This window comes from Nocardioides ureilyticus, assembly GCF_051280745.1.
Lineage (GTDB): Bacteria > Actinomycetota > Actinomycetes > Propionibacteriales > Nocardioidaceae > Nocardioides.
This window is the reverse complement of the sequence record NZ_JBNCOG010000006.1, coordinates 55,503-111,370: the sequence shown is the minus strand read 5'-3', so window position 1 is coordinate 111,370 and position 55,868 is coordinate 55,503. Positions and strand designations below refer to the sequence as shown.

The following is a 55,868-nucleotide window of genomic DNA, read 5'->3' as shown; positions in this document are numbered from 1 at the left end:
CCGCGGGCACCGCGACGACCGCCGAGGCGGTGTCGTGGGAGCCCACCGCCACCACCGGCACGTCGGTGGCGAGCTCGAGCTGGGCGGCCAGGTCGGCCGAGACCTTCCCGACGACGTCCCCGGCGTCGCGCAGCGGCGGCAGCACCGACCACGGGATGGCGACCTCGTTCGCCAGCTCGCGGGCCCACTCGCGGGCACGCACGTCGTAGAGGCCGGTCGTGGAGGCATTCGTCCGCTCCGCGCCGATCTCGCCGGTGAGCCAGTAGCCGAGCAGGTCGGGCAGGAGCAGCAGCGTCTGGGCCGACTCGAGCGCGGCGGTGCCGTGGGCGGCGACGAGCTGGTAGATCGTGTTGAACGGCAGCTGCTGGAGGCCGGTGACGGCGTACATGCGCTCGGCGCCGACCCGCGCCACCACCTGCTCGGCGATCCCGTCGGTCCGGGAGTCCCGGTGGGAGAACGGGTTGCCGAGCAGGTGGCCGTCGCGGTCGAGCAGGCCGTAGTCGACGGCCCACGAGTCGATGCCGATGCCGTCCAGCGCCCCGGAGCGCGCGACCTTGCGGATGCCCTCGACCACCTCGCGGTGGATGCCGAGCACGTCCCAGAAGAGCGACCCGCCGGCGCGCACGCCGCCGTTGGGGAAGCGGTGCGCCTCGCGGAGCTCCAGCCGGTCCCGGCCCCCGCCGGAGCCGGACTCGACCGTCGCGGCCATGATGCGACCGCTCGTCGCACCGAGGTCGACGGCCGCGACGCGCACCGCTCCGGTCACCGGAGGAAGGCCGCCGCGACGCCGGCGTCCACGGGGACGTGGAGGCCGGTGGTGTGCGACAGGTCGGGGCTGCACAGGACGAAGACCGCGTTGGCGATGTTCTCCGGCAGCACCTCGCGCTTGAGGATCGTGCGCTGCGCGTAGAACTTGCCGAGGTCCTTCTCCTCGACGCCGTAGACCGCGGCGCGGTTGGCGCCCCAGCCGCTGGCGAAGATGCCGGAGCCCTGGACCACGCCGTCGGGGTTGACGCCGTTGACCTTGATCCCGTGCGCGCCCAGCTCGGCGGCGAGCAGCCGGACCTGGTGGGCCTGGTCGGCCTTCGCGGCGGAGTAGGCGATGTTGTTGGGACCGGCAAAGATCGAGTTCTTGCTGGAGATGTAGACGATGTCGCCGCCCATCTCCTGCTCGACCATCACCTTCGCGGTCGCCTTGGAGACCAGGAACGAGCCCTTGGCCATCACGTCGTGCTGGAGGTCCCAGTCGGCCTCGGTCGTGTCGAGCAGCGCCTTGGACAGCGAGAGCCCGGCGTTGTTGACGACCAGGTCGAGGCCGCCGAAGGCCAGCACCGCCGCGTCGACCATCGCCTGGACGGCGTCGGCCTTGCTGACGTCCGCGGCCACGCCGACGGCCACGTCGGGCCCGCCGATCTCGGCCGCGGCCGCCTCGGCCTTCTCCAGCGACAGGTCGGCGACGACGACGCAGGCGCCCTCGGCCGCGAGCCGCTTGGCGGTCGCCTTGCCGATGCCGCCGGCGGCACCGGTGACCAGCGCGATCCGGGTGGCGAGCGGCTTCGGCTTCGGCATCCGCTGGAGCTTGGCCTCCTCCAGCGCCCAGTACTCGATGCGGAACTTCTCCGCCTCGTCGATCGGGGCGTAGGTGGAGAGGCCCTCCGCGCCGCGCATCACGTTGATGGCGTTGACGTAGAACTCGCCGGCCACGCGGGCGGTCTGCTTGTCCTTGCCGAAGGAGAACATGCCGACGCCGGGCACCAGCACGATGAGCGGGTCCTTGCCGCGGATCGCCGGGCTGTCCGGGGTGGCGTGCCGGTCGTAGTAGCCCTGGTAGTCCTCGCGGTAGGAGACCGCGAGCTCCGTGAGCCGGGCGATGCTGTCCTCGACCGAGGCGTCCGCGGGCAGGTCGAGCACGAGCGGCTTGACCTTGGTCCGCAGGAAGTGGTCGGGGCAGGAGGTGCCCAGCGCAGCCAGGCGGGGGTGCTCGGCGGACGCCAGGAAGTCCAGCACCACGTCGGAGTCGGTGAAGTGCCCGACCATCGGCCGGTCGGCCGAGGCGATGCCCCGGATGGTCGGCGCGAGCGCGGCGGCCTTGGCGCGGCGCTCCGCGTCCGGCAGCGCGGCGTACCCGTCGAGGGCCGGGCCGAACGGCTCGGCCTTGCTGTTCTCCGCGATGTAGTCGGCGGCGGTGTCGATGATCCACAGCGACCGGGCCTCGGCCTCCTCGCTGGTGGCGCCCCACGCGGTGATGCCGTGGCCGCCGAGGATGCAGCCGACCGCCTGCGGGTTCTTCTCCTTGATGGCGGCGATGTCGAGGCCGAGCTGGAAGCCCGGTCGGCGCCACGGGACCCAGACCACCTTGTCGCCGTAGATCTCCTTGGTCAGCGCCTCGCCGTCGGCTGCGGTGGCGATCGCGATGCCGGAGTCGGGGTGCAGGTGGTCCACGTGCGCGGCGTCGACGAGGCCGTGCATCGCGGTGTCGATCGACGGGGCGGCGCCGCCCTTGCCGTGCAGGCAGTAGTCGAAGGCCGCGACCATCTCGTCCTCGCGCTCGATGCCCGGGTAGACGTCGACGAGGGCGCGCATCCGGTCCAGGCGGAGCGCGGCGAGGCCGGAGGCCTTGAGGGTGCCGAGGTCGCCGCCGGAGCCCTTGACCCAGACGAGCTCGACGGGCTCGCCGGTGACGGGGTCGGTCTCGGTGCCCTTGGCGGAGGTGTTGCCCCCGGCGTAGTTGGTGTTCTTCGGGTCCGCGCCCAGACGGTTGGAGCGCTCGATCAGAGCGGCGACCGTCGGGTTGAGCTGCTGGTCTGTCATGGGGTCAGTTCCATCCTGCCTGCGTCCCGCCGATGCGGTCCGCCTCGATCTGCTGCTGGTGGCCCGACTCGGCGTACGCGCGCATCGGGTTGGCCGGGAGTCCCCGCTCCTCGCGCCAGGCGGCGAGGTCGGCGCGGACGTCGGTGGAGAAGGCGTCCATGAAGACCTCGTGCGCCGCGAGGACGTCACCGGCCTCCTGGGCCACGGCGAGCGCGTCCCGGTCGACGAGCAGCGCGCGCGCCGTCATCTCCTGGACGTTCAGCACGGACCGGATCTGGCCCGGGATCTTCGCCTCGATGTTGTGGCACTGGTCGAGCATGAAGGCGACCTCGGAGTCCGGGTTGGTGCCCGGGTAGCCGCCGCCCCGGATGACCTCGAAGAGGATCCGGAAGAGCTGGAACGGGTCGGCCGCCCCGACGATCAGGTCGTCGTCGGCGTAGAAGCGGCTGTTGAAGTCGAAGGAGCCCAGCTTCCCCAGGCGGAGCAGCTGCATGACGATGAACTCGATGTTCGTCCCCGGCGCGTGGTGGCCGGTGTCGAGGCAGACCGTCGCGCGCTCGCCGAGGGCGGCCACCTGGACGTACGACGTGCCCCAGTCCGGGACGTCGGTGTGGTAGAAGGCCGGCTCGAAGAACTTGTACTCCAGCACCAGGCGCTGGTCCTCGCCGAGCCGGTCGTAGATCGTCGACAGCGACTCGTGGAGGCGGTCCTGGCGGCCGCGGAGGTCGGCCTGGCCCGGGTAGTTGCTGCCCTCGGCCAGCCAGATCTTCAGGTCGCGGGAGCCGGTCGCGTCCATCACGTCGATGCACTCGAAGTGGTGGTCGATGGCCTTCTGGCGGATCTTGGCGTCGGTGTGGGTCAGGGCGCCGAGCTTGTAGTCGTCGTCCTGGAAGGTGTTGGAGTTGATCGTGCCCAGCGCGACGCCCTGGTCCTCGGCGTAGCGGCGCAGGGCGGCGTAGTCGTCGACGAGGTCCCACGGGATGTGCAGCGCGACGCTCGGCGCGAGGCCGGTGAAGCGGTGGACGGTCGCGGCGTCGGCGACCTTCTCCTCCACGGTGCGGGCGGTGCCGGGCGAGCCGAACACCTTGAACCGGGTGCCGGAGTTGCCGAACGCCCACGAGGGGAGCTCGATGGCCTGCGGCTCGAGCAGGGCCGCGATCTGGCTGAACGTCGTCATGTCACTTCACTTCTTCGTGCGTCGTGGGGTTCGTGGCGGGCTCGTCGAGCGCCGCGAGCTGGTCCTCGAGGTGGAAGACCTCCTCGAGGACGAGGAAGCCCTGGTCCGGCGGTACGCCGTCGAGCTCCTCGAAGAACTCCCCCATCTCGGCCTGCCACCGCGCGTTGACCTCGGTGGCAGCCATGCCGGCCTGCGCCTGCTCGAGCGACGGCGTCTCGACGTAGCCGATGAGCAGCCCGTCGGGGCGCAGGAAGAGGGAGTAGTTGTGCCAGCCGTGCTCGTGGAGGGCGCGGAGCATGTCCGGCCAGACGGCACGGTGGCGCTCCTTGTACTCCTCGAGCCGGTCGGGCTTGACCTGGAGCTGGAAGCAGACCCTCGTCATGGTGAGACGTCCTTCCTCGGCCGAGTCTCGGGGCAGGTGCGGGCAGGGTGCTCCCACCCGGCCGGCGCGGGTGGGCCGGCCGGGAGGGAGCGGGGGACGCAGCACGGCTGCTGCGGCGCCGGCCCTGGTGCGGGCCGGTCCCGGGGGGATCAGAAGTCGAAGTCGCCGATGTTCTCGCTGTTGAACACGAACGGCTCGCCCAGCAGGACGACGCTGTCGGCGCCGACGGTGTACTCGCCGAGGCGACCGGCCTCGAAGGTGTCGCCCTCCTCGCCCTCGATGTCACCGGAGGCGAGCGCCTCGGCAGCGAAGGTGGCGAGGTAGCCGAGGTCGGCCGGGTTCCACAGGGCGAACGCCTCGACGGTGCCGTCCTCGATGTACTGGCGCAGCTGGTTCGGCGTGCCCAGGCCGGTCAGCTTGACCTTGCCCTGGGCGTTGCTGGTGGAGAGGTAACGAGCGGCCGCGGCGATCCCGACGGTGGTCGGGCTCACGATGCCGTCGAGCTCCGGGTACTTCTGCAGCAGCGCGGACGTCTCGTCGAACGACTTCTGGTCGTCGTCGTCACCGTAGACGGTGTCGACGAGCTCGATGTCCGGGTGGTTCTCCTCGAGCTCGGTCTTCATGAGCTCGATCCACTCGTTCTGGTTGGTCGCGTTGGCCGCGGCCGAGAGGATCGCGATCTGGCCCTCGCCCCCGATCTGCTCGGCGATCAGGTCGACCTGCGCCTTGGCGATGCCGGCGCTGTCGGCCTGGCTCACGTAGAGGTCGCGGCACTCCGGGTCGGTGTCGGAGTCGAAGGTCACGACGCTGGTGCCGGCGTCCTGCGCCTCGGTGAGCGCGTCGCAGATGGCGGTCGGGTCGTTCGCGGAGACGATCAGGCCGTCCACGCCCTGCTGGGCGGCGGTGTTGATGAACGGCACCTGCGCGTCCGGCGTGGCCGTGTCGGGGCCGACCTCGTCAAGGCTGACGCCGAGCTCGTCGGCCGCCTCCTCGGCACCGTCGGTGCTGGTGTCGAAGTAGGGGTTGCCCAGGTTCTTCGGGAGCATCGTGAGCGCGAGGTCGCCACCGCCCTCGCCCGAGCCGTTGGCGGACTCCCCGCCGTCGTCGCTACCGCATCCGGTCAGCGCGAGGGAGGCAGTCAGGCCGACCGCCACGAGGGCGGACAACCGTCGGTTGGTGTGCTTCATGCTTGTGCCTTTCGTGAGTCGGTCGCCGACTGCCGGCGCCTGACGAGGGCCCAGGGGCCCCGCTTGCCTCCGCCGGACCTGCCTGCGATCCAGGAGAGGAGACTGGTGGACATCACCGATGCGATCAGCAGCAGCCCGATGATGATGTTGATGAGGTTGACCGTCTGGCCCTCCAGGCGCATCGCGCTGGAGAGGACGCCGATGAGCAGGGCACCGGCGAGGACGCCGTGCAGCGCTCCGCGGCCGCCGAAGATCGAGACCCCACCGAGGAGGACCGCCGCGATCACCTGGAGCTCCAGGCCGGTCGCGTTGTCGCCGCGGGCGCTGCCGTAGCGCAGCGTGTAGTAGATGCCGGCCAGCGCGGAGATCACGCCGGAGAGGACGAAGAGCACCAGCTTGGTGCGCTCGACGTTGACGCCGGTGAAGTGGGCGGCCTCGGAGTTCAGCCCGATCTCGTACACGCCCCGCCCGAAGGGCGAGAAGTGCAGGAGCAGCACGAAGGCGATGATCAGCACCGCGATCGGCACCAGCACCCACGGGTAGCTGGACCCGTCCTGGATCCGCTGGGTGGCCAGGTCGGTCCACTTCTCGGGGAAGTCGGTGATCGCCGTGGTCCCCAGCAGGCCGACCGCGATGCCGCGGTAGAGGGCCAGCGTGCCGATGGTGACCGCGAGCGAGGGCAGCCCGACGTACGCGACGAGGAACCCGTTGAAGGCGCCGCACACCGCGCCGACCACGACCGCCAGCAAGGCGGCCATCGGCAGCGAGAGCCCTGCGTCTTGGTGCAGCACCCCGACGAGGACGCTGGTGAGTCCCACGGTGCTCGCCACCGAGAGGTCGATCTCGCCGGTGATGATGATCATCGTCATCGGCAGTGCGATGAGCAGGATCGGGGTGATGTCGAGGAAGAGGTAGTACAGCGTCAGCGGGCCGTCGAAGTTCGGCACGTTGGCCTGGGAGTAGAAGAAGACCACCAGGACCAGCGCGATGATCGCGAACTCCCGCGTCAGCAGGGCCCGCTGCCACAGCGGACGCGAGTACGCGGGGTAGCTGCGCTCCGCGGCCGGCGTCGCCGCCGCGGCGGGGGTGCGGGTGTCGACGCTCATGCGGAGTTCCTCGCTTCGTCACGGGCGGCCACCAGCTGGCGCTCCTGGCGGGCGGCCAGCACCCGGTCCAGGACGATGGCGGCGATGATGAGGGCACCGACCACGGCGCGCTGCCAGAAGTCGGAGATGCCGACGATGGGCAGGGCGCGGTTGATGGTCACGAGCAGGAAGGCGCCGATGGCCGCACCCCACACGGTGCCGCTGCCGCCGAAGATCGCGACTCCACCGATGACCGCGGCGCCCACGGCCTGGAACTCGATGCCGAGGCCCGCGCCGGAGCTGACCGTGCCGTACCGCGCGGCGTAGACGACGCCGGCGAGGCCCGCGAGCGCGCCGCTGAGCACGAAGGCCGCGATCACCCGCCGGGTGATCGGGAGACCGTACAGCTTCGCGGCCTCGGGGTCGGAGCCGATGGCGTAGAACTCACGTCCGCCCCGGGCGGTGTGCAGGTAGTAGCCGACGGCGGCGAGCACGGCCAGGGCGATGATCGTCAGCACGGGGATCGAGAGCACGGTCTTGGTGCCGAGCGCCAGGAAGTCGCCCGGCATGTCGGAGGCGTTGATCCGGTCGCTGCCCGCCCAGGTCAGGAAGATCCCCCGGTAGACGTAGAGCGTGCCGAGGGTGATCACCAGCGCCGGCACCTTGCCGAACGCCACCATGACGCCGTTGACCAGGCCGAGCAGGCAGCCGACGGCGATCCCCGCCAGGAAGACCACCAGGATCGGCAGGTTCGGGTTCTCGGAGAACAGCTTCCCGGTGAGGTAGGCGGTCAGCCCGAGGATCGAGCCGACCGAGAGGTCGACGTTCCGGGTGACGATGACGACGGCTTGCCCCACCGCGAGCAGCAGCAGCAGCGACGGGGTGACGAGCAGGTTGCGCCAGCCGTCGGAGCTGAAGACGAACCCGCTGCTCTGGAACGTCGTGAACACGATGATCGCGATCAGGACCAGGGCGACCGCGAGCTCGCGGGAGTGCAGCAGGGTGGACACCAGGCTGCGGCTGTGCGGCGAGTGCTCCGCCTGGTCGGCGGGGCGGTCGAGGACGGTGCTCACGCCGGCACCTCCTTGGTCAGGTCGTTGCCGGCCGGCACGGCTGCGGTGCTCGCGTGCTCGGCCTGGGTGGAAGAAGACGTGGCGGCCCGCATGACGCTCTCGGGCGTGGCCTCGGCGCGGTCGAGCTCGGCGGTGATCCGGCCCTCGCAGACCACGAGGACGCGGTCGGCCATCCCGAGCACCTCGGGCAGCTCGGAGGAGATCATCAGCACGGCCATGCCTTGGCCGGCGAGCTCGGAGAGCAGCCGGTGCACCTCGGACTTGGTGCCGACGTCGATGCCCCGGGTCGGCTCGTCGATGATGAGCAGGCGGGGCTCGGTGGCCAGCCACTTGGCGATGACGACCTTCTGCTGGTTGCCCCCGCTCATGGTGGCGGCGTGCATGTCGAGCGCGTTGGTCTTGACCTCGAGCTTCCCCGCCCACGGCTCGGCCGCGCGGTTCTCGGCACCCGAGGTCAGCAACCCGGCCTTGGTGAGGCCACGACGGATGACGCCGGCGACGTTGCGCGCGACGGAGCCGTCGGTGACCAGGCCCTGCTTGCGGCGGTCCTCCGGCACGAAGGCCATGCCGGCCCTGATCGCCGCGCGGGGGTCGCGGGGCTTGATCGACTGCCCGGCCAGCCGCACGGTGCCCGCGTCGTACGGGTCGACCCCGAAGACGGCGCGGGCGATCTCACTGCGCCCGGCGCCGACCAGCCCGGCGAGGCCGACGATCTCGCCCGCCCGGACCTCGAAGGAGATGTCGTGGAAGACGCCGGCCCGCTGGAGGCCGTCGACCTGCAGCACCGGGTCGCCGATCGTCGCGGGCGTCTTCGGGAAGAGCTCGGAGACCTCCCGGCCGACCATCCGGGACACGATCTCGTCGACGGAGGTGTCGGCGACGGCGTCGGTGGAGACGTACTCCCCGTCGCGCATGACCGTGACCGTGTCGCAGAGCTCGAAGACCTCGTCGAAGCGGTGGGAGATGAAGACGAGGGCACGTCCCTCGTCGCGGAGGCTGCGCGCGACGGCGAAGAGCCGCTCCACCTCCACGCCACTGAGCGCAGCGGTCGGCTCGTCCATGATGAGGACGCTGGCGTCCAGCGAGATCGCCTTGGCGATCTCGATGATCTGCTGGTCGGCGATGGAGAGGCCGAGCGAGGGGCGGCGCGGGTCGATGCGCACGCCCAGGCGCTCGAAGAGGCCGAGGGCCTCGCGGTGCATGGCGGCCCGGTCGATGCGGCCGAAGGAGCCGCGGGGCTGGCGACCCATGAAGATGTTCTCGGTCACCGAGAGGTCGGGGAACAGCGTCGGCTCCTGGTAGATCACCGCCACCCCGGCCGACTTCGACTCGGCCGTCGAGCCGAAGTCGACGTCCTCGCCGTGGAGCCGGAAGGTGCCGGAGTCGCGCCGGTGCACACCGGCGACGATCTTCACCAGGGTCGACTTGCCTGCGCCGTTCTCACCGACCAGGGCGTGGATCGAACCGCTCTCCACCACCAGCTGGCCGCTGCGCAGGGCAGCGACCGCGCCGAACGACTTCGCGACGTCGCGCAGCTCGAGCGCCACGGGGGACGACTGCTCGGTCACGGCACCTCCTCGGGTTCCTCCCCGCCAGAGGCCGGCCCGGAGGGGCCCGCACTAGCGGGAGGTCATGCTTGAAAGGTTTCAAAAACGTTTCGGGGAACGTACGTGGTCGCCATCACAGCCGTCAAGGGGTCCACGCCAACTTCTACCGAGAAGTACGAAATCGGGCGCGCCGCGCCATGAGGGGTCACAGTTCTGTACCGTTTCACTTCCCGTTTCCCATCCTGTCAGGAGCCGCCATGACCGTGCGCAGCGCCTCGGTCAAGGACGTCGCCGCTGCCGCGGGGGTCTCCCTCGGTACCGTGTCCAACGTCCTCAACCGGCCCGACCGGGTCAGCCCGGCCACCCGGGAGCGGGTCGAGCGGGTGATGGCCGAGCTCGGCTTCGTCCGCAACGAGTCCGCCCGTCAGCTGCGCGCTGGCAAGAGCCGGACGCTGGCCTACGTCATGCTGGACACCGGCAACCCGTTCTTCACCGACGTGGCCGCAGGCATCGACGACGCCGCCGCCGACGCCTCGCTGTCCCTCTTCCTCTGCAACAGCGACAACCGCAGGGAGCGGGAGGCCGCGCACCTGGCCCTGCTCGAGCAGCAACGGGTCCAAGGCATCCTGATCACCCCCGTCGACGCCGACGCCGACGCCCTCGACCAGGTCGCCCGCCGAGGCACCCCCATCGTGGTGGTCGACCGGACCCGCCGCCTCGAGGACTTCTGCAGCGTCGCCGTCGACGACGTGCTGGGCGGGCGGCTCGCCGTCGAGCACCTGGTCGACCGCGGCCACCGCAAGGTGGCCTTCGTCGGCGGCCCCGCCACCATCGGACAGGTCGCCGACCGGTACGCCGGCGCCTGCGCCGCCTGGCGGGACGCCGGCCTGGACCCCGCCTCGCTCCTGCTGGTCGAGACCTCCGACATGACCGTCGCCGAGGGCCGCTCCGCCGGCTCGCGGCTCGCCGGCCTGCCGGCCCGGCGCCGCCCGACCGCGGCGTTCTGCGCCAACGACCTGCTCGCCCTGGGCCTGCTCCAGCAGACCATCGGCAGCGGCTGCTCCATCCCCGACGACCTGGCGATCGTGGGGTACGACGACATCGACTTCGCCGCCGCGGCCGCCGTACCGCTCACCTCCGTGCGCCAGCCACGACACCTGCTCGGCCGGACGGCGGCACGGCTCGTCCTCGACGAGGCCACCAACCCCGACCACGTCCACGAGCAGGTCAGCTTCGACCCCGAGCTGGTGGCCCGCGCCTCGACCCTGTGACCGGGGTTGGTTGGATGGCTCGATGACCTCCCCGGCTGATCCACTCGCGCTCCCCCACGGTCCCGACTGGGCCAACCGGGTCGCCCTCGCGCCGCTCACGAACACCCAGAGCCACGCCGACGGCACGCTGTCGGAGGAGGAGCACCGCTGGCTCGAGGCCCGCGGCCGCGGCGGCTTCGGCCTGGTGATGACCTGCGCGGCGCACGTCGCACCTGCCGGCCAGGCCTGGGCCGGCCAGCTCGGGATCGCCTCCGACGCGCACCTCCCCGGACTGGCCCGGCTGGCCGAGGGGCTGCGCGCCACCGGCACCCGCTCCTCGGTCCAGCTGCACCACGGCGGCCGGCGCGCCGATCCCTCCATCACCGGGCGCCCGAACCAGTGCCCCTGGGACGAGCCGGCCAAGAACGCCGTCGCCATGACCACCGCGGAGGTCGAGCAGGCGGTCGAGAGCTTCGTCTCCGCGGCGGTCCGCGCGGAGCGCGCCGGCTTCGACGGCGTGGAGGTCCACGGCGCGCACGGCTACCTCATCGGCCAGTTCCTCGACGCCCGCCACAACCACCGCACCGACGGGTACGGCGGTTCCTTCGACGACCGCCTGCGGGTGCTCACCGACGTGCTCGCCGGCATCCGCGCCGCGACCGGCCCGGACTTCCAGCTCGGCCTGCGGCTCACGCCCGAGGGCAACGGCATCAGCCTCGAGGAGGGCCGGGAGACGGCTCGCCGGGTGCTGGCCTCGGGCGTGCTGGACTACCTCGACATGTCCCTCTGGGATGTCTTCATGCGCCCCCTGGGCGGGGCCGAGGGCCTGCTCATCGACCACTTCACCGACCTGCCGCGCGGAGCGGCCCGCCTCGGCGTCGCCGGCAAGGTGCTCTCCAGCGCCGACGTCGCGTGGTGCCTGGACCGGGGTGCCGACTTCGTCTCGGTGGGCACCGGCGCGATCCTCCACCACGACTTCGCCGCCCGGGCGGTCGCGGATCCCGCGTTCGAGGTCCGCAGCCGTCCGGTCCCCCGCCGGGTGCTGCAGGAGCAGGAGGCGGTCAGCCCGCGGTTCCTCGACTACCTCGCCGCCGGCTGGGACGACCTGGTCGCCTGACCCGTCGAGGTGGGAGCCCTGCACGGTCGAGGTGGGAGCCCCGCACGGTTCTCGACCGTGCGTGAGCGCCACGTCGACCGTGCGCGAGCGCCACGTCGACCGTGCGCGAGCGCCACGTCGACCGTGCGCGAGCGCCACGTCGACCGTGCGCGAGCGCCACGTCGACGGTTGAGGGTCAGCCCAGCTGCTCGGTCAGGTTGTCCTCGAACTCAGCCTGGCAGTCGTTGATCGCCGCCTGGTCGTCGCCGGCCTCCTCGAGGCAGTCCTGCAGGTTCTGGCCGCTCTCGCTGTTGAGCAGCGACGCGCCGGCCCACACGAGCAGCCCGGAGAGCACGGCTCCGATGACACCGAGCACCACGCCGGTGATCGCCATGCCCTTGCCGCCGGCGCGCCCCTTGCTGGCGCGGCTGGCCGCGATGGCGCCGACGACGATCGCCGCCAACCCGAGCACGATGCCGCCCACCACCGTCCAGCACAGCAGCAGCGCCAGCGCACCGAGGACGAGCGCGGTGATCGCGAGACCCTTCGAGCGGGTGCCGGGCGGAGGTGTCGACTGCGGCGCGCCGTACGGCTGGTTGCCGTGGGACTGGTCGCCGTACGGCTGGCTGCTGTACGGGCGGTTGCCCTCGGGGTCGCCGCTGCCGTAGGGCTGCTCCGGAGGTGGCATGGTCATGGGTCCTCCCCACGTCGGGATCGGTCGGTCAGCCCGGCCGGTACCCGGGCCGTCCGATGGCACCCGTTCAGCGGCTCCCCCGCCGGTCACGCAGGGCCGCCAACGGCCGGCGGGGAAGCTTGGGGAGCTGGCTGGCGCGACCGTGGAGCGCGGTGAGCAGCGTGGCCACCATCGTGTCCTGCTCGGCGGTCCGCTCGAAGGTGGTGAGGTTGAGCGGCGCCTTGAACCGGGTGCGGGTCACCGCCTTCGCGTAGGTGAACTCGCGCAGCCCGTCGGCCCCGTGGATCCGGCCGAAGCCGGAGTCGCCGACGCCGCCGAACGGCAGGTTCGGCACACCCGCGAACGAGATGACGGAGTTGATCGACGTCATGCCGGTGCGCAGCCGCCGGGCGAGCTCCTCCGCGCGGTCGGTGTCGGCCGTGAAGATGGCCGACCCGAGGCCGTACTTGCCGGCGTTGGTGAGCTCCACCGCCTCCTCCATGCTGCGCACCCGGCGCACCGTGACCGTCGGCCCGAAGGTCTCCTCGGTCACCGCCTCGGAGTCCTCGGGCACGTCGACGAGGACCGTCGGCTGCACGTACCGGTCCCCGACCGCGTCGGCACCGCCGATCACCGCCCGCCCGCCGCGCGCGAGCGCGTCCTCGACGTGGCGGCGTACGACGTCGAGCTGGCCGGCCATGGTCATCGGCCCGAGCTTGGCCTCGGCGTCGGTGCCGGCGTGGACGCTCCGTGCCTTCTCCGCCAGCACCTCCACGAACCGGTCGTGGACACGCTCGTGGACGTAGATCCGCTCCACGCCGGCGCAGGTCTGGCCGGCGTTGGCGAAGGCGCCCCACGCCGCCGCGTCCGCGGCGGCCTCGAGGTCGGCGTCCGCGTCGACCAGCAACGCATCCTTGCCGCCCGCCTCGATCACCACGGGCGTCAGCCGCTCGGCGCAGGTGGCCATCACCTTCTTGCCGGTCGCGGTGGAGCCGGTGAAGGCGACCTTGTCGACGCCGGACCGGCACAGTGCCGCGCCGGTCTCGCCGTACCCGGTCACGACCTGCAGCAGGTCGCGGTCGGGCACGACCTCGCGCAGGCTGTCGGCCAGCCACACGCCGACGCCGGGGGTGAGCTCGCTGGGCTTGAAGACGACGGTGTTGCCGGCGCCGAGCGCGTAGGCGATCGAGCCCATCGGCGTGAAGACGGGGTAGTTCCAGGGGCCGATGACACCGACCACGCCGTAGGGGAGGTACTCCACGGTGGCCGCCTGGTTGGCCAGCAGCAGGCCCGGGGAGACCCGGCGGCGGCCCAGGACCTTGCCGGCGTGCGAGCCCACCCAGGCCAGGTGGTCGATGGCGAGGGCGATCTCGAGCTGGGCGTCGCCGTGCGGCTTGCCGGTCTCCTGGTGCACGAGGTCGCCGAGCTGGCCCATCCGCCGGGTGATCACCCCGCGCCACTGGTCGAGCACCTCCTTGCGCCCGTCGGGACCGAGGCCGGCCCACCAACCGCTGGCGGCGCGGGCCCGGGCCACGGCCGCCTCCACCTCGGCGGCACCGTGCACCGGGTGGGACCCCACCACGTCACCGGTCGCGGGGTTGAGCGAGTCCAGCCGCTCGTCGGCGCTCGTCCGGCTCATCAGGTCGCTCATCACACTGCCTCTCCGCGGAGCAGGTCCGCCGCGCGCTCGCCGATCATGATCGTGGGGGCGTTCGTGTTGCCGCGGGTGACCATCGGCATCACGCTCGCGTCGGCGACCCGGAGGCCGTCGACGCCGTGCACCCGCAGCTGCGGGTCGACCACCGACCGCTCGTCGCCGCCCATCGCACAGGTGCCGACGGGGTGGTAGAGCGTCTGGGTGTGGGCCCGCAGGTGGTCGACGACCTGCGCGTCGGTGGGGTCGTCGCCCCAACCCTCCATCGTCGGCAGGCCCGGCCCGGCGACGTGGTCGGCCAGCGGGCCGGTGGCCACCGTCTCGAGGAGGCGGCGCACGCCGGCGACCATGGCGTCGAGGTCGGCTGGGTCGTCGTAGTAGCCGGGGTCGATCTCCGGGTGCCACCGCGGGTCGGTCGAGCGGAGCCGCAGCGAGCCGCGGCTGGCGACGTGGACGAGCGTGGGCGCCACGGTGACCTTGCGGGTGCGGGCCTCGTGCAGGCCGTTGTCCCAGAAGCCGGTGGGCGCGACGTGCACCTGGAGGTCCGGCGCCGGGAGGTCGTCGCGGCTGCGCCAGAAGCCGCCGCCCTCGCCCACGTTCGAGACCAGGGGGCCGGTGCCGGTCGCCTTCGCCCGGACGAACTGCACGAGGTTGTTGTGGTCCATCAGGTCGGTCGTGTCGCGGGTGTCGAAGACGAGCGGCGCCGCAGGGTGGTCGTGGAGGTTCTGGCCGACGCCGGGCAGGTCGACGACCACCTCGACACCGACCTCGCGCAGGTGGGCGCCGGGACCGATGCCGGAGAGCATGAGCAGCTGCGGGGAGCTGACCGCGCCGCCGGCCAGGACGACCTCGCCCTCGACGTACGCCGTGCGCGTCTGCGGCCCGTGCTGGTAGCGCACACCCACGGCGCGGCCCCCCTCGAGCACGACCCTCTCGACGAGGGCGCCGGTGCGGACGGTGAGGTTGGGCCGGTCGGCGGCCGGCTCGAGGTAGGCCTTCGCGGTCGACCAGCGGCGCCCCCTGTGGCAGGTGACCTGGTAGAGCCCGGCGCCCTCCTGCTCGGCTCCGTTGAAGTCGTCGTTCGGCTTGAACCCCGCCGCCACCGCCGACTCCACCCAGGCGGTGGTGAGCGGGTGGGTGTAGCGACGGTCCTCGACGTGGAGGGGCCCGTCCTGCCCGTGGAACGTCCCGCCCAGCCGGGTGTTCGCCTCGGAGCGGCGGAAGGCCGGGAGCACGTCGTCGTAGCCCCACCCGGTCGCGCCGTACTCGTCGCGCCAGGTGTCGTAGTCGGCGCGGTTCCCGCGGATGTAGATCATCGCGTTCATCGACGAGCAGCCGCCGAGCGCCTTCATCCGCGGCCAGTAGGCGCGCCGGCCGTCGAGCTGCTTCTGCTCGGAGGTCTGGTAGTTCCAGTCCCAGCGGGTCTTGAAGAGGTTGGCGAAGGCGGCCGGGACCGAGATCTCGTCCGCGTCGGCCGGGCCGCCCGCCTCCAGCAGGAGCACCGAGACCGTCGGGTCCTCGGTCAGCCGGGCGGCGACGACGGCGCCGGCGCTGCCGGCCCCCACCACCACGTGGTCGAAGGTCTCCCGGTCCGGCACGACGTCCTCCTCCGCTCGGCCGCCGACGGCGGCGGTGCCGGGAACACTAGGCCGCGTGACGCCGATCACCAAGGGCCGCTCGGCGAAGCGTTCACCTGGACGGCACCCGTCGTTCGTCCGGGCCCCACCTGCGCCCGTGACCGTGGTGCCGCCGCGACGGGCCCCCGACCGCGGCCACGCTTCTCGGAAAGGGCTCCCGGTGACCCACGACCACTCCCACGACCACTCCCACGACCACTCCCACGGCCACTCCCACGACCACTCGCACGAGGCCGACGACGTCACCCTCGCGGCGTACGACGAGTCGGTCCCCGACAGTGACCTCTCGCCGGCCGAGGTCTCGCGCCGCAACCTCCTGCGCGCCGCCGGCATCAGCGGGGCTGCCGTCGCCGGCATCGCGGGCATGCGCGGCGTCACCCCGGCCATGGCGGAGCCGGGCAAGGCCCCCGGCTCCCGAGGCGGCGGCCCCCGCGGGGGCTCCCCCGCGCCGCGGCACTGGCTCGCCGGGGACCACCACATCCACACGCAGTACTCCTCCGACGGCCAGTACCGGGTCATCGACCAGGCCCAGCACGCCGCGGCCTACGGCCTGGACTGGCTGGTCATCACCGACCACGGCGGCGCCACCCACGCCCGGATCGGCGTGGAGCTGGTCAACCCCGACATCAAGGAGGCCCGCGCGGAGCTGCCGGGCACGCTCATCTTCCAGGGCCTGGAGTGGAACATCCCCGCCGCCGAGCACGGCACCGTCTTCGTCGCCCCCGGCCCGCACGAGGTGGAGGTGCTCAAGCAGTTCGAGAACACCTACGACGGCTCGGTGCGGGGCGCGAGCAGCAACTCGCCGGCCAACGAGGCCCTCGCCGTGGCGGGCGTGCAGTGGCTCGGCCAGCAGGTGGACCGCAGGCGGGTCTCCGACGCGCTCTTCCTCGCCAACCACCCCGCTCGCAACGGCATCGACAGCCCGCACGAGATCCGTGCGTGGCGCGACGCCGACCCGCGCGTCGCCATCGGCTTCGAGGGCGCGCCCGGGCACCAGGCCGCCGGCCTGCCGGAGGGCTACGGGCCCGGCTCGGCCCGCGGCTACTACGGCAACGCACCCCGGCCGGACTCCTTCGCGGCGTACCCGCCGGAGAGCTACCGGACGTGGGGCGGCTTCGACTGGATGACTGCCACGGTCGGCGGCCTGTGGGACTCCCTGCTCTCCGAGGGCAAGCCCTGGTCGATCACCGCCAACTCCGACTCCCACGTGAACTGGAGCGACACCTCGCGCCGCCCCGACGGCTCCGACCGGGCTCAGTTCGACCGCGACGGTCGCTACGACGACCCGGTCTACGCCGGCCGGATCAACCTGGAGGCAGGGGACTTCTGGCCCGGCTTCTACAGCCGGACCCACGTCGGGGCCACCTCGCGCGACTACGGCGCCGTGATGCGCGGCATGCGGGACGGCAGGATCTGGGTCGACCACGGCGGGCTGGTGAAGTCCGTCGACGTCAGCGTCCGCACCCGCGGCGGCCGAGGCCGCGACCGCAAGGCCACCGAGACGCTCGGCGGCACCCTCGCCGTGGCGCGGGGCAGCCAGCTCGAGCTGGTGGTCACGATCACCGCCCAGGACGTCCCGAACTGGGCACAGTTCGTGCCGCAGCTGAACCGGGTCGACCTGATCCGCGGCAAGGTCGACCCCCTCTCGGCCGCCTCCGACCGGGACCGGTTCACCGCGCCGGACACGAAGGTCGTGGCGCAGACCGACACCTCCGGCCGCACCGGCACCTACACCCTCACCTACGACCTGGGCCGTCTCGAGGAGGCGTTCTACGTCCGGCTGCGCGGTACCGACGGCAACCGCTCGCAGCCCGGGTTCCACGGCGCGGCGGTCGACCCCGCCGGCCCGCAGATCGACGTCGTCGGCGACGCCGACCCGTGGGTCGACCTGTGGTTCTACACGAACCCGATCTGGGTCCTCCCGACCCGGTGACGACCCCGATCGCGATGCGGGCGTCCGCCGTCCTCGTGGCGGTGGACGCCCGCACCCGCGACCACGCCGACGCCGAGCACCTCCTGCACCTCCTCGACGACCTGCTCCCGGCCGACGACCCGACGTACCTGGCCAGCACCCACGCGGTGGACACGGGCGACGGCGTCCACACCGCCGTCGTGGCGTCGTGGACGGGGGCCGCTCCCGACGCCAGCCGCCTGCACGGCCGGTTGGCAGGCGCGCTCGCGACCGACGTCGCAGTGGTCGTGGACCGACCACCGCAGGTGGCCGGCCCCACCTCCCTCGTCGCCGGCGCACGGGCGGCGGCGGACCAGCACTCGGCACGGTCGGCCGGGCGACTGGCCCGGTTCGCCGGCCGCGCCGACATCGAGCGGCCGTGCACGGTCGCCGACGTGCTGGCGCTGGCCGCGGTCGACGACGTCGAGGCGCTGGCGGGCACGGAGCTGGTTCCCGGCACGGCGCTGAACCTCAGCGAGTGGGCACGCCCCACCTGGCGGTCGGGCCGGGCGGTGCTGGTGGTCCAGCCGGCGCGGAACGGCATGGTGCCGTTCGAGTCACGACACCAGATCCCCTGCTGCGCCGACCACTAGACGGGCGGGGCCGCCCCGGTGGGTGGCCGCACGTCGACCGCCACGGGACACAGTGGGAGCGACACAGTCAGAGCTGGTCCTCGTCGATGACGTGGACGGCCGCCTCCTCGGCGCCGGCTGCGGCGCCGTCGATGCCGACGTCCTCGGCGACCATGTCCTTCTCGACGTCGGTGTGGGCGCCCTCGTCGGGCTCGACCAGGCGGCCGGCGCGACCCTCGCCCGCCTGCGCCCCCTCGCGGATCTCGGCGTTGAGCTCCCCGCGGGCAGCCTCCTTCTCGGCCTGCTCGTACGGGTCGGGCTCGGGCACCTCCTGCTCCAGGCGCTGCTCGAAGGTCTCCCCCATGCTCTCCTCGAGCGGGGTGTTGCCGTAGCCCTGGGCCGCCGACCACTTCTCCGGGGGCGAGTAGCCCTCGTCGAGCGGCTCGACCAGGTCACGGTTCTCGTTGACCAGGCTGTCGCCCGTGCTCTGCGGCTGGGTCTCGTCGTCGACGCTGTAGCCGTGGTAGCTCTCGTTGTCGGTGGCGTCCCCCGTGGCGTCGACGGAGGGGTCGGTCCCCAGGGCTGCGGAGTCGTCGTTCTGGCTCATGGCGCCCCGGTACCCGGCCAGCGCCGGGATATGGCCGTCGTGCCCGTCACGAGTCCGGGCCGGTCCCGGGTCAGGCGAGGCCGGGCAGCTCCTGGGCCGCGTCGAGCAGCTCGTGGAACGGGTCGCCGACGGCGCGCAGCCGGTCGAGCACCGTGTCGACCGTCCACCGGTCCGGCCTGAGGTCCGGGTCGTCCAGCTCGTCCCACGTGAGGGGAACCGAGACCGGCGCCCCTGGGGCGGGTCGCGGGGAGTACGGCGCGACGAGCGTCTTGTTGACGGCGTTCTGCGTGTAGTCGAGCCGTGCCAGCCCGCCGCGCGAGCGGACCTCCCACTTCCAGCTCACCAGGTCGGGGACCACCCTGCCGACGGTCCGCGACACCTGCTCCACCCAGGCGCGGGTGTCGTCGAAGGAGTACCCGGCCACCACCGGGACCCAGATCTGGATGCCGCGCCGCCCGGTGACCTTGGGGCGGGCCGTGACGCCGAGGTGCTCCAGCGCGGTGCGGTGCAGGCGGGCCATCGCCAGCAGCTCGTCCCAGGTCGTGCGCTCGCCGGGGTCGAGGTCGATGAGCGCGTACGTCGGCTCGTGCATCGCCGTGGTGCGGGAGGTCCAGGGGTGCCACTCGAGCGCCCCGAAGTTCGCCATCCACACCAGCGTGGCCGGCTCGTCCACGACGACGTACGTGGTGGTCTCGCCGGGGTCGGCCTCCGGGTTGTCCCAGCCGGCCACCCACTCCGGCGCGTGCTCGGGCCGCTGCTTGTGCCAGAAGCCCGGCCGCTCGGCGCCGTCGGGGTAGCGGTGCAGGTTGACCGCCCGGCCCTCGAGGTACGGCAGGGACACCTCCGCCACCCGCGCGGCGTACGCCAGGAGGTCGCGCTTGGTGACGGGACCGCTCCCGCCGCGCCCCCGGAAGAGCTCCTTGTCGAGGTTCGTCACCCGGACCGGGCGACCATGGACGTCCCAGGTGCCGCCCGTCCCCATCCGCGCGAGCTCCGCGACCGCCCCGTCCACCGCGCTGACCGCGGCCGCAGCCTTCTCCGTCATGCCGGATCGGTTCCCCCTACGATCACCGTCATGTCCTACAGCCGGGGGGAGCAGGCGCTCGACGAGCTCCTGCTCCGGTCGCACCTCGCCGGGGCGCACGACCTCCCCGGCCTCTTCGAGCGGCACGGCGACGCCCTCGGGGTCACGGACGTGCGCGCCTACCTCGCCGACCTCCAGCAGCTCCGGCTCACGCCGCTCGGCGACGGCGGCCACGGGTCGATCCGGGTCGATGGCACCCTCGGCGGGCGGGCCTTCCAGCTGGTGGAGCCGGTGCCGCAGGAGCTCGACGACGGCGGGCTGCGGCTCTGGCTGCCGCTCCTGGACGGGACCGAGCGCCTGGGCGTGCTCGCCCTGACGCTGCCCGACGGGGCGGCGCTCCACGCGGACGGCGGCGCGCTGGGCAAGCGTCTCCGGACCTTCGCCTCCATCGCCGCGGAGCTGGTGATGTCGAAGACGCAGTACGGCGACAGCATCGTGCGCCTGCGGCGCAGCGAGGAGATGGGCCTCGCCGCGGAGATGCAGTGGGACCTGCTGCCCCCGCTCACCTTCGCCGACGGCGCCGTCGTGGTGGCCGGTGGGCTCGAGCCGGCGTACTCCGTCGCGGGTGACACCCTCGACTACGCCGTCGACGAGGGCATCGCGCGGATCGGCGTCTTCGACGGCATGGGCCACGGCCTGCGGTCCGCCCAGCTCGCCGCACTCACCGTGGCGGCGTACCGGAACCGCAGGCGCGCCGGCGACGACGTCGTGACCACCGCCCGCTTCATCGACACGACCCTGGACGACGCCTTCGAGGGCAGCGGCTTCAGCACAGGCGTGCTCGCCGAGCTCGACACCCGGACCGGCGAGCTGCGCTGGGTGAACGCCGGGCACCCGGACCCCCTCCTGCTGCGCGAGGGCCGCCTCGTGCGCGCCCTGGAGTCACCGCGCGCGCTGCCGCTCGGGCTCAACCAGGCCATCACCGGCGAGCAGGCGTTCCCCGTCTCCCACGAGGTCCTGCAGCCGAACGACTTCCTGCTCTTCTACACCGACGGCGTGACCGAGGCGCGCGCCGACACCGGCGAGTACTTCGGGGTGGAGCGGCTCGTGGAGCTGGTCACCCGCAACCTGGCCGCGGGGTTGCCCGCCCCCGAGACGGTCCGCCGCCTGATCCACACGCTGCTGGAGCACCAGGCGGCCCGGCTGGAGGACGACGCCACCCTCGCCCTCGTCCAGTGGCGGCCCGACGACCCGGAGCGTCTCCTCCCCGACACCCCCTGACGGCGGGTGGTCTCGACAGGCTCGACCACCGAGGCAGGGCTCGACCACCGGCCGATGGGTGGTCTCGACAAGCTCGACCACCGAAGGCAGGCTCGACCACCGAAGGCAGGGCTCGACCACCGAACCGGGCGTGGGTCAGGCGTCGTCGAAGGTGAGCTCGGCGGTGACCAGCACGCCTCCGTCGAGGGCCGTGGCGTCCCAGTTGTCGCAGACGTGGTCGACGATGGCCAGGCCGCGCCCGCGCTCGGCGAACTGAGAGGCCTCCCGGGGCTTCAGCTGGTCGACGACCTCCTCGCCGAGGTCGGAGGCGATGTCCCCGTGGACGGAGATCCGCGCCCGGTCGGGGTAGAGGCACCACGTCACCTCGACGTGCCCGCACCCGCGGGGGTCACCGTGCTCGACGGCGTTCGCGGCGAGCTCGGAGAGGACCAGCATCGCGTCCTCGATGGAGCGGCGGTCGTGGCCGGACTCCTCCAGGTCGCGCACGAGCGCCCGGCGGGCGTCCGCGACCGCCGCGAGGTCGTGCCACAGGTGCACCTTGGTGCACGGGTCGCGAGGGGTGGACATGCTCGACAGGTGCTCAGACGGGCAGCCGCCCAAACGGTGCTGCCTCCCGCACTCTGGTCAGACGTGCCCGGCGAGCTGGCCCATCCGCGCCTCGAGCGCCTCGAGGTAGTCGTCCCGGCGCGCCGCCGGGAACGTGCTGCCCGGGTCCAGGTGGCTGCAGGCCGGCAGCACGTCGATCGACAGCTTCGCCGCGCCCGCCAGGGCGCGGAGCTCGTCGAGGCGGTCACCGAACGGCGTACCGCTCCCGGGCGAGTAGGAACGGACGACCTCGTCGACGTCGTCGGCGAACAGGTCGACCTTCGTCACCACGACCACGAGCCAGGTCGGGTGGGGACGCCGCACGGCGAGGGACGCGATGCGGTGCGAGGTGACCGTCCAGTCCTCCAGCTCGCGCGCCAGCTGCTCCTCGCGGCCGACCGACGCGGGCCCCGTCGTCCCGGCGGTACGGCGCCCCGTCGCGTACCCGTTGGCGACGACGTGCAGCACGCCGTCCACCGGGTCGTCGTGGAAGACCTCGTCCAGCGCCCCGAGCCGGGTGGCGGCGTTCTCTCCCGGCACGACCCGGAACCGGAAGCCCCGCAGCCGACGCCCGCGACGGACCCTGCGCTCCATCACCGCCGACCCGGACTCGGGCGTCCCCTCCGGCGCCGGGCGCCCGCACAGGTGGTCGACCAGCTCGGTCTTGCCCACCCCGGTCATGCCGGTGACGGCGACGCTCGGGTAGCGGTGCCGGGCGACGCCGGTCAGCCGCTCGCGTCCCTGCGCCAGTGTGCTGCGGATTCCTCGTCGGGGGTCGACCACGCCGCCGACCGTATCGTCACCCGCCCTCGTGGAGCCCCGAGGAGGAGCCGTCGCCCTCCGCCCCGTCCTCCCCGCGCCAGCGCAGGTAGACCACGGTCAGCACCGCGACCAGCAGCGGGCCGAGCGCGAGCACGAGGACCAGGAAGCCCTCCGCGCCGTGCAGCGAGCCGAGGTGGAGGGCGGTCGGCGCCCTCACACGGACACCGGCGTCCTGCTCTCGGGTACGTCGGGGCGCGCGGCGCGGGCGTACCGGTTGACCCCCCAACCCAGCCCGAGCACGAGCGCGAGCGAGCAGAGGAGCACCACCAGGCCGGCGGCCAGCCACAGCCACCCGGGCACGTCGTCGTCGAGCTCGCGCTGGAGCAGCAGCTTCTCCTCGTCGAAGGCGCGGGTGGCGTCGGTCATCGGGATCTCGGGCTCACCGAGCGCCGTGTCCTCCGGCAGGTAGAGCGGCATCGCGCTCAGGTCGCGCCCGTCGTGCAACCGCACCATGGTCTTCCAGGTGCCGGCGGCCGGCACCGGCTCGGTGGTGCGCCACCGACCCTGGCCGACCCCCTCGAGGTGGTGCACGACCAGCCCGGCGCTCTCCTGCCCGCCCTGCCAGGCGGTGACGGTCAGCCAGGCGGGCTCCCCGTCGAGCGCCGAGGGGTCGTCGAGCGTGACCTCCAGGTCGACCTCCCGGCCGTCCGCGCCGGTCGACTCGCCGGTGACCCGGATGTCGGCCTCCAGGTCGCTGGGGTGGGTGGCGACGACGCCGTTGGTCGCGGCGGCCGCGATGGCGACCAGGGCCAGCGCGAAGAGCAGCCGCGGCCGGACGCTGGCGGGCAGGTCGCGCCGGAGGCCGCGGACCAGCAGCCCGCCGAGGAGCCCGGCCGCCGCGCCGGCGACCGTGGCCATCGCGACCCCCTCGACGACGACGTCGGAGGTCCACGGGAGCGGGAAGGCCACCTGCGTCCAGGCGTGCTCCGCGGCGTAGCCGACCGTCCCGATCAGCACGCCGCTCACCACCCCGGCCACCAGCGGCCGGCGCGCGAGGACGAGGGCGACGGCCTCGACGAGCAGCGCCTCGACGACGTAGAGCGGGACGGCCGCCCACAGCTCACCGAGGACCGGTCCGACGACGACGCTGACGCCGCCGCGGACCACGAGGTAGAAGGCGACCGCCGCGAGGGCCGCGCCGCGGCCGATCCACAGGCGGGCGACGACCAGGCTGAACGCCGCGGCCAGGGCGATGAGGAACGGCTGGAGCACCAGGCGGAACTGCGGCACGCCGAAGTCGAACTCGGCCTGGAAGACGCTCATCCCGATGAGCAGGCCGCCCACCAGGCAGCTACGCAGGACGTACGTCGGGACGCCCGACCGGCCGCCGACCGCCGTCCGGCCCTCCTCGAAGAGGACGGCCATCGCGACCAGCGAGAGGCCGGCTCCGCCGATCAGCATGAGGTGCGTGGGCCCCCACAGCGTGACGTCCTGGCCGAAGATCCGGTGCCACACGTCGTCGAGGGGAAACCCGAGCAGCGCGTAGGTGCCGGCGCCGGTGAGCAGCAGGCCGCCCGCCGGCGCGTCCCAGCCGGGCGCGAGCCGGACCGCGGAGGGCCCGACCTCGCCCTTCCGTGGCAGCGCGCACGCGAGCACACCCGCGGCGGAGATGCCGAAGAGCCCGAAGAGGATCGGGTAGTGCGCCGGGTTGGCCAGCGGCCCCTCGTCGCGGCCGATGCCGATGTGCAGCGCGATGTCCCAGTACATCCCCAGCAGGGCGGTGACCAGGGAGATCATCGCGACCATCAGCGGCAGCTGCGCCCAGGGGGCGAGGGTGCCGAAGAACCGCGACCGCTCCATCCACCGCAGCAACCGGTCGAGGGCGCGCAGCCGGCCCGACCGGTGGGCGAGGACGACCACCGCCAGGACGACCGTCATGCCGAGGGCGAGGCCGGACGCGATCGCGACCTCGCCGAGGGCGGCGGCTCCGGCAGGGCGGTCCTCGACGGCGCTGAGCAACCGGCTGGACGAACGAGAGAACGACATGGATCTATGTAACATTGTTCGATGTCACATAGGCAAGGGTTACGCTCGTCACCGTGGTGGCGGACAACGGGGAGGGTCATGCCTCGGAGGACCCGGCCGACCTCTTCGTGATCGAGGAGCTCGCCCGGCGGACCGGCGTCTCGGTCCGGTCGCTGCGCAACTACCAGTCCCGCAAGTTGCTGCCGCCGCCGGAGCTGCGCGGCCGGACCGGCTACTACGGCGCCGCGCACGTCGAGCGGGTCCGGCTGGTGCACCAGCTGCGGTCGGCCGGCCTGAAGCTCGACGGCATCGCCCGCATGCTCGACTCCGACACGTCCGCGGACGACCAGCTCCTCGCCTTCACCGAGCAGGCTCGTGGGATGTTCACCGGCCCCGAGCCGGTGCTCACCCCGCTCGCCGAGCTCGTCGACCGCTTCGGGATCGAGGGCGAGGAGTCGCTGGAGGTCCTCGACACCGCGGTCCGGCTCGGCCTGGTGCGGGAGGCCCCTGCGGACGCGGCAGGGCAGGACCGCGAGCCGATGGTCGAGGTCGTGTCCCCCGCGATCCTCGCGGCCGGGCAGGAGGCGATGCGGCTGCTCGACCTCGACGCGACCGAGGCGCTGGACCTGCTCGAGCGGTTGCGCCGCCACGCCGACGGTGTCGCCCGGTTGTACGTCGGCCTCTTCGTCGAACGGGTCTGGCAACCGTTCGTCGACGCGGGCAAGCCGGCCGTCGACTGGCCCGACGTCGAGCAGGCCCTCGACCAGCTGCGCCAGCTGGCCACGCGCGCGCTGGTCAGCACGTTCGACCTGGCGATGGTCTCCCGGGTCGACCGGGTCCTCGGCGAGCCGCTGCTGCGCTGACCGGGGCCGGCCTCAGCGCGTCGGGTCGTGCTCGATGCCCATCAGCGCGAAGACCCGGGCCGGAAGCGTCCCCGGCTCGGCCACCAGGGTGAGCAACCCCCCGGCCCGGACCGCCGCTCCCTGCGCACCCACCAGCGCACCGATGCCGGCACTGGGCAGGAAGTCCACCTCGCTGACGTCGACCCAGACCATCCGGCCACGGTGCGCCGCGACGAAGTCCGCGAGCCGCTCACGCAGCACGGGGACCACGTCCTCGTCGACGCTGCCGACCACTCGCAGCACGTCGCCGCGTGCGGTGCACTCGAGCGCCCTGGCGTCCACAGCCGCAGCGTAGGAGGGGGACGGCCTCCCGTGCACGGAAGAGGACCGCTCAGCCCGCGTGTCGCTCGCGGGCCACGGGCAGGCGTGGCACGCCCCCGAGCCCCAGGCGGTACCGCACGTGCTCCGCGTGCCGCCTCAGCGCCTCCCAGAGCGCCGCGTGCGCCGACCAGGGCAGCGGCTCGTCCCCGTCGTACCAGCTCCCCCCGAACGCCACCCAGACCGGCGTCCACTCCCTCGCCACGTCCCACTCGCCGCGGCGGGCCTCGACCAGCCGGCGACGGACCTGGAAGGCCATCCGCGGGCCGTCCGCCACGATCGGCGAGGTGGCCACCGGCCAGACCCACAGGTCGAGCGCCATCAGGTCCAGCTCGAGCTCGCGCAGCGCCACCGGGTCGACCAGGACGGTCGCCACGTTCTCGTGGGGCGGGCGCCTCATGCGCCGCACCCTAGGCCGCTCCAGGCGCCGCGGACAGACCCGAAGGGGTACCGGCGCCGGCATGACGAGCCCCGACCCGACGACGCGGCCGCCCCGACAGCCGATCTCCCTGGTGGTCCTCGGCGACTCGATCGCCTGGGGCCAGGGCGCCAGCAGGCCGGCCGACCGGCTGGCGCCGCGACTGGTGGTGGGCCTGGCCGAGCACGGGGTCGAGGCGCGGGCCGAGGTGCTCGCCGTCCCGGGCGCCCGCAGCGCGGACCTGCGCCCCCAGGTCGACCGCGCACTGACGCTGCGGCCGGACCTGGCCGTGGTCGTCATCGGCGCCAACGACGTCACCCACCAGGTGCCACCGGAGCAGGCCGCGGCCGACCTCGCCGACGCCGTACGCCGGCTCCGCTCGGCCGGCGCCGAGGTCGTCGTCGCCGCCGCTCCGGACCTCAGTGCGGTGCCGCACGTCCCGCCGGCCCTGCGCGGCCCGGTGCGAGCCGCCAGCGACCGCCTCCGCCGGCTGCAGGAGGAGATGGTCCGGGCCCACGGCGGCCGCGTCGCCGATCCGGAGCACCGGGGCTCCGACGCCTTCGGGCGGGACCCCTCCCTCTTCTCGGCCGACCGGTTCCACCCGTCCTCGGCCGGGTACGCCGTGATCGCGGCCGCACTGCTGCCGGAGGTCGTGTCGGCCGCGCGCCTGGGTACCGACGCCGCATGACCAACATCCCCCGCCTCGCCATCGTCACCGGTGCCGATTCCGGCATCGGGCGCGCCACCGCCGAGCTCCTCGCCGTCGAGGGCTGGGACATCGGCCTGACCTGCCACACCGACGTCGAGGGCGCCCAGGGGACGGCGCGCGCGATCGAGGCCCGCGGCCAGCGCGCGTTCGTCGAGCCCTACGACGCCTCCTCCGACGACGCCGGGCAGGTGGTCGACCGCCTCGTCGAGCAGCTCGGCGGGCTCGGCGCGCTCGTCAACGTCGCCGGGACCGGCCACAGCAGCCGGGTGCTCGACACCGACCTCGACACCTGGCGGCGCGTCCTGGCCACCGACCTGGACGGGCCGTTCCTCACCTGCCGTGCCGCCGCCCGGCACCTGGTCGACGCGGGCCAGGGCGGGCGGATCGTCAACGTCACGAGCGTCCACGAGCACCTCCCCCGGCTCGGCGCGGCGGCCTACTGCGCTGCCAAGGCCGGTCTCGGCGCCCTGACCCAGGTCCTCGCGCTCGAGCTCGGCGAGCACGGGATCACGGTGAACTCCGTCGCCCCGGGCGAGATCTCCACGGAGATGACCGGGCAGGACACCGAGGAGGCCTACCACCAGCAGCGGCCGGGCAACCCGCTCGGCCGTCCCGGCCACGTCAACGAGGTCGCGTCGGTCATCGGGTTCCTGTGCTCGCCACGGGCGGCCTACGTCACCGGCAGCAGCTACGTCGTCGACGGCGGCCTCTCCCAGATGGCCGCGCACGGCCACGACCAGGCGGGCGACGCCTGGCGCTCGCTGTGACCGCCCCCCGGCTCACCGCGTCCGCCGCCTCCGCGTGAGGACCAGGACGACGCCCAGCACCACCGCGGCCGCGGCACCCACCACGGCCGCGGTGGCCAGCGTCCCGTCCTGCTCCGCCGACGCACCGGCGTCGGCGTTCCCGCCGCCCGTCTCCGCCCCCGCCGGGGGTCGCCCGGGGCCGGTGACGGCCTCGACGTCGGCGACGTACGACGGCCCGGCCCGGGACGTGCCGCCGCACAGGCTCGCCCGCCCGTCGGTGGCGAAGACGACGTACCGCTCACCCTCGGCCAGCCGTCCCAACCCGCAGGAGGCGCCGGACGCGCCGGAGCGGACGACGGCCCGCTCCCCCGGGTCGCCCTCGAGGACGCTGTCGACGACGAACTCGTACGTCACCCGACGGCCGTCGTCCCGCTGCTCCTGGAGCACACCGGTGAAGACCGTGTCGGCCATCTCGACGTGCTCGGCCGCGCCGATCACCGCGCACGAGCACGCAGCAGCCGGTGCCGCGGCACCCACGACGACGGCCACCGAGGCCGCGATCGAGGCCAGCAGACCGAACCAACAGGCGAGGACGGCACGCGCCGCACGTGCAAGGCTCATGCTTGCTACGACGCGACCAGGACGGGCGCGGTTCCGACCAGCACGATGACCACGCACGAGCACCACGGGGGGTGAGCAGCAGGCCATGGAGCAGGTTCCGGAGGAGGTCGTGCGCGCCGTCGTGGGCACGGCCACCGACGGGCTGTGCCTCGTCGACGCCTCGGGTGCCGTCCGGTGGGCCAACTCCCCCTTCGCCGAGACGGTGGGCCGATCCGTCGAGGAGCTCCTCGGCCGACCGTGGACCGACCTGCTCCCCGACGGCACCGGGCCGGCGCTGCGGGCGACCGGCCCGGACCCGCGCACCCGGCTACGGCACGCGGACGGCCGCCTCGTGCCGGCCCTGGTGACCACCACGCAGCTGCCGGACGGCCTCGGCGACGGCTGGCGGTGGCTGGTGCGCAGCACCCCGGACCCCGACCGGGACGCGGTCGTCGAGCAGCTGCGCGCCCGCGAGGGACAGCTGGCCGCCGCGCAGGAGATCGCCCGGCTCGGCAGCTGGGTGTGGGACCCCGTCGCCGACGTCGCGGAGTGGTCGGAGGAGATGTACCGCATCGCGGGCCGGTCGCCGGCGGAGTGGACACCCACGTTGCAGGCGCTGCTCGAGATCGTGCACCCCGACGACCGGGAGCCGGTCGGGCACGCGCTCCGGGCGGCGATCGAGGACGGCGACACCGTCTCCTTCGACACCCGGGTCGTGAGGCCGGACGGAACGGTCCGGTGGGCGCGCTGCATGGGCCGGGGGCAGCGCGGCTCCGACGGGCGGTACGTCGTCAGCGGCACCGCCCAGGACGTCACCGAGCTGAAGCTCGCCGACGAGGAGGCCTCGGAGGCGAACCGCCGGCTGCTCCTGCTGCAGCGGATGGCCGCGGCCGCCAACCAGGCCAGCACCCTGGGTGAGGCGATCGGTGTCGCGGCGGACATCCTGCCCGCGACCTCGAGCGGGTGGACACCGGTCGCCGTGCAGGTGCCCGACGCTGCCGGCCGGCTGCGCACGCTGATCGACTTCGACACCCCGGTCGGGCCCCAGCGCGAGGCGGCCGAGCACGCGCGCGCCACCGGCACGATCCACGTGCAGCCGGCACCCGGCGACCTCGCGGACACCCACAGCCTGATCCACGTCCCGGTGGCCGCTCGCGGCGAGGTCGTCTGCGTGATCTGCGTGCTGGCCGACGAGGCACCCCCGGACGAGCACGCCCGCCTGCTGGTCGAGCAGGTCGCCAACCAGCTCGGCGTCGTCGCCGAGCGGGAGCTCACCGCCGCCGAGCTGGCCGAGGCACGCGACCAGGCGATGGAGGCCTCCCGGCTCAAGTCGGAGTTCCTCGCCACCATGAGCCACGAGATCCGCACCCCCATGAACGGCGTCATCGGCCTGACCGACCTGCTGCGCCGCACCCCGCTCGACGACCACCAGCAGCGCCTCGTCGACGGTCTCCAAGGGGCGGGCCTGACCCTGATGGCGATCATCAACGACATCCTCGACCTCTCGAAGATCGAGGCGGGGAAGCTCGAGCTCGAGACGGCCGACTTCGACGTGCGGTCGGTCCTCGACCAGACGGCGGCGGTGCTCGGCCCGCGCGCGCACGAGAAGGGGCTCGAGCTGGTCGTGGCCTGCCACCCGCACGTGCCCGCGGTCGTCCGCGGCGACGCGGTCCGGTTCGGCCAGGTGATCGCCAACCTGACGTCGAACGCCGTGAAGTTCACCGACCGCGGCGAGGTGCTCGTCCACGCCGCGGTCGCCGAGCGCACCGAGGCCGGGATCGTGCTCCAGGTCGAGGTCAGCGACACCGGCGTCGGCATCGGGGTCGAGAGCCGGGCGCAGCTCTTCGAGGCCTTCACGCAGGCCGATCCCTCGACCACCCGTCGGCACGGCGGCACAGGCCTCGGGCTGGCGATCAGCCGGCAGCTGGTGCACGCGCTGGGCGGCGACATCTCGGTCGACAGCGAACCCGGCCGGGGCAGCACCTTCACCTTCACCGCACGGTTCGCCACTGCGGCCGACCCGACGCCGGGGCGGCGGGCGCGGCGCGCCCAGCACCTCGCCGGACGCCGCGTGCTCGTGGTCGACGACAACGAGACCAACCGCTTCATCATCGACGAGCAGCTGACCGCGTGGCAGGCCCGCCCGGTCGCGGTCGCCTCCGCCGAGGAGGCGGTGGCCACGCTCCGCGAGGCCGCGCGGAACGGCAACCCCTTCGACGTCGCCCTCCTCGACCTGGTCATGCCGGGCGCCGACGGCCTGGAGCTGGCCCGCCGCATCCGCGACGACGAGTCCGTCCCGCGCCTGCGCCTGGTCCTGCTCTCCTCCGACCAGGCCGTCGGTGCCTCGCGGGCCCGCGAGGCCGGCTTCGACGCCACGCTGGGCAAGCCCGTGCGCCACGCGGAGCTGCACGAGGTGCTCCTCTCGGTCCTCGGGGACGAGGAGCAGGAACCGGTGGTGCGCCCCGTCTTCGCCGAGCGGGCGCTGGGCCTGCGGGTGCTGGTCGTCGAGGACAACCCGGTCAACCAGCTGGTCGCGACCGGAATCCTGGAGAGCCGCGGCTACGAGGTCGACGTCGCCTCCGACGGCGAGGAGGCCGTCGACCGGTTGACCGGCGACCACGGGTACGCCGCCGTGCTGATGGACTGCCGGATGCCGCGGATGGACGGCTTCGACGCCACCCGGGCCGTCCGACGCCGCGAGCCCTCCGGCCGCCGGGTCCCCATCGTGGCGATGACCGCGTCGGCGCTCGAGGGCGAGCGGGAGCGTTGCCTGGCCGCCGGGATGGACGACTTCCTCACCAAGCCGGTCGACCCCGCCGACCTCGACACGGTGCTGCGCCGCTGGACCCGGCCGAGTGCGCGGCAGCCGAGGCCGGCGGTCGGCGCCGTGGCCACCCCCGACCCGACCCCAGCGCCCGGCGCGACCTCCCCGGTGCTGGACCAGGAACGCGTCGACATGCTCGACGAGCTGCACAAGGACGGCGTCAGCTTCTTCGTCCGTACCGCCACCTCGTTCCTCGGCCGGGTGGACGGCCAGGTCCAGGCCATCAAGGGCGCCGCCGCGGCCGGCGACGCCAACCTGGCCTGCACCTCCAGCCACCTGCTCAAGGGGAGCGCGCTGAACCTCGGGCTCCCCCGCGTCGCCGAGGTCGCCCAGCGGCTGGAGGACCGCACCGAGGGCGGCACCACGGCCGACCTGGACCCGATGCTCGCCGAGCTGGACCGGGAGGTCGCGCGCGCGGTGGCCGCCCTGCGTGCGGCTGTGGGCGGGTAGGCACCGGCGCGATGCTGACCCCGGTGCTGCCCGCCTTCGAGGTGGTCGCCCGGCATCGACCGGTCGACCTGGTCCGGCCCTGGGCGACGCCGCGCGCGACCGTCGTGGCGCCGTACGTCGCCCTGGAGGGGGCGCCGGGCGACGCGCTGGCGATGTCGGCCGGAGCAGTCCGGCTGCGCGCGTCGTACGACGGCGTGGCCCGCCTGGAGGTGACCGCGGGCGGCACGACGACCCGCCACCGATCCCGGCGCCACGGGCGGGGGCGGGCGCCGGTCGACCGGATCGGCATGGCGCTCACCGGCACCCACCTCAGTGTGCTCGTGCGGGAGCGCGGGTCCTGGGCCGTCCGCGGCCGGGTGGACCTGACCGACCGGCTCGACACCCACGACGAGGAGTGGCTCGCCGGGCTGGTCGGCGACGGGTCCGGCGACGCCTGGGGCGGCTTCGGGCAGCTCGGACTGCGCGACCTGCGCCTGGTCACCTGCGCCGACGGCACGGCGTACCGGCCGGGAGGCGCTGGGACGCCCTTCCACCTGACGGCCACGAGCGCCGGACCGGGCTTCTTCGACACCGCGCACACGTCGGTGTGGTCCCTGGACCCGACGACCCTGGCGCTCACGCACACGGGCGACCTCTTCTTCCGCCGACCCGGCGGCCGCCCCCGGGTGCTCGGCGACCATGCGACGCACCTCGTCCGCGACGGGGACCGTTGGCTGGTCGCCACGAGCACGTGGGGCGACTTCGACCGCCGTCGGGCGGTCGGCGTGACCCTCGCCCGTTCCCGGGAGGACCTCCTGCGCGGCACCCACGTGCTCGACGCCGGTCCTCTCCACCTGCCGACCGACGGCCTGGCGTCCGTCGGCGTGTGGGACCCGCACCTGGTCCGCACCGGACCCGGCGAGTGGCTCGTCGGGTTCGTCAACGCGCGGCGGTACTTCGAGTTCCACCCGGCGCTCGCCGGAGGGCCGGACCTCGAGCAGCTCCGGCTCCTCGGGTCCGATCCGCGGCGACGCGCCACCGAGGGCACCACGCTGCTGCGGCACGGCCACGAGTGGTGGCTGCTCGCGAGCGACCAGCGCGAGCGCAGCTACCCGGCCCACCCGGTGTCACCGGGCGAGCACGGGCCACTGCGCCGTACGGCGCGCCTGGACGCGCCGTACCTCTCGAACATCCCGTGGCCGACGCTCGTCCCCCTCGCGCAGGGCGAGGGAGGCGGTTGGCTCCTGGTCACCTTCGACGGCACGGGGGCCGGCGGTCGGTTGCCCGGGTACGGCACCCACGGCGACGTCGTCGTGATGCGGTCAGTGGCCTAGGCCACCGTCACACCGCTCCACAGCGCTGCTGACCCAGCGTCCTGCGCTGGGTCAATCGCGGTGGGGTTCGACGACGTCCGCCCACTTCTCGAGGATCTCCGGATCCACCTCGGTCTCCTGGTGGTCCGTCTCACCGCCGTGCAGCTCCTGCGCCAGCTTCCCGAAGTCCGTCTCGTGAGTCCGGTACTTCAGGTCGCGGGCGACCTTCGTCTGCTTGGCCTTCGCTCGGCCGCGCCCCATAGGGTCAGCCCCCTCGCAACTTGGCCGGGGCACAGTGGCTCCCGGGCTGTCCTCAGAAATTCTCCGTGGCGACAACGCTACCTGCTGGCTGGCTGTTCCCGCACGTCCGGGGGGACGAATCGCCGGGGCCGCCACCCGCGAGGCGTCGGCGAGGCACCGGCGACCGGCTCACCAGCCGGGGTGCTGGCCCGTGAGCCGGACGCTGCCGCCCGGCTGGCCGTCCCCGGCGTCGCCGCGCACCTCGCCGGCGACCCAGGCGCGGATGCCGTGCCCCTCGAGGACGCGGACCGCCTCGTCGACGTCACCCGGCGGGAGCAGGGCGACCATGCCGACGCCGCAGTTGAGGGTCATCTCGAGGTCGTGCTGGGAGACGTCCCCGACCTTGCGGACGAGATCGAAGATCGGTTGGGGCGTCCACGTCGACCGGTCGACGGTGGCCACCAGCTCCACCGGCATCACCCGCTCGAGGTTGGCCGCGAGACCACCTCCGGTGACGTGGGACATCGCGTGCACGCCCGTGCGGTCCGCCAGCTCCAAGCAGGCCTTGGCGTAGATCCGGGTCGGCGTGAGCAGCTCCTCGCCCAGCGACCGGCCCAGCTCGGGGACGTTGCGGTCCAGCGCCCAGCCGGCGCCGCCGTGGTCGCCGGAGCCCAGCAGCACGTGCCGGACGAGCGAGTAGCCGTTGGAGTGCAGGCCGCTGGCCGCCATGGCCAGGACGACGTCGCCCGGGCGCACCCGGCCGGGGCCCAGGAGGCGGTCCGCCTCGACCACGCCGGTCGTCGCCCCCGCGACGTCGTACTCCTCCGGGCCCAGCAGGCCGGGGTGCTCGGCCGTCTCGCCGCCGATCAGGGCGCACCCGGCCACCTGGCACGCCTCGGCGATGCCCTTGACGATCGCGGCGATGCGCTCGGGGACGACGCGGCCGGTGGCGATGTAGTCGGTCATGAACAGCGGCTCGGCCCCGCAGACGACCAGGTCGTCGACGACCATGCCGACGAGGTCGAAGCCGATGGTGTCGTGGACGTCCATCGCCTGCGCGATCGCGACCTTGGTGCCGACGCCGTCGGTGGAGGTCGCCAGCAGCGGCTGCTTGTAGCGGGTCAGGGCGCTGGCGTCGAAGAGCCCGGCGAAGCCGCCGAGCCCACCGATCACCTCGGGCCGGCTGGCCTTGGCGACCCAGCCCTTCATCAGCTCGATGGCGGTGTCCGCGGCCTCGATGTTGACGCCGGCCTCGGCGTAGGCGTTCTGGGGCTCGACGGCGTCTCGGGGCTCGCTCACAGGAGCATCCTCACGGGTTGTTGAGCACGGGCAGCGCCTTGCCCATGGTGGGAGACGTCAAGGTGGCCTCGAGCAGGTGCTTGCCGAGCAGCGACTCGTCGGGCAGCGCCACGGGGTACTCGCCGGTGAAGCACGCCTGGCACAGCGAGGTCGCCGGCTGGCCGGTCGACTCGACCATGCCCTCGAGCGAGATGTAGCCGAGGCTGTCGGCCCCGACGCTGGCCGCGATCTCGTCGACGTCGAGGCCGTTGGCGATGAGCTCGGCGCGGGTGGCGAAGTCGATGCCGTAGAAGCACGGCCACTTCACGGGAGGGCTGGAGATCCGCACGTGCACCTCCAGGGCGCCGGCCTCGCGCAGCATGCGCACCTGGGCCCGCTGGGTGTTGCCGCGGACGATCGAGTCGTCGACCACCACGATCCGCTTGCCGCGGATCATGTGCTCCAGCGCGTTGAGCTTCAGGCGGATGCCGAGCTGGCGGAGGGTCTGGCTGGGCTGGATGAAGGTGCGCCCGACGTAGGCGTTCTTCACGAAACCCTGGCCGAAGGGGATGCCGCTCTCCTGGGCGTAGCCGGACGCGGCCGGCGTACCGGACTCCGGCACCGGCATCACCAGGTCCGCCTCGACCGGGAACTCCCGGGCCAGCCGCCGGCCCATCTCGACCCGGGCCTCGTGGACGTTGCGCCCGCTGATGGTGGCGTCGGGGCGGGCGAGGTAGACGTACTCGAAGACGCAGCCCTTGCGCGCGGGCTCGGCGAACTTGTGGGAGCGCAGCCCCTGGTCGTCGATGACCAGCATCTCGCCGGGCTCGACCTCACGGACGACGCTCGCGCCGACCGTGGCGAGCGCCGCGTCCTCCGACGCGACGACCCACCCGCGGTCGAGGCGCCCGAGCACGAGCGGACGGATGCCCTGCGGGTCGCGCGCGGCGTACAGCGTGTCCTCGTTCATCCACACGAAGCAGAACGCGCCGCGCAGCGTCGGCAGCACCTCGAGGGCGCGCTGCTCCAGCGTCGTGTCGGGGTGGTGGGCCAGCAGGGCCGTGACCAGGCCGGTGTCGTTCGTCGAGGACTCGACCGGCCGGGTGTGCAGCTCCAGCTGGTCATCGGGTCCGGGCAGCGCCTCGACCGCCTCGCGGAGCTCGTGGGTGTTGATCAGGTTGCCGTTGTGGCCCAGGGCGATGGAGCCGTCGGCGGTCGGCCGGAACGTCGGCTGGGCGTTCTGCCACGTCGAGGCGCCGGTCGTGGAGTAGCGCGAGTGGCCGATCGCGACGTGGCCGCGCAACGACTCCAGCGTCGTCTCGTCGAAGACCTGGGAAACCAGGCCCATGTCCTTGTAGACGAGGATCTGCCGGCCGTTGCTGACCGCGATCCCGGCCGACTCCTGGCCGCGGTGCTGGAGCGCGTACAGGCCGAAGTAGGTGAGCTTGGCGACGTCCTCCCCCGGCGCCCACACGCCGAAGACCCCGCACGCGTCCTGGGGGCCGGCCTCCTGGGGGTCGAGCGCAGCGGTGAGCCGGCCGTCACCGCCCCGCCGTGAGCTGCCACTGCGGGAGCTGCCACTGCTGCTGAGGTAGGGCACGTCCCGATCGTACCGGCGGGGCGCATGCGGCACCGCTTCGCCGAGGGCACCACCCCCTCGGGCGTCCCGGCGGACCGATCGGATGGTCTCCGGCCGATCGCCGGACCCCGGCGGGTCGGGCTCCGTATCGTGGCGCTCATCCCCCCTCGCGCCACCCAGGAGAGCCGATGAGCCGAGGCACCGCCGCAGCCCCGGACCCGGCACACGCCACCCGGCCCGTGGGGCTTCCCGCCATCACCGCGGAGACCCAGGAGTCGCTGCAGCTCATCGCGGAGGGGATCACGGTCGTCGCCGGCTTCGGCGTCGGGGCGATCGGCATCGTCCGCGACGAGCGCCTGGAGATCGTCGCGGTGGCCGGCGACGAGGACGCCCGTGCCTTCCTGACCGGCCGCCGCACGCCGCTGCACCTGATCACCGCCGAGCTCGAGGTCGCCGAGGACTGGGGCCCGCTGAAGTTCGTCCCGCACGAGCGGCTGCTGCCCGGCACCGAGGAGTGGGCGTGGGTGCCGCCGAGCGTCGTCCCCGACGACGACCCCGAAGCCTGGCACCCGCTGGACATGCTCACCGCGCCGCTGCGCGACCCCGACGGCGTCATGCGCGGTCTCGTCTCGTTCGACGTGCCCGACGACGGCCGTCGCCCGGACGCCCGCCGGCGCCGACTGCTGGAGCGGTACGCCGACCAGGCCGCGCGGGCGATCCTGCTGGAGCTCGAGCGCGAGGAGCTGGCCGCCCAGGTCCGGCTCGCGGACACCGCCCGCCGCGTCGTCCGCGGCGCGTCCCGGCAGCGCTCGCTGGCCCGCATCCTCGAGGAGTCCAACGAGGCGCTGGTCGAGGGCTTCCGCGCCCTCGGCATGTGGATCCAGACCTTCGACGAGGACGGCCTGGGCACCGGCAGCACCTGGGCGGCCGACGGCAGCACCGTGGTGCTCCCCCAGGGGATCGTCGCGATCGCGGAGGTCTCGGCCCGCCAGGCCTGGGCGGCCCAGCAGACCGTCGTCGTCGCCCGCGGCCGGCTCCGCGATGGCCTGACCGAGGACGAGCGGGCACAGATCGTCGACTTCCTCGACACCATCGACGTCGGGTCGATCCTCTTCGTCCCGCTCGGCGTGGGTCCCGACTGCCTCGGCAACCTCGTGCTCACCCGTGGCCACGCCGACGCGGCCTGGACCGAGACCGAGGCCAGCGCCGCCCTCGACATCGGCCGCGACCTCGGCACCGCCATCTCGAACGTGCGCGCCTTCGAGCGCGAGCACCGCCTGGTGGAGGAGCTGCAGGCCCTCGACCAGTACAAGGGCCAGCTGATCGCGACCGTCGCCCACGAGCTGAAGAACCCGTTGACCTCCGTCGTCGGCTACCTCGAGATGCTGGAGGACGAGGAGGTCGACACCGCGGTGCGGGCGGCTCTCGCCGCCATCGATCGCGGCGCTCGCCGGATGGTGCGGGTCATCGACGACCTGCTGCTGCTCTCGAAGGTCGACGACGCGAGCACGCCGCTCGCCGTGCGGCCGGTGGACCTGCGCACGGTCGCGGAGGACGTCGTCGACCTGGTCGGCATGACCGCCCGCAAGCGCGACCTGACCGTGCGGGTCGACGCCCCGGCGTACCCGGTGCTCGCCCTCGGCGACCCCGACCAGCTCGACCGCCTGCTGGCGAACCTGGTGAGCAACGCGGTCAAGTACACCGAGGCCGGGCGGATCGTCACCGTCAGCCTGGCCCGCGAGGGCGACGAGGCGGTGCTCACCTGCACCGACGAGGGCTTCGGGATCAGCGCCGAGGACCAGGAGCGGCTCTTCCAGGAGTTCTTCCGCTCCACCAACCCGGCTGCGGTCGCACAGCCGGGCACCGGCCTCGGGCTCGCGATCGTGGCGCGGATCGTCGACCGCCACGGCGGGCGGATCGAGGTGGAGTCCGAGCTCGGCGTCGGCAGCGCCTTCCGCGTGCGGCTCCCGGCCGCGGGGTGACCGGAGTCGCCGACCGACCGGCTCGGCGCATCCCGCAGGCGCTCTCTTCGATGACCTCCCGGATGCGGACGTAGGCCGCCCCGGCAGGGTGGATGGGACGGAACCGGGGCGGGGCGTGCGCTCCCCCGGGTCAGCCCGGCATGGCCCCCAACCGGTCCAGCAGCAGCGTCTCGGCCAGCACCACGCGCTCGAACTCGGCGAGGTGGAGCCCCTCGTTCGCCCCGTGCGCCCGGGTGTCCGGGTCCTCCACGCCGGTCACCAGGACGCTGGCCCGCGGGAAGGCGTCGAGGAACTCGGCGATGAAGGGGATCGACCCGCCGACGCCCATGTCGACCGGCGCCGTGCCGTCCCACGCCTCGGCGAACGCCTCGCGCGCGGCGTCGTACGCCGGCCCGGTCGCGTCGATCTGGGTGGCCTCGCCGGTGTCGACGACCGTGACGGTCAGCTGGGCGCCCCACGGCACGTGCGCCTCCAGGTGGGCGCGCAGGCACGCGACGGCGTTCTCGGTGGTGTCGCCCGGAGCCACGCGCATGCTGATCTTCGCCCGGGCGGCGGGCACCAGCGTGTTGCTGGCGCCGTCGACCTTGGGCGCGTCCAGGCCGGTGATGGAGAGCGACGGCTTGGTCCACAGCCGCTCGACGGCCGAGCCGCTGCCGATCCAGTGCACCTCCGGGAGCGCGCCGGACTCGGCCCGGAGCCGCTCCTCGGGGTAGTCGACGTCGGCCGCCGGACCGCTGTGCAACCCGGCGATCGCGACGTTGCCCTCGTCGTCGTGGAGCGAGGCGATCAGGCGGGAGAGAGCCATCAGCGAGTCCGGGACCAGACCGCCCCACATGCCGGAGTGGACGGCGTGGGTGAGGGTGCGGACCTCGACGTCGGCGCGGACCAGCCCACGGAGGCTGGTGGTGAGCGCAGGCTCGCCGATGTCCCAGTTGCCGGAGTCGGCGATGACGATGACGTCGGAGCGCAGCCGGTCCTGGTGCTCGCGCAGCAGCGCGGGGAGGGTCTCGGAGCCGATCTCCTCCTCGCCCTCGATGAACATCGTGACACTCACCGGCAGCTCGTCGCCGAAGACCCGCAGGGCTCCCAGGTGGGCCGCGATGCCGGCCTTGTCGTCGGCGGCGCCGCGGGCGTAGAGGCGGCCGTCGCGCTCGGTGGGCTCGAACGGGGGCGAGTCCCAGTCGGCGTGGTCGTTCTCCGGCTGGACGTCGTGGTGGGCGTAGAGGAGCACGGTGGGCGCGCCCTCCGGCCCGGCCTTGTGCGCGATGACCGCCGGTGCGCCACCTCCGGCGCGCACGATGTCGACGGTCGAGAAGCCCTCCGCCCGGAAGAGCTCGGCCACCGCCTCGGCGCTCCGCTCGACCTCGGCGGCCCGGGCGGGGTCGGCGCTCACCGACTCGATGCGGACCAGGTCCTCGAGGTCCTGCCTGAGGCGCGGGAGGACCTCGGTGACCTTGCTGCGGAGCTCGTCGGAGGTGGGGCGGCGTGTCATGCCCCCACGCTAGCCACCCCACTGGCCACCCGCCGCTGGTCACCCCCGGGCTCACCCCAGCGGGAGGTACGGCGAGAGGTCGGCCCGCTCGCCGCTGGCGCGGAGACGTCCGGCGGCCTCGGCCTCGCGCCACGCCAGCTCGCCGGTCGCGAGCGCGACGAGCGTGGCCGCGTCGGTCTCCACGACCGCCGGCGGCGTGCCGCGGGTGTGCCGCACGCCCGGCACCACCTGCACCGCGGCGTACGGCGGGACCCGGACCTCGACCGAGCGCCCGGGCGCGCGGGCCTCGAGCACGGCGAGGTAGTGCTTGACCAGCAGCCGGAGGTCGTCCTTCTCCCCGCGGCCGTCGGTGTCCGCGCGGACGCGGGCCAGCGCGGCGGCGACGTCGGCCGGGTCGGCGGGGCGGAGTCGGGCGGGCACAGACGAGAGGGTACGGACGAGCGGGCACGACCCGGGACGCACCCGCGTGGGGACTCCCGCCCGCGGCGCCCACTGTGACACCAGACCACCGACCATTGTGCCGGACGTCACATGGCTTTACGGTATCGCCACCGCGGCCGGCCCGGCGGCGGGCACCATCTCGGGAAGGACCCTCCGTGTCACGTCATCTCTCCGGCAGCCGCCGTCGCGCTGCTGCCGCGCTGGTCTCGGCATCAGCGCTCGCCCTCACCGGTTCGCTCGCGCAGGCACCCGCCGGCGCCGCACCGGAGCCCGGCTCGGCCCGTCACCACCCCGACGGGACCGCGGCGGGCGTCATGCTCCACCTGCAGCAGCTCGAGGCGATCGGGGACCGGCACGGCAGCCGTGCCTCCGGCACGCCCGGGTACCGCGCGTCGCGCGACTACGTCGTGAAGAAGCTCCGCAAGGCGGGCTTCAAGCCCACCGTCCAGGCCTTCGAGTTCCCGTTCTTCGAGCAGCTGGGCCCCTCCACCCTCGAGCAGACGGCCCCGAGCCAGCAGGCGTGGACCGAGGAGACCGACTTCCACCTGATGACCTACTCGGCCGCGGGCGAGGTCAGCGGGCCGGTGCAGGCCGTCGACCTGACCCTCGACGACCTCGAGGGCTCCACGAGCGGCTGCGAGGCCGCCGACTTCGCCGGCTTCACCGCCGGGAACGTCGCCCTCGTGCGCCGCGGCACCTGCGCCTTCGCCGACAAGGTGGTCAACGCGCAGGAGGCCGGGGCGAGCGCGGTCCTCGTCATGAACCAGGGCACCGAGGGGCGCACCGACTCCTTCGCCGGCACCCTCGGCGGGCCGGTCGCGACCATCCCGGCCTTCGGGACCAGCTTCGCGGTCGGCCAGGCGCTGACCGCCGACGGGGCCGTGGTGCGGATGGTCGCCGACACCGCCTCGGAGATCCGGACCACCTGGAACGTCCTGGCCGAGACCAAGGGCCGCGCCAAGAACGTCGTCATGGCGGGCGCCCACCTCGACAGCGTGCTGGAGGGCAACGGCATCAACGACAACGGCAGCGGCAGCGCCGCGCTGCTCGAGGTCGCCGAGGCCATGGGCGGCAAGGCCCAGCCGCGCAACCGGGTGCGGTTCGCCTGGTGGGGCGCCGAGGAGCTCGGCCTGCTCGGCGCCGAGCACTACGTCGAGCAGCTGTCGACCAAGCACCCCGGCCGCTTCCGGAAGATCGCGCTCTACCTCAACTTCGACATGGTCGGCTCGCCCAACTACGCGCTGATGGTCTACGACGGCGACAACTCCGCCTTCCCGGTGGGCCCGGACGCCGCGGAGGCTCCGGCCGGCTCCGCAGCCATCGAGCGCACGTTCCACCGGTTCTTCAAGCGGCTCGGCACCGGATCGGTGGAGACGGAGTTCAGCGGGCGGAGCGACTACGGCCCGTTCATCGCGCTCAACGTCCCCGCGGGCGGGCTGTTCACCGGCGCTGAAGGCGTGAAGACCGAGGAGGAGGCGGAGATGTTCGGCGGCGTGGCCGGCGAGGCCTACGACCCGTGCTACCACGCGGAGTGCGACGACCTCGGCAACCTCAGCATGGACGCCCTGCGGGCCAACACCGCGGCCATCAAGCACGCGATCACCAAGTACGCCCGGAGCACCCGCTCGGTGAACGGCGACCGCACCGGTCACCGCCCCCCGCCGGCCGCACCACGGTCCTCGGCGCACCACGCCGGGCACCACCACGGCCACCCCGGCGACCCGGCGGCGCGCTGACCGATCCGGCCGCCCGGTCCGTGCCTCGGCGCGGTCCGGGCGGCCCCTCCCGGTGGGGGCCACGTCGCTAGGGTGCCGGCCATGGACTCCGTCTGGACGCCAGACCGCCTCGCAGGACTCTTCGGGAGGCTGCAGGACCAGCTCCCGGACGCCGTCGAGCTGCGGCACCGGATCCACCGCGAGCCGCGCCTGAGCGGGGACGAGGCCGACACCACCGACGCCGTGCTGGACGTGCTGGGGCTTCCGCACGAGCGGCTGCCGCGTGGCGGCGCGCTGGTGCGGGTGGGCCCTGCCGACGGCCCGAGCATCGCCATCCGGGCCGAGCTCGACGCGCTGCCCGTGGTCGAGCGCAACGACGTCGCGTGGCGCTCCCGCAGCGACGTGATGCACGCCTGCGGCCACGACGTGCACGTGGCCGGGGCGGTCGCGGTGGCGCAGACGCTGCAAGAGGCCGGCGCACCGCTGGCGATGCTGCTCGTCCTGCAACCCCGCGAGGAGGTGCTTCCCTCGGGCGCCCGCGACGTCGTCGATGCGGCGGCGTTCCACCGGCACGACGTCCGGGCGGTGATCGGGGTGCACGTGCAGCCCCGACTGGCCCAGGGCTGCTTCGCCGCGACCGCCGGGCCGGTGAACGCGGCGGCCGACCAGTTCGTCGTCGAGGTCGAGGGCCGGCCCGGGCATGCGGCGTACCCTCACCTCACGGCGGACCCGGTGGTCGCCGCCGCCGACCTGATCGGCACCCTGCAGCACCTCATCTCCCGCCAGGTCGACCCCACCAACCCGACGGTGCTGACGATCGGCTCGATCCAGGGCGGCAACTCGCCGAACGTCGTGCCGTCGGCCGTGCGGATGACCGGCATCCTGCGGACCTTCGACGAGCACGACCGGACCCGGCTGCACCGGGCGATCGAGTCGACGGCCACCGCCGTCGCCGAGGTGCACGGCTGCGAGGCGCGCGCCGAGGTCTCGCTCGGCGCGCCCGTGCTCGACAACGACCCCACCCTCGCGACCGCGGCCGCGATCTGGCTGGAGCACGCGGGCCTCGCCCCGGCGCCGCCGCACCGCTCCTGCGGGGCCGACGACTTCTCCTACTTCTGCACCGTGTGCCCCTCGCTGATGGTCTTCACCGGCGTGGGCAGCGGCCGGCCCGACGAGCCGGGCCTCCACCACCCCGACTTCCTGCCCTCGGACGAGACCGTCGGCGACGTGGCGACCGCGATGCTGGGCTCCTACCTCGGCGCCTGCGAGAGCGTGGCGGGGATCGACCTCCCCGACGCCGAGACGTTCAGTCGGTATACCCGGCGGTGACCCGGGCCAGCTCGGCGACGACGTCGGTCAGCCGGCCGGTCCGCTCGAGCGCCGCCCGCTGACGGCCGGCGCCGTTGCCCGTGGTGAGCACCCGGTCGACCCCCCGCTCGACGCGGGTCAGGTCACCGGCGTCCTCGAGGGCCGGACGGACGTGGTCTACCAGCGCCTCGAGCACCGCCCGGGCGGGTCGCGGCTCCCAGCTGCCCGGGTCCAGCAGCGCCCCGCCGGCGCCGTCGTGGCCGGCCCGCCAGCTCGCGAGCCGCAGCAGCGTGGTGGACACCTCCGAGGCGGGCCTGCCCTCCGCCCACTCCCGTGCGGCCGTCTCGACCAGCGCGCGACCGAGCCCCGCGACGAGGACGGTGTCCCGCGCGTCGAGGCACACGTCAGCGACCCGTACCTCGACCGTCGGGTAGCTCTGGGAGAGCCGCGCGTCGAAGTAGACCATGTCCGGGTCGAGCAGGACCTCGGTGCCGACCATGGCCTCGACGGTACGTCGGTAGGCCGCGGCGGAGCCGAACGCGGGGTACGGCCCGGCGGAGGGCCACCGGACGATCGCCTGGGACCGGAAGCTGGCGTAGCCGCTGTCCTGGCCCTGCCAGAACGGTGAGTTGGCGCTGAGCGCCAGCAGCGCGTGGAGCCAGGGCCGGACCCGGTCGAGGACGCCCACGCCTTCCTCGTCGTCCGCCACGGAGACGTGCACGTGGCAGCCGGAGAGCAGGTGCTCGGCGGCGGTCAGGCCGTACCGGTCGGTCATCTCCTGGTACCGCTCGTCGTGCTGCGGCTGCGGCCGCACCGGGAGGGGCGAGGTGCCGGCCGCGAGAGCCCGGGCGCCGACCTCGCGCGCCGACCGCACCGTCAGCGCCCGCCACTGCTCGACATCGTCCTGCAGCTCCTCGAGGTCCCTCCGCGGCGGCGTGTCGGTCTCGACCTGCTGCTGCTGCATCTCCGCGCCGACGTCGCCGCCGGGGCTGTCGTCGCCGGCCTCCGGCACGCCGACCCGCCGCCGCTGCGCCGGGGCATCGGTGCGACGCAGCACCTTGCCCGCCACCGAGAGCGGCCGGCCGCTCTCCGGGTCGACCAGCAGCAGCTCCTCCTCGACGCCCACGGTGCGGGCCGTCCTGGTCGCTCCGCCGGTCCCGCTCGTGCGGGTCATGGTGTCCATCTCGCCCTCCTCGGTCGTCGAACCCCCCACCGCCCGGTGCCCGGTGGCGTCGACCTCAGCCTCGGCGGTCGAGGACCTCCACCACCGCCGTCCACGCCGCGCTGTCGAGGTCGATGACGACGAAGTGGTCACCGGCCACGGCGACCAGCTCCGCCTCGGCACCCGCGGCGGTGGCGGCGGCGACGTACCCCTCGGACTGGTCGATCGGCACGATGTCGTCGCTCCGGCCGTGCACGCACCACACGGGTACGTCGAGCGGCACCTGCTGGGCCGGGTCGAGCTCGGCCGGCACGACCGGCTCGGGCACGCCGGCCGCGCCCAGCAGGTCCGCGACGGCCGACCCGCCGACGCCGTCGTCGAGGGCCCGCCGCAGGTCGAGGACCCCCGCCTGCGAGATCACACCGGTCACCTCGACCCCGCCGGACCAGCGGGGGTGACGGGTCCGTGACGCCGCCCAGGCGCCGAGGTGGCCGCCGGCGGAGTGGCCCAGGGTGACCACGCTGGAGAGGTCGAGGTCCAGCCCTGCGAGCGCGTCGACGGCCGCGGCCACGTCGTCGAAGGTCTCGGGCGTCCCGCCGCCCCCGCCGACCCGGCGGTACTCGATGTTCCACGCCGCCCAGCCGCGGGCCGCGAGGTCCTCGGCCAGCGGCGTGCCGAGCGAGAGGTCGTACTGCGCCCGCCAGAAGCCGCCGTGGACCACGACCACCACGCCCCTCGGCTCCCCCGCCGGCAGGTGCAGCACGCCGAACTGGGCGGGGTGGTCGCCGTACTCGATCCGTCGTGGGGCGGGTGCTCCGGTCACGTCGTCACTCCTCGTGCTGCGGTCGGGTCGCGGGTCGTCGCTGCAGGCGGCCAGTGCCCCGAGGGCGGTGCCGGCGAGCACCCCGCGGCGCCCGGCGCGGATGGCGCCGGTCCCCCTCACTCGGAGGGTCCCTGCCGGCCGCGCTTGAGCTGCCCGCGGCGCTTCTTCGCCGCGATCCGCCGCTCCTGCGAGCCGCGCGTCGGGCGGGTCGGGCGCCGCTTCGGCGGCGGCGGGGCACAGGCGTCACGGAGCACGGAGGCCATCCGTTCCCGCGCGGCCTTCCGGTTCGCCAGCTGGGTGCGGTGCTCGCTCGCCACGACGGTCAGCACCCCGTCCACGAGCCTCCCGGCCAGCCGGTCGAGCACCCGTGCGCGCAGGTGGTCCGGCACCGACGCCGCGCCGGCGACGTCGAAGGAGAGCTCCACCCGGCTGTCGGCGGTGTTGACCCCCTGGCCGCCCGGCCCGGAGGAGCGGGAGAACCGCTCGGACAGCTCGGCGTCGGGGACCGTCCAGGCCCCCGTCACGAGCAGGCCGTCAGGCAAGCGCCGCCGGCAGCGTGGCCATCCACGCCGACCGCAGCTCGAGCAGCGGCACCTCGAAGGCGCCCTCCACGGCCAGCGCGTCGCCGCCGGTGGTGCCCAGCTCGGTGAGGGGTACGCCGTGGCGCGCGGCCAGGTCGCGGAGCCGGTCGAAGTCCCCGGCCGGCACGGTGACCAGCGCGCGCGCCGTCGACTCGGAGAAGAGCGCGACGAACGGGTCGTCGGCGACGGCGCCGACGGCGACCGTGGCGCCCACCATGTGCCGCATCGAGGCCTCGGCCAGCGCCTGGGCGAGGCCGCCGTCGGCCAGGTCGTGGGCGCTGGTGAGCAGGCCGACGCCCTCGTGGAGCAGGGTGGCGAGGGCCTTCTCGGCCGGCAGGTCGACCCGCGGCGGAGTGCCGCCGAGGTGGCCGTGCACCACGTGTGCCCACTCCGAGCCGGAGAGCTCCTCGCGGGTCTCGCCGAGGAGGACGACGGCCTGGTCCGGCTCGCTCCACGCCGACGGGGTCCGCCGGGCGACGTCCTCGACGACGCCGAGCACGGCCACGACGGGGGTCGGCAGGATCGCGGTCTCGCCGGTCTGGTTGTAGAGGCTGACGTTGCCGCCGGTGACGGGCACGCCGAGCTCGGCGCAGCCGTCCTTGAGGCCGCGGCAGGCCTCGGCGAACTGCCACATGACGGCCGGGTCCTCGGGGGAGCCGAAGTTGAGGCAGTCGGAGATCGCGAGCGGGACGGCGCCGCCGGTCGCGACGTTGCGGTAGGACTCCGCGAGCGCGAGCTGCGCGCCGGCGTACGGGTCCAGCTTGGCGAAGCGGCCGTTGCAGTCGGTGGCGACGGCGACGCCGAGGCCGGTCTCCTCGTCCACGCGGATCATGCCGCTGTCGGAGGGCTGGGCGAGCACGGTGTTGCCGCGGACGTAGCGGTCGTACTGGTCGGTGATCCAGGACTTGTCGCAGAGGTTCGGGCTGGCGACCAGGCGCAGCAGCGTCTCGCGGAGCTCCTCGGCGCCCTGCGGGCGTGGCAGCGCCTCCGCGCGGTCGGCCTGGAGGGCGTCCTGCCAGCCGGGGCGGGCGAACGGGCGCTGGTAGGTCGGGCCGTCGTGGGCGACCGAGCGCGGGGGCACGTCGACGACCCGCTCCCCGTGCCAGTCGATCTGCAGGCGCCCGGTGTCGGTGACCTCGCCGATGACGGTCGCGTCGACCTCCCACTTGGCGCAGATCGCGAGGAAGGCCTCGACGTCGTCGGGCTCGACGACCGCCATCATCCGCTCCTGCGACTCGCTCATGAGGATCTCCTCGGGAGCCAAGGTCGAGTCGCGCAGCGGCACCAGGTCGAGGTCGACGTGCATGCCGCCGTCACCCGCGCTGGCGAGCTCGGAGGTGGCACACGAGAGCCCGGCCCCGCCGAGGTCCTGGATGCCCGCGACCAGGCCGGCCGCGAAGATCTCGAGGGTGCATTCGATGAGGAGCTTCTCCATGAACGGGTCGCCCACCTGCACCGCCGGGCGCTTGGCCGGCCCGCTGGTGCCGTCCTCGGCCGCGTCGAAGGTCTCGCTGGCCAGCACGCTGACGCCGCCGATCCCGTCGCCGCCGGTGCGGGCGCCGTAGAGCACCACCTTGTTGCCGACCCCGCTGGCCTTGGCCAGGTGCAGGTCCTCGTGGCGCAGGACGCCGACGCAGAGCGCGTTGACCAGCGGGTTGCCGAGGTAGGTCTCGTCGAAGACCGCCTCGCCGCCGATGTTCGGCAGGCCCAGGCAGTTGCCGTAGCCGCCGACACCGGCCACGATGCCGGGCAGCACCCGGTGGGTGTCCTCGGCGTCGAGGGGTCCGAAGCGCAGCGGGTCCATCACCGCCACCGGGCGGGCACCCATGGCGAGGATGTCGCGGACGATGCCGCCGATGCCCGTCGCGGCGCCCTGGTAGGGCTCGACGTACGACGGGTGGTTGTGGCTCTCGACCTTGAAGGTCACCGCGTAGCCCTGGCCGATGTCGATCACGCCGGCGTTCTCGCCGATGCCGGCGAGCATCTTGCCGGCCGGCGTCTCCTGGGCGAGCTCGGAGAACTGCCGCAGGTGCACCTTGGAGCTCTTGTAGGAGCAGTGCTCGCTCCACATCACCGAGTACATCGCCAGCTCCGAGCTGGTCGGGCGGCGCCCGAGGATCTCGTGGATCCGCTGGTACTCGTCGGCCTTGAGGCCGAGATCGGCCCAGGGCTGGGCGTGGGTCGGGTCCTCGGCGGCGACGGCAACGGTGTCGAGCACGCGCCCAATCTACCGGCGGCACGCCGGCTCTCCGACCACGGCGGCCTGCGGCGGACTCCCGAGGCCACGTGGGACGAACTACACCGGTGGAGTTCGGCCGAACGCCTGTGACCGGTGTGACTGCTGTGGTTATGGTGATCCGCCGTCAGCCCCTTGGAGATCCCCTCATGCGTCGCCACACCCCCCGTCGCCTGCGCACCGCACCGTTGCGCACCGCCATGGCCGCCCTGCTCTCGTCCGCGCTGCTGGGCACCACCGTGCTCGCCGCCGCCCCGACCGGGGCCTCGGCCGCCGGCGCCGCGGAGCGCCCGACCCAGGGATCGGTCGAGAAGCGCCGGGCCAACACAGTCGTCACGCCCGGCGACTTCACCGGCTTCGGCTTCGACCAGTGCCTGGCCCCCGAGCAGTGGAAGATGAACCGCTGGCTCAACCACTCGCCGTACCTCGCGGTCGGCATCTACATCTCCGGCGACTCCCGCGCCTGCCGCGAGCAGCCGAACCTGACGCCGCGGTGGATCGCCACCCAGCTGCGCCGTGGCTGGCGGCTGCTGCCGATCACCCTCGGGCCGCAGGCGTCCTGCCAGCCGCGCTTCCCCCGGTACGGCGACGACGAGACGATCAACCCGCGCCCCGGCAACAACGGCCGCTACTACCAGGCCCGCCGGCAGGCGGTCGCCGAGGCCGACGAGGCCGTCGCCGCCGCCAAGGCGCTCGGGATCGTGCCGGGCAGCGCGCTCTGGTACGACCTCGAGGGCTACGACAGCGGGAACACCCACTGCCGGGAGTCGGCGCTGGCGTTCGTCGGCGCGTGGACCGAGCGGCTGCACGAGCTCGGGTACGTCTCGGGCGTCTACTCCAGCGCCGGGTCGGGGATCAAGGACCTCGACAACGCGCGGGTGAACCGCCCGGGCACCTACACCATGCCCGACTACATCTGGCTGGCCCGCTGGGACGGCGTCGCCAACACCTCCAGCTCCTACGTCCGCGAGGACGGCTGGCGCCCCCACGGCCGGGTCAAGCAGTACCGCGGCGGCCACGACGAGACGTGGGGCGACGTCACGATCAACATCGACACCAACTTCCTCGACGTCGGGCGAGGCTCGGTCGCCGCGCCGGAGACCCACTGCGACGGCGTGCCGGTCAACCGCGCCAAGTACCTGCCGCTCAAGCCCAGGACCTCCTCTTACACCCCGCCCCGCGGCCAGGTGCGCGCCCTGCAGTGCCTGCTCAAGGAGGCCGGGCTCTACGGCGGCAAGCTCAACGGCCGCTACAACGCCCGGACCGTCGCGGCCGCCCGCTCGTGGCAGTCCGCCCGCGGGCTGCGGGTCCGCGACCGGTGGAACCGGCCGAGCTGGATGACCCTGCTGACCGCCGGCGACCGGCCGGTGCTGAAGTTCGGCTCGGCCGGCCCCGCCGTACGCCGGGTCCAGCGCGCGCTGAACGCCGCGGAGCCGGACACGAAGCTGCGCGTGAGCGGCGTCTTCGACAACCGCACCGACCGGGCGGTACGCGCCTGGCAGTCCGAGGTCGGGTTCACCGTCTCCGGCGTGGTCAACCCCGAGTCGTGGGCGGCGCTGCAGGCCGGCAAGCGCTGAGCCTGCTCGCCGAGGCTGCCCGCCGGGTCAGCCCGCGGGCGGCCCGGCGAGCAGCGCCACGCCGGTGAGGGCGACGACGGCCACCGCGCCGGCGACCAGCCCGCGCACCGGGTTGCGGAGCAGCCAGGCGACCGGCCGCTCCACGCCCCGGTCGGGCGTGGCCGTGGCGAGGCGCCAGGCGGCCGGCAGCAGGTCGTGCCGCGCGGCGTACCGCTCGAAGAGCAGGGTGGCGAACGGCGGGACGGCGCACGCGAGGCCGCCGACGAGCCGACCGAGGGACCAACGGGCGTCGACGGCGACCACGACGGTGGTCAGGCAGTAGGCGATGAAGACGATCCCGTGCAGCATCCCGAAGACGCGGACGCCGAGCTCGGTGGTCCCGGTGCCGTACTTGAGCACCATGCCGGCCAGCAGGCCGGCCCAGGTGACCGCCTCGGCCCGCGCGACCAGGGTGAACAGCCCGCGCGGGCTCACGCCAGGACCGCCGCCGCCAGGGAGGTGAAGAAGCCGAGGCCGTCGGTGCCGGTGCCGGTGAGGTCCTCGACCGAGTGCTCGGGGTGCGGCATCAAGCCGACGACGTTGCCGCGCTCGTTGCTGATGCCGGCGATGTCGCGCAGGGAGCCGTTGGGGTTCTCGCCGAGGTAGCGGGCGACGACCTGCCCCTCGCCCTCGAGCCGGTCGAGGGTCTCCTCGTCGGCCACGAACGCACCCTCGCCGTTCTTGAGCGCGATGACGACCTCCTGGCCCTCGTCGTAGGCGGAGGTCCACGCCGTGCGGTTGCTCTCGATCCGCAGCGGCTGGTCGAGGCAGAGGAACTTCTGGCGCTGGTTGCGGATCAGCGCGCCCGGCAGCAGGTGGGACTCGCAGAGGACCTGGAAGCCGTTGCAGATGCCGAGCACGGGCATGCCGCGGCCGGCAGCCTCGATGACCTCGGTCATCACGGGTGAGAACCGGGAGATGGCCCCGCAGCGGAGGTAGTCGCCGTAGGAGAAGCCGCCGGGCAGGACGACCGCGTCGACCCCCTTGAGGTCGTGGTCGCCGTGCCAGAGGGCGACGGCCTCGTTCCCGCCGAGCCGGACCGCCCGCTGGGCGTCGACGTCGTCGAGGGAGCCGGGGAAGGTGACGACACCGACCTTCATGCGTCCTGCTCCACGCGGACCTCGAAGTTCTCGATGACCGGGTTCGACAGCAGGGTTCCGGCCATCCGGGTGACGTCGGCGAGGACGGCCTCGGTGACCTCGCCCTCCACCTCGAGCTCGAAGCGCTTGCCCTGGCGGACGTCGGTCACGCCGGAGAAGCCGAGCCGCGGCAGGGCACCGAGCACCGCCTTGCCCTGCGGGTCGAGGATCTCGGGCTTGGGCATGACGTCGACGACGACTCGGGGCATGTGTCCAGTCTAGGCGCGTCGGGCACTGTGGAGGACATGAGCATCCCCACTGGCAATGGACTGGGAGGGCCCGGACGCTCGCCCCTCGGTCTCGACTTCCCGCAGTCGCTGGCCGTCTACGAGGACTACGCCGCCGCGCAGAAGGCGGTCGACTTCCTCTCCGACCGCAAGTTCCCCGTGGAGCACTGCATGATCGTCGGCACCGACCTCAAGCGGGTGGAGCGGATCACCGGCCGGCTGAGCACCGGGAAGGTGGCGCTGAGCGGCGTGCTGTCGGGTGCCTGGCTCGGTCTCTTCGTCGGCCTGCTCTTCGGTCTCTTCACCGAGGAGGGCCTCACCCGGATCCTGCTCTCGACGGTCATCTTCGGCGCTCTCTTCGGCCTGATCTGGGCGCTCGCCGGGTACGCCGCCACGCGCGGTCGGCGCGACTTCTCCTCCGTCGCCCAGATCGTGGCCACCCGGTACGAGGTGCTGGTCGAGCACAAGGTCGCCGCGCAGGCCCGTGAGCTGCTGGGCGAGCTGCCCGGTGGCCGGCCCGACCCGTTCGCCTCCTGAGGAGGATGCAGGAGTCCCCGGTGGGCCGGGGACTCCTGCACTTCTCGGGTCAGGTCCCAGGCGGATCTCCGCCGGTGAGCGACGGACTTCCCTGAGAAGTCCCGCCCGTCTCAGCGGCTGACCGGGCTCCGACCGAAGGCCAGCCCCACGCCGAGCACGACCAGGTAGAGCGGCGCCAGCAGCGCGGGAACACCCGGGACGCCCATCAGGCCGACCATGAGGGTCGTCTGCAGGACCGGCAGCAGGCTCACGACCCCGAGCCAGCGGGAGACGGTCCGCTCCCGCAGGGCCATCCAGGCCACGGCGGCCGCGGCCACGACGACGCCGAGCCAGCCGATCCAGGCGCCGAAGTCGTTGAGCATGTAGTAGACCGCCAGCCCGGTGTCGTCGAAGGAGCCTCCCTCGAGGCCGTCGGGCAGGTAGAGCCCCAGAGCCCCCTTCCACCCGTAGCCGTAGGCCAGGCCGGCCGCGGAGGCCACGAGCCCGAGCGGCACCAGGTGCGCCGCGGTCGACCCGGGGACGCGCGGCTCGACCCGCCGGCGCCACTGCGCGGCCGTGAGCAGGAGCAGCGCCACGGCGACGTACCCGACGGCGAGGCTCAGCCGGTAGATCACCGGGTCGAGCTGGTCGAAGAACCCGTCGGTGAAGCGGACCTCCACCGGGACGCCGCCCCGGCCGTCGAGGACCATCGTGGCGACGAAGCCGAGCGCGCCGGCGGCGGCCGCGGTCAGCGGCCACCGGCTGCGGCGGGCGGAGGGGCGCGGTCCGGTGCCGGGAGTGCTGCCCGGAGCGGTGGTGTCGAGCGTGGTCATGGTGTCCTCCTGGGGACGTGGTGGTTCCGTCGGTGTGGCCCGAGGCTCGCCCGCCCGACGTCCCGGGCACGAGGGACTGCGTCCTCCTGAACCGGGGACGTCGACTGGGGCAGCATGGGGCCACCATGACCAGACCTCCGGCGCCCGAGCTGCGGGTGCCCAGCGACCGCACGCTGCGCCTGGTCGCCACCGTCCTCGCGACGGTGGCGGTCCTGTGCTGCGCCGCCGTGCACCCGCTGCAGGCGGTGCTGGACGGCCGGACGTACGCCGGTGACGTCGCCGACCTGACCCTCGGGATCGCCTGGCCCGTGGTGGGTGCGCTGGTGGTCCGCGCCCGGCCCCGGAACCCCGTCGGGTGGCTGATGCTGCTCCCCGCGCTCATCGGCCCGTACCACGTGCTGGCGCTCTACGCCGCCCACGTCGACGGCCAGGGGGTGCTGGGCGGCTTCGCGGCATGGGTGGCGGTGTGGGGCTTCGCGCCGTACTTCTTCACCCTGCCCCTGCTCCCCCACGTCTTCCCCGACGGGCACGTGCTCGGCCCCCGGTGGCGACCCGTCGTCGCCGTCGTGGTCCTCGTCGCGACGGTCACCACGCTCGCCCGGATGGTCGCCCCAGTGGCGACCGACATCGCGCCGGACGTGACCAACCCCCTCGGCCTGCCCGCCCTCGGCTGGTGGCGCTACGTGACGCTCACCGGCTCGGTCTCGCTCTTCGTCCTCGGCATCCCGCTGGCCGTGGTCTCCCTGGCCCTGCGGATGCGGCGGGCGCGCGATGCCGAGCGCACCCAGCTGCAGTGGCTGTTCCTCGGCGGCCTGGTGCTCGTGGTCGCCGTGCTCAGCTCCGGCGCCGGGCTGACCCACTGGCTCGAGGCCATCGGTCTCGCCGCCCTCCCGGTGTCCATCGGCATCGCGATGCTGCGCCACGGCCTCTTCGACGTCGAGCTGACCCTCAACCGGACGCTGGTCTTCGGCCTGCTGACCGGCGCGGTGGTCGCGGTCTACGTCGCGGTGGTCTACGGCGTCCAGGCGGTCGCGCCGGAGTCCACGTGGAGCGTCGTGCTGGTGGCGCTGGCCGCCTTCGTGGCCGCCGCGGGCCGGGACCGCGTGCAGGAGCTGGTCGACCGCTGGCTCTTCGGCCACCGGCACAACCCGTACGCCGTGGTCTCCCGCGTCGGACGCCACGTCGCGGCGGCATCCGAGCCGGTGGAGGCGCTGCAGCGGCTCGTCGACGGGCTCCGCGACGCGCTGCGGCTGCCATCGGTGGGGTTCACGGGCGCCGACGTCTCGGTCGCCTCGGGCACGCCGCTGCACGGCAGCCGGGTCGTGCCCTGCACCGCGCTGGGCACGCAGGTCGGCGAGCTCCACGTGGGTCTGCGCGCGCCCGGTGAGCGGTGGTCGGCGGAGCAGGAGGCCGCGGTCGAGGAGGTCGCCGGCCGGGCCGGCACGCTGGCGTACGCCGCGACGCTCGTCGCCGATGTCGCACGGAGCCGGGGCCGGATCGTGGCCGCCCGGGAGGAGGAGCGGCGCCGACTGCGGGCCGACCTCCACGACGGGGTCGCGCCCAGCCTCGCCGGCACGGCGCTCCAGCTGGACTCGCTGGCCAAGCGGCTCGAGCGGGACGAGCTGCCGGCGCTGGCCGAGCGCGTCGGCACGCTCCGCGACGGCCTGCGCGGCACGGTGACCGAGCTGCGGGCGCTGGTGCACGGCCTGCGCCCCCCGGTGCTCGACCAGCGAGGGCTGGCCGGAGCGCTGCGCGACCTCGTCACCGGGCACGACACGCCCCGGTGCGTCGCCGAGGTGGCGGACCTGGGCGCGCCGCGCGCCGCGGTCGAGGTCGCGGCGTACGCCATCGCGTCGGAGGCGCTCAGCAACGCCCTGCGCCACGCGGTCGCCACCGAGGTCTGCGTCCGGGCGCGGACGACCGGCGGCGACCTGGTGGTCGAGGTCGTCGACGACGGCGTCGGCCTGCCACCCCGGCCGCGGGCCGGCGTGGGCACGACCAGCATGCGTGAGCGGGCCGCCGAGGTCGGCGGCCGGCTCGACCAGCTCCCCACCCCCGGCGGCGGGACCACCGTCCGCGCGACCCTTCCCCTGGAGGTCCTGTGACCAGCACCGTCCGTGTCCTCGTGGTCGACGACCACCCGGTCTTCCGCGCCGGGATGGTCGCCGTCCTCGACGACCTGCCCGCGATCGAGGTCGTGGCCCAGGCCGGCGACGGCGAGGAGGCGCTCGCCCTGACCGCGACGCACCAGCCGGACGTGGTGCTCATGGACCTGCGGATGCCGGGCGTCGGCGGCCTCGAGGCGACGGCACGGACCCGCGTCGAGCACCCGGCGGTCGCAGTGGTGGTGCTGACCATGGACTCCGACGACGACTCGGTCTTCGCCGCCCTGCGTGCGGGCGCCCGCGGCTACCTGCTCAAGGAGGCCGAGGTGGACGAGATCGAGCGGGCGATCATCGGTGCGGCCTGCGGCGAGGCCGTCTTCGGGGCGGGCGTCGCCGGACGCGTGCTGGCCTACTTCGCCGCCGGTCGCGCGGCGCCGTCGGCCACGTTCCCCCAGCTGACACCGCGGGAGCACGAGGTCCTCGAGCTGATCGCCCAGGGCCTCGACAACGGCTCGATCGCCCGCCGGCTCTTCCTCTCCGACAAGACGGTCCGCAACCGGGTCAGCGACATCCTCGGCAAGCTCCATGCCCGGTCCCGCGCCGAGATGGTGGCGCTTGCGCGGGACGCCGGGCTGGGCGGACCGCCTAGCGGCGGCGGGAGTGCTGGACCACCGAGATGACGAGGGCGACCCCGAGGCCGGCGAGGATCGGGCCGACGACACCGGAGCCGCCGGCCCACCACAGGCCCCCGGCGACGACCGCGAGCGCGGCCACCGCCAGGAGCAGGAACCTCACGACAGCTCGCGCTTGAGGATCTTCCCGGTCGCGGTCATCGGCAGGCTGTCGACGACCTCGACGACGCGGGGGTACTTGTAAGCGGCCAGCTGGTCCTTGGACCACTCGACGATCTCCTCCGGCGTGGTCGAGGCGCCCGGGTTCAGGATGACGAACGCCTTGATCTCCTCGCCGTGGCTCTCGTGCGGGACACCGATGACCGCGGCCAGCGACACGGACTCGTGGGTCATCAGCACCTCCTCGATCTCGCGCGGGTACACGTTGAAGCCGCCGCGGATGATCATGTCCTTGGAGCGGTCGACGATGTAGTACCAGCCGTCCTCGTCACGGCGGGCCAGGTCGCCGGAGCGGAACCAGCCGTCCTGGATGACCTCGCCGGTCGCCTCGGGCCGGCCGTAGTAGCCCTTCATGATGTTGTGGCCCTTGATGGCGATCTCGCCGACCTCGCCCTCCTCCACCTCGTCCCACGAGTCGGGGCGGACCAGCTTCATCTCGACCCCCGGCACCGGCACGCCGATGGAGCCCACCCGCACCGGCTCGCCGTACGTCGAGAACGACGCGACCGGCGAGGTCTCGGAGAGGCCGTAGCCCTCGAGGATGGTGACGCCGAACTTCTTCTCGAAGTCCTTGTGCACCTCGACCGGCAGGGCCGAGCCGCCGGCGACCGCGACGCGGAGGTTCTCCTTCACCTGGCCGACGTCGATGCCCGAGTCCTCGAGGGAGCCGAGGAGGCCCCAGTACATCGTCGGCACGCCGGCGAAGAAGGTGACCTTCTCCTGCACCATCAGCTGGAGCGCGGGCAGGGGCTCGAAGCGCGGGAGCATCACGATGGTGCCGCCGTAGGCGAAGGCGCCGTTCTGGATGACGGTCTGGCCGAAGGAGTGGAAGAGCGGCAGCACGCACATGAAGGTGTCGGGCCGCTCGGTCGAGGCGCCGAAGAGCTTCTCGCCGAGCGTCGCGTTGTCACGCATGTTGCGGTGGCGCAGCTCGGCGCCCTTGGGCTGACCGGTGGTGCCGGAGGTGTAGAGGATGACCGCGGTGTCGTCCTCGTCGGTCTCGACCGAGGTGAACTCGTTGCTCTGCCCGCCCATCGCCTGGGCCATCGTCTCGGTGCCCTCGATCGGCGACTCGGCGCCGAGGTCGGCGGTGATCACGAAGAAGT

Annotated in this window: 52 protein-coding genes (2 of these 52 cut by a window edge); 17 read left to right on the top strand and 35 right to left on the bottom strand. The window is 73.6% G+C overall.

Annotation, left to right across the window (positions count from 1 at the left end):
• The 8 genes from ACSMHG_RS05210 to ACSMHG_RS05175 form a co-directional block, all read right to left on the bottom strand.
• A protein-coding gene (locus ACSMHG_RS05210) for a rhamnulokinase (RefSeq protein WP_435742371.1) crosses the window boundary here: on the bottom strand, nt 1–766 show its 5' portion. 740 nt of this gene lie to the left of the window's left edge; the window shows 766 of its 1,506 coding nt (coding positions 1–766); the start codon lies at nt 764–766; its stop codon lies beyond the left edge, outside the window.
• Entirely contained in the window at nt 763–2,811 is a 2,049-nt protein-coding gene (locus tag ACSMHG_RS05205) for a bifunctional aldolase/short-chain dehydrogenase (RefSeq protein ID WP_435742370.1), read from the bottom strand. The genes ACSMHG_RS05210 and ACSMHG_RS05205 overlap by 4 nt, the downstream gene beginning before the upstream one ends.
• 4 nt (nt 2,812–2,815) lie before the next feature.
• On the bottom strand, nt 2,816–3,988 hold the full coding sequence (gene rhaI, locus ACSMHG_RS05200; RefSeq protein WP_435742369.1) for an L-rhamnose isomerase: 1,173 nt from the start codon (nt 3,986–3,988) through the stop codon (nt 2,816–2,818).
• A gap of 1 nt (nt 3,989) precedes the next feature.
• A complete protein-coding gene (locus ACSMHG_RS05195) occupies nt 3,990–4,370 on the bottom strand; it encodes an L-rhamnose mutarotase (RefSeq protein ID WP_435742368.1) in 381 nt (126 codons plus the stop codon).
• Nucleotides 4,371–4,519: 149 nt separating this feature from the next.
• A complete protein-coding gene (gene rhaS / locus ACSMHG_RS05190; protein WP_435742367.1) occupies nt 4,520–5,557 on the bottom strand; it encodes a rhamnose ABC transporter substrate-binding protein in 1,038 nt (345 codons plus the stop codon).
• Entirely contained in the window at nt 5,554–6,663 is a 1,110-nt protein-coding gene (locus ACSMHG_RS05185; RefSeq protein WP_435742366.1) for an ABC transporter permease, read from the bottom strand. The genes rhaS and ACSMHG_RS05185 overlap by 4 nt, the downstream gene beginning before the upstream one ends.
• On the bottom strand, nt 6,660–7,715 hold the full coding sequence (locus ACSMHG_RS05180; RefSeq protein WP_435742365.1) for an ABC transporter permease: 1,056 nt from the start codon (nt 7,713–7,715) through the stop codon (nt 6,660–6,662). Before ACSMHG_RS05180 ends, ACSMHG_RS05185 begins: the two co-directional genes overlap by 4 nt.
• Nucleotides 7,712–9,283 carry a sugar ABC transporter ATP-binding protein gene (locus tag ACSMHG_RS05175; RefSeq protein ID WP_435742364.1) on the bottom strand — a complete coding sequence of 524 codons (1,572 nt, stop codon included), beginning with the start codon at nt 9,281–9,283 and terminating at the stop codon, nt 7,712–7,714. The genes ACSMHG_RS05180 and ACSMHG_RS05175 overlap by 4 nt, the downstream gene beginning before the upstream one ends.
• A gap of 236 nt (nt 9,284–9,519) precedes the next feature.
• Between ACSMHG_RS05175 and ACSMHG_RS05170 the strand changes: the two genes are divergently transcribed.
• Both ACSMHG_RS05170 and ACSMHG_RS05165 read left to right on the top strand, forming a co-directional pair.
• Entirely contained in the window at nt 9,520–10,533 is a 1,014-nt protein-coding gene (locus tag ACSMHG_RS05170; RefSeq protein WP_435742362.1) for a LacI family DNA-binding transcriptional regulator, read from the top strand.
• A gap of 22 nt (nt 10,534–10,555) precedes the next feature.
• Nucleotides 10,556–11,629 (top strand): NADH:flavin oxidoreductase, encoded by a 1,074-nt coding sequence (locus ACSMHG_RS05165; protein WP_435742361.1) that lies wholly within the window; start codon nt 10,556–10,558, stop codon nt 11,627–11,629.
• 175 nt (nt 11,630–11,804) lie between these two features.
• Here the strand turns inward: ACSMHG_RS05165 and ACSMHG_RS05160 are convergent, their stop codons facing one another.
• The 3 genes from ACSMHG_RS05160 to ACSMHG_RS05150 all read right to left on the bottom strand — a co-directional run bounded on the left by ACSMHG_RS05160 (nt 11,805) and on the right by ACSMHG_RS05150 (nt 15,533).
• On the bottom strand, nt 11,805–12,302 hold the full coding sequence (locus ACSMHG_RS05160; RefSeq protein WP_435742360.1) for a DUF4190 domain-containing protein: 498 nt from the start codon (nt 12,300–12,302) through the stop codon (nt 11,805–11,807).
• Between the two features lie 67 nt (nt 12,303–12,369).
• Entirely contained in the window at nt 12,370–13,920 is a 1,551-nt protein-coding gene (locus ACSMHG_RS05155; protein ID WP_435742359.1) for an aldehyde dehydrogenase family protein, read from the bottom strand.
• 11 nt (nt 13,921–13,931) lie between these two features.
• The gene (locus tag ACSMHG_RS05150; RefSeq protein ID WP_435742407.1) at nt 13,932–15,533 is read right to left on the bottom strand and encodes a GMC family oxidoreductase; all 1,602 of its coding nucleotides are present in this window, start codon (nt 15,531–15,533) and stop codon (nt 13,932–13,934) included.
• Between the two features lie 199 nt (nt 15,534–15,732).
• Between ACSMHG_RS05150 and ACSMHG_RS05145 the strand changes: the two genes are divergently transcribed.
• Together ACSMHG_RS05145 and ACSMHG_RS05140 are read left to right on the top strand one after the other, a co-directional pair.
• Complete coding sequence (locus ACSMHG_RS05145) at nt 15,733–17,505, top strand: PHP domain-containing protein (RefSeq protein WP_435742358.1); 1,773 nt, start codon at nt 15,733–15,735, stop codon at nt 17,503–17,505.
• Nucleotides 17,502–18,116, top strand: coding sequence for a hypothetical protein (locus ACSMHG_RS05140; protein WP_435742357.1), 615 nt, complete (start codon nt 17,502–17,504; stop codon nt 18,114–18,116). The genes ACSMHG_RS05145 and ACSMHG_RS05140 overlap by 4 nt, the downstream gene beginning before the upstream one ends.
• Before the next feature lie 67 nt (nt 18,117–18,183).
• On the opposite strand, the gene ACSMHG_RS05135 is transcribed toward ACSMHG_RS05140, so the two are convergent.
• Nucleotides 18,184–18,702 (bottom strand): DUF5709 domain-containing protein, encoded by a 519-nt coding sequence (locus ACSMHG_RS05135; RefSeq protein WP_435742356.1) that lies wholly within the window; start codon nt 18,700–18,702, stop codon nt 18,184–18,186.
• A gap of 70 nt (nt 18,703–18,772) precedes the next feature.
• Nucleotides 18,773–19,747, bottom strand: a complete 975-nt coding sequence (locus ACSMHG_RS05130; RefSeq protein ID WP_435742355.1) for a DNA polymerase domain-containing protein — start codon at nt 19,745–19,747, stop codon at nt 18,773–18,775.
• 30 nt (nt 19,748–19,777) lie between these two features.
• Here ACSMHG_RS05130 and ACSMHG_RS05125 point away from each other — a divergent pair, with 30 nt between their 5' ends.
• A complete protein-coding gene (locus ACSMHG_RS05125; RefSeq protein WP_435742354.1) occupies nt 19,778–21,007 on the top strand; it encodes a PP2C family protein-serine/threonine phosphatase in 1,230 nt (409 codons plus the stop codon).
• A gap of 135 nt (nt 21,008–21,142) precedes the next feature.
• Here ACSMHG_RS05125 and ACSMHG_RS05120 read toward each other — a convergent pair whose 3' ends face one another.
• The 4 genes from ACSMHG_RS05120 to ACSMHG_RS05105 are packed head-to-tail and all read right to left on the bottom strand — an operon-like array spanning nt 21,143 to nt 24,400.
• The gene (locus tag ACSMHG_RS05120; RefSeq protein WP_435742353.1) at nt 21,143–21,574 is read right to left on the bottom strand and encodes an ATP-binding protein; all 432 of its coding nucleotides are present in this window, start codon (nt 21,572–21,574) and stop codon (nt 21,143–21,145) included.
• A 57-nt stretch (nt 21,575–21,631) separates the two neighbouring features.
• On the bottom strand, nt 21,632–22,375 hold the full coding sequence (locus ACSMHG_RS05115) for a hypothetical protein (protein ID WP_435742352.1): 744 nt from the start codon (nt 22,373–22,375) through the stop codon (nt 21,632–21,634).
• A 16-nt stretch (nt 22,376–22,391) separates the two neighbouring features.
• Entirely contained in the window at nt 22,392–22,571 is a 180-nt protein-coding gene (locus tag ACSMHG_RS05110) for a hypothetical protein (RefSeq protein WP_435742351.1), read from the bottom strand.
• The gene (locus ACSMHG_RS05105) at nt 22,568–24,400 is read right to left on the bottom strand and encodes a hypothetical protein (protein WP_435742350.1); all 1,833 of its coding nucleotides are present in this window, start codon (nt 24,398–24,400) and stop codon (nt 22,568–22,570) included. The genes ACSMHG_RS05110 and ACSMHG_RS05105 overlap by 4 nt, the downstream gene beginning before the upstream one ends.
• A gap of 53 nt (nt 24,401–24,453) precedes the next feature.
• On the opposite strand from ACSMHG_RS05105, the gene ACSMHG_RS05100 reads away from it, so the two are divergent.
• Nucleotides 24,454–25,242 (top strand): MerR family transcriptional regulator, encoded by a 789-nt coding sequence (locus ACSMHG_RS05100; protein WP_435742349.1) that lies wholly within the window; start codon nt 24,454–24,456, stop codon nt 25,240–25,242.
• Nucleotides 25,243–25,254: 12 nt separating this feature from the next.
• Here the strand turns inward: ACSMHG_RS05100 and ACSMHG_RS05095 are convergent, their stop codons facing one another.
• Both ACSMHG_RS05095 and ACSMHG_RS05090 read right to left on the bottom strand, forming a co-directional pair.
• Nucleotides 25,255–25,563 carry an STAS domain-containing protein gene (locus ACSMHG_RS05095; RefSeq protein WP_435742348.1) on the bottom strand — a complete coding sequence of 103 codons (309 nt, stop codon included), beginning with the start codon at nt 25,561–25,563 and terminating at the stop codon, nt 25,255–25,257.
• A 49-nt stretch (nt 25,564–25,612) separates the two neighbouring features.
• Nucleotides 25,613–25,999 (bottom strand): hypothetical protein, encoded by a 387-nt coding sequence (locus ACSMHG_RS05090; RefSeq protein ID WP_435742347.1) that lies wholly within the window; start codon nt 25,997–25,999, stop codon nt 25,613–25,615.
• Nucleotides 26,000–26,060: 61 nt separating this feature from the next.
• Between ACSMHG_RS05090 and ACSMHG_RS05085 the strand changes: the two genes are divergently transcribed.
• Both ACSMHG_RS05085 and ACSMHG_RS05080 read left to right on the top strand, forming a co-directional pair.
• The gene (locus ACSMHG_RS05085) at nt 26,061–26,705 is read left to right on the top strand and encodes an SGNH/GDSL hydrolase family protein (RefSeq protein ID WP_435742346.1); all 645 of its coding nucleotides are present in this window, start codon (nt 26,061–26,063) and stop codon (nt 26,703–26,705) included.
• The gene (locus ACSMHG_RS05080; protein ID WP_435742345.1) at nt 26,702–27,493 is read left to right on the top strand and encodes an SDR family oxidoreductase; all 792 of its coding nucleotides are present in this window, start codon (nt 26,702–26,704) and stop codon (nt 27,491–27,493) included. Before ACSMHG_RS05085 ends, ACSMHG_RS05080 begins: the two co-directional genes overlap by 4 nt.
• A gap of 12 nt (nt 27,494–27,505) precedes the next feature.
• Here ACSMHG_RS05080 and ACSMHG_RS05075 read toward each other — a convergent pair whose 3' ends face one another.
• A complete protein-coding gene (locus ACSMHG_RS05075; protein WP_435742344.1) occupies nt 27,506–28,093 on the bottom strand; it encodes a hypothetical protein in 588 nt (195 codons plus the stop codon).
• An 85-nt stretch (nt 28,094–28,178) separates the two neighbouring features.
• Between ACSMHG_RS05075 and ACSMHG_RS05070 the strand changes: the two genes are divergently transcribed.
• Nucleotides 28,179–31,346: a hybrid sensor histidine kinase/response regulator gene (locus tag ACSMHG_RS05070; RefSeq protein ID WP_435742343.1), complete on the top strand. Its 3,168-nt coding sequence runs from the start codon at nt 28,179–28,181 to the stop codon at nt 31,344–31,346.
• An 11-nt stretch (nt 31,347–31,357) separates the two neighbouring features.
• Nucleotides 31,358–32,659, top strand: a complete 1,302-nt coding sequence (locus tag ACSMHG_RS05065) for a hypothetical protein (protein ID WP_435742342.1) — start codon at nt 31,358–31,360, stop codon at nt 32,657–32,659.
• Between the two features lie 51 nt (nt 32,660–32,710).
• On the opposite strand, the gene ACSMHG_RS05060 is transcribed toward ACSMHG_RS05065, so the two are convergent.
• From ACSMHG_RS05060 to purF, 3 genes are all read right to left on the bottom strand, one after another.
• Entirely contained in the window at nt 32,711–32,899 is a 189-nt protein-coding gene (locus ACSMHG_RS05060; protein ID WP_435742340.1) for a DUF3073 domain-containing protein, read from the bottom strand.
• A 168-nt stretch (nt 32,900–33,067) separates the two neighbouring features.
• Complete coding sequence (purM, locus tag ACSMHG_RS05055) at nt 33,068–34,177, bottom strand: phosphoribosylformylglycinamidine cyclo-ligase (RefSeq protein ID WP_435742339.1); 1,110 nt, start codon at nt 34,175–34,177, stop codon at nt 33,068–33,070.
• Nucleotides 34,178–34,187: 10 nt separating this feature from the next.
• The gene (gene purF / locus ACSMHG_RS05050; protein ID WP_435742338.1) at nt 34,188–35,756 is read right to left on the bottom strand and encodes an amidophosphoribosyltransferase; all 1,569 of its coding nucleotides are present in this window, start codon (nt 35,754–35,756) and stop codon (nt 34,188–34,190) included.
• 167 nt (nt 35,757–35,923) lie between these two features.
• Between purF and ACSMHG_RS05045 the strand changes: the two genes are divergently transcribed.
• Entirely contained in the window at nt 35,924–37,717 is a 1,794-nt protein-coding gene (locus tag ACSMHG_RS05045; protein WP_435742337.1) for a sensor histidine kinase, read from the top strand.
• A 130-nt stretch (nt 37,718–37,847) separates the two neighbouring features.
• Here the strand turns inward: ACSMHG_RS05045 and ACSMHG_RS05040 are convergent, their stop codons facing one another.
• Nucleotides 37,848–39,209, bottom strand: coding sequence for a dipeptidase (locus ACSMHG_RS05040; RefSeq protein ID WP_435742336.1), 1,362 nt, complete (start codon nt 39,207–39,209; stop codon nt 37,848–37,850).
• A 51-nt stretch (nt 39,210–39,260) separates the two neighbouring features.
• Nucleotides 39,261–39,629: a sterol carrier family protein gene (locus ACSMHG_RS05035; RefSeq protein ID WP_435742335.1), complete on the bottom strand. Its 369-nt coding sequence runs from the start codon at nt 39,627–39,629 to the stop codon at nt 39,261–39,263.
• 176 nt (nt 39,630–39,805) lie between these two features.
• Between ACSMHG_RS05035 and ACSMHG_RS05030 the strand changes: the two genes are divergently transcribed.
• Together ACSMHG_RS05030 and ACSMHG_RS05025 are read left to right on the top strand one after the other, a co-directional pair.
• A complete protein-coding gene (locus ACSMHG_RS05030) occupies nt 39,806–41,386 on the top strand; it encodes a M28 family peptidase (RefSeq protein ID WP_435742334.1) in 1,581 nt (526 codons plus the stop codon).
• Nucleotides 41,387–41,467: 81 nt separating this feature from the next.
• Nucleotides 41,468–42,694, top strand: coding sequence for a M20 metallopeptidase family protein (locus tag ACSMHG_RS05025; RefSeq protein ID WP_435742333.1), 1,227 nt, complete (start codon nt 41,468–41,470; stop codon nt 42,692–42,694).
• Here ACSMHG_RS05025 and ACSMHG_RS05020 read toward each other — a convergent pair.
• The 4 genes from ACSMHG_RS05020 to purL all read right to left on the bottom strand — a co-directional run bounded on the left by ACSMHG_RS05020 (nt 42,672) and on the right by purL (nt 47,457).
• Nucleotides 42,672–43,856, bottom strand: coding sequence for a carboxylate-amine ligase (locus ACSMHG_RS05020; protein ID WP_435742332.1), 1,185 nt, complete (start codon nt 43,854–43,856; stop codon nt 42,672–42,674). The genes ACSMHG_RS05025 and ACSMHG_RS05020 overlap by 23 nt on opposite strands.
• 55 nt (nt 43,857–43,911) lie before the next feature.
• The gene (locus tag ACSMHG_RS05015; RefSeq protein WP_435742331.1) at nt 43,912–44,658 is read right to left on the bottom strand and encodes an alpha/beta hydrolase family protein; all 747 of its coding nucleotides are present in this window, start codon (nt 44,656–44,658) and stop codon (nt 43,912–43,914) included.
• Between the two features lie 116 nt (nt 44,659–44,774).
• Nucleotides 44,775–45,200 carry an alternative ribosome rescue aminoacyl-tRNA hydrolase ArfB gene (arfB, locus tag ACSMHG_RS05010; RefSeq protein WP_435742329.1) on the bottom strand — a complete coding sequence of 142 codons (426 nt, stop codon included), beginning with the start codon at nt 45,198–45,200 and terminating at the stop codon, nt 44,775–44,777.
• Entirely contained in the window at nt 45,193–47,457 is a 2,265-nt protein-coding gene (gene purL / locus ACSMHG_RS05005) for a phosphoribosylformylglycinamidine synthase subunit PurL (RefSeq protein WP_435742328.1), read from the bottom strand. Before purL ends, arfB begins: the two co-directional genes overlap by 8 nt.
• A gap of 167 nt (nt 47,458–47,624) precedes the next feature.
• Between purL and ACSMHG_RS05000 the strand changes: the two genes are divergently transcribed.
• Complete coding sequence (locus ACSMHG_RS05000) at nt 47,625–49,052, top strand: glycoside hydrolase domain-containing protein (RefSeq protein WP_435742327.1); 1,428 nt, start codon at nt 47,625–47,627, stop codon at nt 49,050–49,052.
• A gap of 27 nt (nt 49,053–49,079) precedes the next feature.
• Here the strand turns inward: ACSMHG_RS05000 and ACSMHG_RS04995 are convergent, their stop codons facing one another.
• From ACSMHG_RS04995 to purS, 3 genes are read right to left on the bottom strand one after another with little or no spacing between them, the layout of a single operon-like run.
• Nucleotides 49,080–49,526 carry a DUF3817 domain-containing protein gene (locus ACSMHG_RS04995; protein ID WP_435742326.1) on the bottom strand — a complete coding sequence of 149 codons (447 nt, stop codon included), beginning with the start codon at nt 49,524–49,526 and terminating at the stop codon, nt 49,080–49,082.
• Nucleotides 49,523–50,191: a phosphoribosylformylglycinamidine synthase subunit PurQ gene (gene purQ, locus ACSMHG_RS04990; protein WP_435742325.1), complete on the bottom strand. Its 669-nt coding sequence runs from the start codon at nt 50,189–50,191 to the stop codon at nt 49,523–49,525. Before purQ ends, ACSMHG_RS04995 begins: the two co-directional genes overlap by 4 nt.
• Complete coding sequence (gene purS / locus ACSMHG_RS04985; RefSeq protein ID WP_435742324.1) at nt 50,188–50,439, bottom strand: phosphoribosylformylglycinamidine synthase subunit PurS; 252 nt, start codon at nt 50,437–50,439, stop codon at nt 50,188–50,190. The genes purQ and purS overlap by 4 nt, the downstream gene beginning before the upstream one ends.
• Before the next feature lie 36 nt (nt 50,440–50,475).
• On the opposite strand from purS, the gene ACSMHG_RS04980 reads away from it, so the two are divergent.
• Complete coding sequence (locus tag ACSMHG_RS04980) at nt 50,476–50,994, top strand: YflT domain-containing protein (RefSeq protein WP_435742323.1); 519 nt, start codon at nt 50,476–50,478, stop codon at nt 50,992–50,994.
• Nucleotides 50,995–51,104: 110 nt separating this feature from the next.
• Here ACSMHG_RS04980 and ACSMHG_RS04975 read toward each other — a convergent pair whose 3' ends face one another.
• A complete protein-coding gene (locus ACSMHG_RS04975) occupies nt 51,105–51,806 on the bottom strand; it encodes a hypothetical protein (protein ID WP_435742322.1) in 702 nt (233 codons plus the stop codon).
• Between the two features lie 125 nt (nt 51,807–51,931).
• Here ACSMHG_RS04975 and ACSMHG_RS04970 point away from each other — a divergent pair, with 125 nt between their 5' ends.
• Nucleotides 51,932–53,911 carry a sensor histidine kinase gene (locus ACSMHG_RS04970; RefSeq protein ID WP_435742321.1) on the top strand — a complete coding sequence of 660 codons (1,980 nt, stop codon included), beginning with the start codon at nt 51,932–51,934 and terminating at the stop codon, nt 53,909–53,911.
• On the top strand, nt 53,908–54,591 hold the full coding sequence (locus tag ACSMHG_RS04965; protein WP_435742319.1) for a response regulator: 684 nt from the start codon (nt 53,908–53,910) through the stop codon (nt 54,589–54,591). Before ACSMHG_RS04970 ends, ACSMHG_RS04965 begins: the two co-directional genes overlap by 4 nt.
• On the opposite strand, the gene ACSMHG_RS04960 is transcribed toward ACSMHG_RS04965, so the two are convergent.
• A complete protein-coding gene (locus tag ACSMHG_RS04960; protein ID WP_435742318.1) occupies nt 54,557–54,706 on the bottom strand; it encodes a hypothetical protein in 150 nt (49 codons plus the stop codon). The genes ACSMHG_RS04965 and ACSMHG_RS04960 overlap by 35 nt on opposite strands.
• Nucleotides 54,703–55,868: the 3' portion of a long-chain-fatty-acid--CoA ligase gene (locus ACSMHG_RS04955; protein ID WP_435742317.1), read on the bottom strand. 391 nt of this gene lie beyond the right edge of the window; the window shows 1,166 of its 1,557 coding nt (coding positions 392–1,557); the start codon falls outside the window, past its right edge — the gene reads right to left on this strand; it ends in the stop codon at nt 54,703–54,705. The genes ACSMHG_RS04960 and ACSMHG_RS04955 overlap by 4 nt, the downstream gene beginning before the upstream one ends.

Bases quoted from the DNA above. Each gene is read 5' to 3' on its own strand.
- purS (WP_435742324.1), bottom strand. From the start codon at position 50,439: ATGCCCCGAGTCGTCGTCGACGTCATGCCCAAGCCCGAGATCCTCGAC.
- ACSMHG_RS05020 (WP_435742332.1), bottom strand. From the start codon at position 43,856: ATGGACACCATGACCCGCACGAGCGGGACCGGCGGAGCGACCAGGACG.
- rhaI (WP_435742369.1), bottom strand. From the start codon at position 3,988: ATGACGACGTTCAGCCAGATCGCGGCCCTGCTCGAGCCGCAGGCCATC.
- ACSMHG_RS05160 (WP_435742360.1), bottom strand. From the start codon at position 12,302: ATGACCATGCCACCTCCGGAGCAGCCCTACGGCAGCGGCGACCCCGAG.
- ACSMHG_RS04975 (WP_435742322.1), bottom strand. From the start codon at position 51,806: ATGACCACGCTCGACACCACCGCTCCGGGCAGCACTCCCGGCACCGGA.
- ACSMHG_RS05085 (WP_435742346.1), top strand. From the start codon at position 26,061: ATGACGAGCCCCGACCCGACGACGCGGCCGCCCCGACAGCCGATCTCC.
- ACSMHG_RS05130 (WP_435742355.1), bottom strand. From the start codon at position 19,747: ATGACGGAGAAGGCTGCGGCCGCGGTCAGCGCGGTGGACGGGGCGGTC.
- ACSMHG_RS05135 (WP_435742356.1), bottom strand. From the start codon at position 18,702: ATGAGCCAGAACGACGACTCCGCAGCCCTGGGGACCGACCCCTCCGTC.
- ACSMHG_RS05060 (WP_435742340.1), bottom strand. From the start codon at position 32,899: ATGGGGCGCGGCCGAGCGAAGGCCAAGCAGACGAAGGTCGCCCGCGAC.
- ACSMHG_RS04980 (WP_435742323.1), top strand. From the start codon at position 50,476: ATGAGCATCCCCACTGGCAATGGACTGGGAGGGCCCGGACGCTCGCCC.
- ACSMHG_RS05205 (WP_435742370.1), bottom strand. From the start codon at position 2,811: ATGACAGACCAGCAGCTCAACCCGACGGTCGCCGCTCTGATCGAGCGC.
- rhaS (WP_435742367.1), bottom strand. From the start codon at position 5,557: ATGAAGCACACCAACCGACGGTTGTCCGCCCTCGTGGCGGTCGGCCTG.
- purQ (WP_435742325.1), bottom strand. From the start codon at position 50,191: ATGAAGGTCGGTGTCGTCACCTTCCCCGGCTCCCTCGACGACGTCGAC.
- ACSMHG_RS05025 (WP_435742333.1), top strand. From the start codon at position 41,468: ATGGACTCCGTCTGGACGCCAGACCGCCTCGCAGGACTCTTCGGGAGG.
- ACSMHG_RS04970 (WP_435742321.1), top strand. From the start codon at position 51,932: ATGACCAGACCTCCGGCGCCCGAGCTGCGGGTGCCCAGCGACCGCACG.
- ACSMHG_RS05000 (WP_435742327.1), top strand. From the start codon at position 47,625: ATGCGTCGCCACACCCCCCGTCGCCTGCGCACCGCACCGTTGCGCACC.
- ACSMHG_RS05080 (WP_435742345.1), top strand. From the start codon at position 26,702: ATGACCAACATCCCCCGCCTCGCCATCGTCACCGGTGCCGATTCCGGC.
- ACSMHG_RS05170 (WP_435742362.1), top strand. From the start codon at position 9,520: ATGACCGTGCGCAGCGCCTCGGTCAAGGACGTCGCCGCTGCCGCGGGG.
- ACSMHG_RS05120 (WP_435742353.1), bottom strand. From the start codon at position 21,574: ATGTCCACCCCTCGCGACCCGTGCACCAAGGTGCACCTGTGGCACGAC.
- ACSMHG_RS05090 (WP_435742347.1), bottom strand. From the start codon at position 25,999: ATGAGGCGCCCGCCCCACGAGAACGTGGCGACCGTCCTGGTCGACCCG.
- ACSMHG_RS05195 (WP_435742368.1), bottom strand. From the start codon at position 4,370: ATGACGAGGGTCTGCTTCCAGCTCCAGGTCAAGCCCGACCGGCTCGAG.
- ACSMHG_RS05045 (WP_435742337.1), top strand. From the start codon at position 35,924: ATGAGCCGAGGCACCGCCGCAGCCCCGGACCCGGCACACGCCACCCGG.
- ACSMHG_RS05105 (WP_435742350.1), bottom strand. From the start codon at position 24,400: ATGTCGTTCTCTCGTTCGTCCAGCCGGTTGCTCAGCGCCGTCGAGGAC.
- ACSMHG_RS05040 (WP_435742336.1), bottom strand. From the start codon at position 39,209: ATGACACGCCGCCCCACCTCCGACGAGCTCCGCAGCAAGGTCACCGAG.
- ACSMHG_RS05165 (WP_435742361.1), top strand. From the start codon at position 10,556: ATGACCTCCCCGGCTGATCCACTCGCGCTCCCCCACGGTCCCGACTGG.
- ACSMHG_RS05070 (WP_435742343.1), top strand. From the start codon at position 28,179: ATGGAGCAGGTTCCGGAGGAGGTCGTGCGCGCCGTCGTGGGCACGGCC.
- ACSMHG_RS05155 (WP_435742359.1), bottom strand. From the start codon at position 13,920: ATGAGCCGGACGAGCGCCGACGAGCGGCTGGACTCGCTCAACCCCGCG.
- ACSMHG_RS05065 (WP_435742342.1), top strand. From the start codon at position 31,358: ATGCTGACCCCGGTGCTGCCCGCCTTCGAGGTGGTCGCCCGGCATCGA.
- ACSMHG_RS05075 (WP_435742344.1), bottom strand. From the start codon at position 28,093: ATGAGCCTTGCACGTGCGGCGCGTGCCGTCCTCGCCTGTTGGTTCGGT.
- ACSMHG_RS05125 (WP_435742354.1), top strand. From the start codon at position 19,778: ATGTCCTACAGCCGGGGGGAGCAGGCGCTCGACGAGCTCCTGCTCCGG.
- ACSMHG_RS05185 (WP_435742366.1), bottom strand. From the start codon at position 6,663: ATGAGCGTCGACACCCGCACCCCCGCCGCGGCGGCGACGCCGGCCGCG.